Genomic DNA, 57463 nt, shown 5'->3' with positions numbered 1-57463 from the left:
TCCACCGACGCGTACTCGCTGAACAGCTGGGGCCAGCGCTCCAGGTCGTTGGTCATGTCCCAGACCAAATCCAGCGGGGCGGCGATGGTGATCTCGTTCTGGGTGTGTCCTGCCATCTCAGGCTCCTGCCATCAGGGTGCTGTTGACGAGGTTGAGGAACTGCTGGGGCGTCTTGCAGCGCTCCGCGTCGACCGGCATCGGGGTGCCGTGTGCGTTCTCCAGCTCGCCGACGATGCCGAGCAGGCCCAGCGAGTCGACGCCGAGGACGTCGAAGCCGGTGTCGGGCTTCTCCTGGAGCTGCTGGGGGCTGACGGTGACTCCGGCGGCCTTCTTCATCAGCGCGGCGAGTTCTTCCACGGTGATCTGGGACATGCGCTTTCCTCCTTTGCTGTGCTCACTGCGCGGCGCCGTGCCGCAGCACCAGCGCAGAGTTCGACCCCATGAGCCCGCGGCTGAGCACCAGTGCCGTGCGCAGCTCGGCGGGCCGGGCGCGGCCGGTCACGAGGTCGAGGTCGTGGCAGACGTCGAAGACGTTCGGCGTCGGCGGGATCAGGCCGTGCTGCAGGGCGAGCGCGGCCGCCGCGGTGTCGAGCACGGGGGCGGCGCAGTATCCCCGGCCGATTCCGGTCTTCGGGGCGGTGACGGGCACCCGGGTGCCGTGCTCGCCGAGGGCGTCGGCGATGGCCAGTGCCTCGGCCCGGTCCGCCTCCGGCACGCCGAGGGCGTCGGCGAAGACGACGTCGACCTCCTCGGGGGCGCAGCCGGCCTCCCGCAGGGCCTGCCGGATCGCGTGGGCGAGGCCGTCGCGGGACTCCGTCCAGCGGGAGGCGCCGGTGAAGGTGGCCCCGTGTCCGGCGACGAGGGCCCGGACGTCGGCGCCGCGGTCGCGCGCCGTGCCCGCCGCCTCGATCACGAGCATCGCGCCGCCCTCGGCCGGCACGAACCCGCAGGCGCCCTCCGTGAACGGCCGGTAGGCGCGGGCCGGGTCGCTCTCGCGGCTGAGTTCCTCGTAGCCGAGCTGGCAGACCATCGAGTACGGCGCGAGCGGTGCCTCGGTGGAGCCGGCCACGATCGCGTCGGTGCCGCGGCGCACCGCGCGGGCCGCGTGGGCGAGGGCGTCGAGACCGCCGGCCTCGTCGGAGGCGACGACCGAGCAGGGTCCCTTGAAGCCGCGGCGGATGGAGACCTGGCCGGTGCTGGCGGCGTAGAACCAGGCGATGGACTGGTACGGCCCGACGAACCGGCTGCCCTTGCCCCACAGCTGCTGGAGTTCGCGCTGGCCGAACTCGCCGCCGCCGGACCCGGCGGCGGTGACCACGCCGATGGAGTAGGGGGCGTCCGGGGTGTCGGCCTGGCCGAGCCGGGCGTCGTCGAGCGCGAAGTCGGCGGCGGCCATGGCGTAGTGCGTGAACCGGTCGGTCTGGACGAGGAAGCGCTCCTCGATCGTGGCCGCCGGGTCGAAGGCGCGGACCTCGCCGGCCACCTTGAGGGGAAGGTGCTCACAGCCCTCGCGGGTGATCCGGTCGAGGACGCTGAGGCCCTCCTGGGTGGCCTTCCAGAAGGTGTCGGTGCTGGTGCCGTTGGGCGCGACCACCCCGATACCGGTGACGGCCGCCTGCCGGTCCTGTGGTTCGCTCATCGTGTCCTCACTCCCTCGGCCGGGTCAGGATCACCGCGGACTGGAAGCCACCGAACCCGCTGCCCACGGACAGCACGCTGGTCAGCCGGCGTTCGCGGGCGACCCGCGGGACGTAGTCCAGGTCGCACTCGGGGTCGGGGATCTCGTAGTTGGCGGTGGGGGGTACGACCTGCTTGGCGAGGGCCAGCACGCAGGCGACCAGTTCTATGGCGCCGATCGCCCCGAGGGAGTGCCCCACCATGGACTTGATGGAGCTCATCGGGGTGTCGTAGGCGTGGTGGCCGAGGGCCCGCTTCACGGCCGCCGTCTCGTGGCGGTCGTTCTGCCGGGTGCCGGAGCCGTGGGCGTTGACGTAGTCGATCGCCGTCGGGTCGAGCCGGGCCTGGTCGAGGGCGGTCTTGATGGCCCGCGCCATCTCCAGGCCCTCCTTGGTCAGGCCGGTCATGTGGTAGGCGTTGCCGAAGGTGGCGTAGCCGCCGAACTCGCAGTAGACGCGGGCGCCGCGGGCCCGGGCGTGCTCCAGTTCCTCCAGGACGAGCACCGCGCCGCCCTCGCCCATGACGAAGCCGTCACGGTTGTTGTCGAAGGGCCGGGAGGCGTGCTCGGGGTCGTCGTTGTTCGGGGAGGTGGCCTTGATGGCGTCGAAGCAGGCCATGGTGATCGGGGAGATCGGCGAGTCCGCGGCCCCCGCGATGCATATGTCGGCCCGGCCTTCCTGGACGGTGTGGAAGGCGTATCCGACGGCGTCGAGTCCGGAGGTGCAGCCGGTGGACACCGTCTGCACCGGACCCTGAGCGCCGAAACGTTCCGCCACCGCGGAGGCCGCGGTGCTCGGCGAGAACGCCCGGTGCAGCTGCGGCTCCGCCTTGTGGTGGTCCACGTCCCAGCGCTGCCCGCGGCTGCTCACCAGGACGTAGTCGTGCTCCAGGCGGGTGGTGCCGCCGACGGCGGTCCCCAGGGAGACCCCGACCCGCCACGGGTCCTCCCGGGCGATGTCGAGACCGGAGTCCCGGACCGCCTCCTCCCCGGCGACCAGGGCGAACTGTATGTACCGGTCCGCCCGCTCCACCTGCTCGGCGTCCAGACCGTGCGCCGCGGGGTCGAAGTCGCACTCGGCTGCTATCCGCGACCGCAGCCCGGCGGGGTCGAAGAACGTGATGCCGCGCGTCGCGGTACGGCCTTCGGCGAGCAGATCCCAGAACGCCGGCACGCCGATCCCGCCCGGGGCCACGATGCCTATACCGGTCACCGCCACGCGCCGGGTCATGATCGGGCCTGCCCCGCCTCGGCGGCGACGGCCACCGGCTCCGTCTCCTCCGTGTCGACATGGCCGAGGCTCGGTCGCGGGGCCAGCGGCCCCAGGTGGAAGACGATCCGCGCCTCCACATTGCCGACGTTGCGGAAGCGGTGGCGCATGTTCATGGGGATCATCAGGCCCTGCTCGGGCCGCAGCGGGTGCGGCTCGCCGTCCAGGTCCACCTCCAGCTGGCCACAGACGACGTACACGAACTCCTCGGAGTACGGGTGGTAGTGCTCACCGATGCGGTCGCCCGGCTGCACGATGGCCACGCCCATGAAACCGCTGGTCGAGCCCACCGTGGCCGGGGTGAGCATGGCGCGCAGATCGCCGCCGCGCCGGGTGTTGGGCTCGACCTCGCTGAGGTCCACGATCTTCGGAAGGGGTTTGATCACGACAGTCCTCCGTGAGTGTGGTGCGGCTGTGGGTCTCAGGCGTCCGGCGAGCGCCGGTCGGTGACGAGCTGCATCCGGACGACCTCGCCGTCCAGCAGCGCGGTCAGCGGGGCCGCCGGGGCGACGTCCACGGCCACGCCGGCACGGTGGTCGACCAGCCGTACGACGACGTCGTCCCGCTGGAAGATCGTGCTGCGCAGCACCGGGCTGCGCGGGTCCTCCGCCGCCGCCTCGTCCCCCTGCGCGAGCAGTTGGGCCAGCTCCATCCCGCGGCCCGGCCGGGTCGGGTAGTACAGCGCGAGCCGCTCGCCCTCGACCAGCTCGTCCGCGGTGACGTGGTGCACGGCCGGCAGCGCCGCCCGGGTGAAGAACACCCGCGCCGACTCCTGGTCGTTGAGGTCCCGCTCCTGCTCCAGATACGGGTTGATGGCCTCCTCGACCGCTCTGACCTCGGGCTGCCGGGCGACGTGGCGCAGCGCCGCCAGCAGGTCTCCGCGCACCTCGATGGCCCGTACCACCCGGTTGCCGTGCATGAACAGGGAGGTGCGGCACAGCCGGGTGTTCTCGTCGACCCGTGCCTGGGGCGAGGCGTAGTCGGCGAGGATCTTCGCGACCTTCGCCTCGCTGCCGGGCTTCACCGTGAAGGTGAGCGCGTGCCGGATCACGCCGTCGCCGATCCTCGGGGAGGCCTGGAGCCGGCGCCGGCCCGCGGGGGCGGCCGCCGCCTCGCCGCCCGTCTCGCGCACGATGTGGAAGCGCAGCGACCGGGTGTCCCGGACGCAGCTGTGCAGCGGCTCCACCATGCGGACGTGCTCCTCGCTGTTCACCCAGGCGAGGAACGGCGGGGCACTCTCCCACTCACTGGTGATGAGCCATTGGGACGGGTTCTCGATCGACTGGCACAACTGGTCGCTGACATGGCCGGGCACCGACGCGACCTGGTTGCACAGTTGCTCGTAGGCCTCCAGGAACTGCTGCTGGGCGCCGTCGTATACGTCCACCAGCAGGACGACCCGGAGACGGGAGCCGTCGAAGACGGATTGCGAGACCCGTTTCGACACCTGCCGCGCCAGCTGTTCCGAAACCTTTTCCGACGTGGTGGTCATACTGCGCACATCTCCTTCAGGGGAGCAGAGGGGCAACGCCGCCCGTGACGCGACGTCAGCGTTCCTTGATCCTGTTCCTGTCCTCCGGAGTGCGCGACTCGTGTGAACCAGGAGGGTGATTGAGCACGCGAAGCCCCTTGGAGGGGGCATGGAAACTCCTAGGCCCTAGCTGCCCCACACCCCCGCCCCTGCCTCTGGAGTCGTCGATGCAGCACAAAGCCGATCACCACGTGCCCGTCCTTGTCGTGGGCGGCTCGCTGGTGGGCCTGTCCCTGTCCCTGTTCCTGGGCCGTCTAGGCGTCCGCCACATGCTGGTCGAGCGGCACTCCGGGACCTCGATCCACCCGCGCGGCCGCGGCAACAACGTGCGGACGATGGAGCTGTTCCGGGTGGCCGGCATCGAGCCGGACATCAAGACGGCGGCGTCGCTCCTCGCGGACAACCACGGCATCCTGCAGACCCCGACGCTGGCCGGGGACGCCGGCGAGTGGCTGTTCCGGGAGATCGATCCCGGCGGGGGGCTGGCCCGGTTCAGCCCCACCAGCTGGTGTCTGTGCAGCCAGAACGACCTGGAACCGGTGCTCCTGGACGGGGCCCGCGCCCTGGGCGGCGACCTCAGGTACTTCCACGAGCTGGAGTCCTTCGCCCAGGACGCCGAAGGAGTGACGGCCTACGTCCGGGACCGCGACAGCGACGGCCTCTACACCGTCCGCGCGGACTACCTGGTCGCGGCCGACGGCCCGCGCAGCCCCGTCCGGAACCGGCTCGGCATCGGGCAGAGCGGCCCCGGCGACCTGTTCGCGAACGTCAGCGTCACCTTCCGCTCCAAACTCCTCGCCGACGTGGTCGGCGACCGCCGCTTCATCTGCTGCTACCTCACCGACCCCGAGGCCGACGGCGCCCTGCTGCCGGTCGACAACAAGGAACGCTGGGTCTTCCACGCCCCCTGGCACCCGGAACACGGTGAGACCCTGGAGGAGTTCACCGAGGAGCGGCTCACCCGGCACATCCGCCGGGCCGTCGGCGTCCCCGACCTCGACGTCGAGGTCACCGGCAAGGCGTCCTGGCGCGCCGCCGAACGCGTCGCCGAACGCTACCGGCACGACCGGGTGCTGCTCGCCGGCGACTCCGCCCACGAGATGTCCCCGACCGGGGCGTTCGGCTCCAACACCGGGATCCAGGACGCCCACAACCTGGCCTGGAAGCTGTCCGCCGTCCTCGACGGCTGGGCCGGTCCCGGGCTGCTGGACACCTACGACACCGAGCGCCGGCCCGTCGCCCTCGCCACCAGTGCCCGGGCCTCGGCCCGCTCCGTGGAACACAGCCACCCCGGCTTCGCCCCCGCGCCCGGCATCGGCGGCGGCAAGCGCGGTGGCATCCTCAACGTGGTCCTCGGCTACCGCTACCCGCAGGGTGCCGTCGTGGGCGCCGACCCGGACCAGCCGGTCGTACCGGACGCGCTGCGCCTGGCCGGGGAACCGGGCAGCCGGGCCCCGCACATGTGGCTGCGCCGCGCGGGCGGGCGGATCTCCACGCTCGATCTGTACGAGCGGTCACTGGTGCTGCTGAGTGACGCTTCGACGCGAGCGGGGGCGGCCTGGCGGGCGGCTGCGCTGCGCATCGCCGAGACGGACGGGGTACGGCTCGAGGCGCACCGGATCGGCGGTGCCGGTGCGGAGGCCGAGCTGACGTACGACGGCCCGGACGGCGACTGGGCAGGGGCGCACGGTACGACGGCCGAGGGGGCGGTGCTGGTGCGGCCGGACGGGTTCGTGGCGTGGCGGGCGATGGACGCGGCACCGGACCCGGAGGCGGCGCTGCGCAAGGTACTGGGGGCGCTGCTGCGGCGGGGCTGACCCGATCCGGGTGCCTGGGCCGGGCCGGCGGGGACGGGGCGCGCGACTCGGCGCTTGCGAGGTGCCGCCGGCGTGGCTCGGCCGCAGCCACGGCGCGCTGCGAGCCTGCGGCGACCGCACCCCCTGGGGGCGCGGGGAACTGCGCGAGCGACCACGACGCGCCCGCACCCGGCAGACAGCAGGGCGGCCCCGGCTCAGACCCGCACTTCCACCGTCTTCGCGAGCCGATCGTGCAGGCCCCGCCCATCCCGGTCCCAGACCAGCGCCGGAATGGCAAGACACAGCAAGACCGTGCGGAGCATGCCCCGCAGCGGGCTGACCGTGCCCGTCTCCAGGGCCACCACCCGGATGCCGAAGAGCCGCTTACCCGGCGTGAAGCCGATCGTGCCGACGGTCAGCACGCTCATCACCAGGAAGACCCCGAGCGCCCAGTTACTCGTCGCGGGGACCTTGTAGCCGTGGGTGATCAGGCCGTATGCGATCAGGACGCTCAGCCCCCAGTCCACGGCGAGCGCGCCGACGCGCCGGCCGGGCCGGGCGATCGAGTTCGGCCCCTCCTCGGGCAGACCGAGCTGCTCGCCCCGGTAACCGAAGTCGGCACCGGCCTCTTCCATGGCCGCGCGGGGCCCGGAGAGCCACGATCCGAGTGCTTGCCTGTTGTCCACCCGACCACGGTACTGCGCCCGAAATGACCGGGGTACGGCGGGGTGTCCCGGGGCTAGGGTGGAACCGTGGCCGGTTAACTTCTGCGAAACAAACGGGTCACGCCCGAGAAATCACCCGTCCCTAGGGTCGAGACCAGCGTGTGCCACCGCACTGGCCGCACGAACGATCTACCACCCCGGCGAGGACGGTCGGGAGTAGGAGGAGCTGGATGTTCCAGAACGCCGACGAGGCCAAGAAGTTCATCGCGGACGAGGACGTCAAGTTCGTCGACGTCCGCTTCTGCGACCTGCCGGGCGTCATGCAGCACTTCACGGTGCCCGTTGAGGCGTTCGACCCGGATGAGGAGCTGGCCTTCGACGGATCGTCGATCCGTGGTTTCCAGGCCATTCACGAGTCCGACATGGCTCTGCGTGCCGACCTGTCCACCGCTCGTGTCGACCCGTTCCGCCGGGACAAGACCCTCAACATCAACTTCTTCATCCACGACCCGATCACGGGCGAGCAGTACTCCCGTGACCCGCGCAACGTGGCGAAGAAGGCCGAGGCCTACCTCGCCTCGACCGGTATCGCGGACACCGCGTACTTCGGTCCCGAGGCCGAGTTCTACGTCTTCGACTCGGTGCGCTTCGCGACCAGCGCGAACGAGTCCTTCTACCACATCGACTCCGAGGCGGGCGCCTGGAACACCGGTGCGGTGGAGAACAACCGTGGTTACAAGGTCCGCTACAAGGGCGGCTACTTCCCGGTCGCGCCGGTCGACCACTTCGCCGACCTGCGTGCCGAGATCTCCCTGGAGCTGGAGAAGTCCGGCCTGAAGGTCGAGCGCCAGCACCACGAGGTCGGCACCGCCGGCCAGGCCGAGATCAACTACAAGTTCAACACCCTGCTGGCCGCCGCCGACGACCTGCAGCTCTTCAAGTACATCGTGAAGAACGTGGCCTGGCGCAACGGCAAGACCGCGACCTTCATGCCGAAGCCGATCTTCGGCGACAACGGCTCGGGCATGCACGTCCACCAGTCGCTGTGGAGCAACGGCGACCCGCTGTTCTACGACGAGGCCGGTTACGCGGGCCTGTCGGACACCGCCCGCTACTACATCGGCGGCATCCTCAAGCACGCCCCGTCGCTGCTGGCCTTCACCAACCCGACGGTGAACTCGTACCACCGTCTGGTGCCGGGCTTCGAGGCGCCGATCAACCTGGTGTACTCGCAGCGCAACCGCTCCGCTGCGATGCGTATCCCGATCACCGGCTCGAACCCGAAGGCCAAGCGCGTCGAGTTCCGCGCCCCGGACTCCTCCGGCAACCCGTACCTGGCCTTCTCGGCCCTGCTGCTGGCGGGTCTGGACGGCATCAAGAACAAGATCGAGCCGGCCGAGCCGATCGACAAGGACCTGTACGAGCTGGCTCCCGAGGAGCACGCGAACGTCGCCCAGGTCCCGACCTCGCTGAACGCCGTTCTCGACGCGCTCGAGGCGGACCACGAGTTCCTCCTCCAGGGCGACGTGTTCACGTCGGACCTGATTGAGACGTGGATCGACTTCAAGCGCACCAACGAGATCGCGCCGCTGCAGCTTCGTCCGCACCCGCACGAGTTCGAGCTGTACTTCGACGTGTGATCGGGCCGCCCCGCGCGGTTCGTGACGGAGGGCCGCCACCCGGAATCGCTCCGGGTGGCGGCCCTCGGCCGTTTCGCCCTCCGCCGTGGTCACACCACGACGACGACCACGGGCACGCTGCCGAACCCGAACCCGTTGTTGAAGCCGAAGAAGCCGTTGTTGAAGCCGAAGCGGTTGTTGAAACCGCAGTCCCAGCCACCGTGGAAGCAGCCACGGTTGGTGGTGACCTGGGCCGGGGTGGCTGCCGACGCGGTGCCTGCCGTGCTGATCGCGGCTCCGCCGGCCATCAGAACACCGATGGCGGACACTGCGGCGAGACGCCTCGCGCGATGTGCATTCATGGATCCACCTTCCTTCCACCCCTCGTGCGGCCTTCTCGGGCACGAGACGGGATGGGCCGCGACCTCGGAGTGAAGAGTCCGGCGCGGTCGTGGGGGATGCCGCACGAGTAGGGGAAGCAGGGGCAGACCAGGTGGGCACCCCGCGGTGCGGCTCTCCCGTAAATGCTAGCCGTCCGGCGGCCACCCGGCATCCCGGGCAACCTTTGCCGCTTCCCATGCTTCCTACTCTCGGGGGATCATCCCCCTGGCTCTGTCCGACGAGAGAGGTTGAACGGGGATGACGGAGAACGAGGACTGGGAGCGGGAGTTCGATCACCGCTGGGCGAATTCCGCCGAGCACAAGGAGCCCTCGGCCCGGGCGCGGATGCTCGCCGCACGCTGGAAGGAGAACCCGCCGAATCCGGCGCCCTTCCGCGCCGACCCCGACCCGGTGCCGCGCCGGACGTCGTGGGCGTCGACGGCCATGGTCCTCGGCTGCGTGATCGCGGTCATGGTGCTCATAGGCCTGGTGCAGTTCGGCTCGTCGTACTGATCGCGGCACCGGTCGCGCGCTTTGCCGCTCCTGGGGCCGTTCGGAACCCCTTCATGGCAATCGGCAGGTGCACACTGGACAGCGGGACGAGTGCCTGACTGCGGGGTGATGCAAGATGCAGAGCCGCTTCCGGAGCGACCGACGGCTGACCGTGCGCATGGGGCTCACGCTGTTCCTGCTCGGGCTGCTGTACGTGGGCTTCGTCGCCGCGCTGATCGCGCTGCTGAAGTCCTGGGTGCTGGTCGTCGTGGTGGTCGGGGCGATGTTCGTGGCGCAGTTCTGGTTCTCCGACCGGATCGCCATGTTCGCGATGCACGGGCGGGTCGTGGAGCGCGAGGAGTACCCCGAGCTGCACGCGGTGATCGACCGGCTGTGCGGACTCGCGGACATGCCCAAGCCGGTGGTCGCGGTGTCCGACATGGACATGCCTAATGCCTTCGCGACCGGCCGGAACCCCGACCACGCGGTGGTCTGCGTGACCACGGGACTGCTGCGCCGGCTGGAGCCGGCCGAGCTGGAGGGCGTGCTCGCGCACGAGCTGTCGCACGTGGCGCACAAGGACGTCGCCGTGATCACGGTCGCGTCCTTCCTCGGCGTGCTGGCGGGCCTGATCGTGCGGTTCGCGTTCTACTCGCAGGTCTTCGGCGGGGGCCGCAGGGACCAGAACACCGCCGCCGTCTTCGCCGCGATCATGGGCGTCTCCGCCGCGGTGTACGCGATCAGCTTCCTGCTGATCCGGGCCCTGTCCCGGTACCGGGAGCTGGCGGCCGACCGCGCGGCCGCGCATCTCACCGGCCGCCCGTCGGCCCTTGCCTCGGCGCTCACCAAGGTCTCCGGGGACATCGCCCGGATCCCGACCAAGGACCTGCGCACCGCCCAGGCCTTCAATGCCTTCTACTTCACCCCGGCGACCGGCAGGGAACCCGGCATCGAGCGGTTCTTCTCCACACACCCCACCCTGGAGCAGCGGCTCGAACAGCTGGGCCGGATCTCGGCGGAGCTGGGCGGGGCCGCCGCACCGGGGAAGGCGGGCTGAGCGTTGGGGCTGCTGGACATCCTGCTGGGCCGTACGAAACCGGTCGCGCCCGATCTGGACCAGCTCTTCGCGCTGCCCTCGGCGGCCGTGACCCTGCAGGCCGCGGCCGGTTTCACCCCGACCGGAACCGGGGCGGTGTGTTTCGCCACGGTGGAGGGCGCGGCCTTCGAGCAGACCCACCGGGAGGTGCAGGCGCTGCTCGACGCGGACACCGGCCGGTGGGGGTCCCCCGGCTCCGGCGAAGCCGAGAGCGGGAGAAGCGCGCCGGTGGAGCTGCGCCGGGACGAGTACGGCTACTCCTGGCTGGTCTCGCAGCGCTCGCCCGACCAGCTGCCGGAGCTGGTCAACGACCTGCACGCGGTGAACAGCGCGATGGAGGTCAACGGCTTCGGTCCGCAGCTGCTGTGCTCGCTGGCCGCCTTCACGGACGACACCGGCCGCAAGCTGGCGCTGGTCTACCTCTACAAACGGGGCACCTTCTACCCGTTCGCCCCGCTGCCCGGTGCCGCGCAGCGGCGGGACGGGGCGCTCGAACTCCAGGTGAAGGCGACGCTCACGAACGATCTGCGGATCGAGCAGGATCTCGGCCGCTGGTTCCCGGTGTGGGGCGCCCCCGGTCTGTGACCGGGGACGCCCTGGCTCACCGCTCTCACCGGCTCTTCTCGCGCTGCTGCCGGCGGGTCTCGAAGGGGCGCTCACGACGGTAGCGGCGCTCCCACTTCGCCTGCCGGTCCCGGCGCTCGCGGTAGGCCCGGTAGCTGTCGGGCAGGGGCGGGGCGCCCGCTCCGGCAGGCGGTGTGGGGGTGCCGGGCGACCCGCGTCCGTGCGTCGCGTACAGATACAGCAGCGCGACGGCGGCGAGCCACCACAGGTGGTTTCCGATTCCGAGGATCACCAGGACGACGGTCCCGGACGCGACGATGCCACGCATGACGGACCTCCGTGGGGTGAGTGTGGCGGGGGTGGAGTGTGTCGGCTTCGTGCCGTTTGTTCAGCGTAGGGAGGCCGTGGCGGCGACCGCATCCGGTTTTCCGCCCGGCGGGGGCCCTGTGTGAGTGCACGACCCCATGAGTGAACTCTCCACACTCGCCCACGACTTCGCGGCGAACGGGTCCGCGACAGTTCGAGCAGGCGGTGGCAGGCCATCGGCTGGGCCCGTGGTCCGGGAGCACGCCGAGGACCGGCGGGAGTGCGTGACGGCGCCGGTGAGTGGTCTCGGCGGACAGCAGGTCTGCGGGCACTCCCGCTCGCTGTTCCGGCTTCGCCGGGCACCCCCGAGGACGCGCGGAGGCACCCGGCGCCGGCGTCAGCGGCTGTAGCGCATGAACGCCCTGACCATGCGGCACGTGGTGTCGGAGGGCGGGCGCATGCCGATCTCCTCCGCCGTGCTGCGGATCCTGTCGTCGCGGGCCTGGGCCGGCTGGTAGATCCCGGAGTCGAGCAGGGCTATGGCCAGCCGCATGGCCTTCAGACGGCGGTTGTGGCTGACGTACCACTCGCGCGGCCGTCCGGCCGGCAGCGGCCGCTTGATCACGGGCTCGTAGGGCGAGTCGAACAGCACGGGTCGCTGGACGGTGGACTGGGTGGGCAACGGCTTCGGCTTCAGGGCGGCAGCGGGCACAGGCATCCTCCTGTCGCGGGCAGGGCACCGGCCGGACAGTCCGGCGACGCCCTCGAACACTGCTTCCAGTCTACCGGCGGCCACTGACAATCGGAGTTCCGCGACAGCGGCCAAATGCCCAGGTGGGAAAGGAAATCCGGGTGTGTGACAGGCAGTCGAGGAGGGACTGCCGAGACGTCAGGAATTCGAACAGAGTCGAGGCCGAGTACCGTGTGCCGCATGGAAATCTGGATCAATCCGGCCTGCTCCAAGTGCCGCAGCGCCATCAGCCTGCTCGACGCCGAGGGGGCCGAGTACACCGTCCGCCGCTATCTGGAGGACGTGCCGAGCGAGGACGAGATCAGGGCCGTACTCGACCGGCTGAACCTGGAGCCCTGGGACATCACCCGCACCCAGGAGGCCGAGGCCAAGGAGCTGGGGCTCAAGGAGTGGGCGCGGGACGCGAGCGCGCGGGAGCGGTGGATCTCCGCGCTCGCCGAGCATCCCAGGCTCATCCAGCGCCCGATCATCACCGCCGACGACGGAACGGCCGTGGTGGCCCGCTCCGAGGAGGCGGTACGGGAGGCCCTGGAGCACAACAAGAGTTGAGCGGCGCTCAACTCCCCTGTGACGGAGGCCACTTCAGCATCTCCTGAAACCGCTGAGTAACCTCGTTCGGTATCTCGTACATAGCGGCGTACGCTCCCCTACCTCTTCAGGAGGCGCGCATGTCGCGCAGGAGAACTCTCGGTACGAAGAAGAAGATCGCGCTGCTCGTCAGCGCCGCGGCGGTGGCGGGCGGCGGGGCCTTCGCGCTGGCCACGACGTCCAACGCCGCGCCGCCCGCGCACAACGCCAAGACGCTGTCCGCCGGGGACTCGAACGTCTGCCAGGGGCTGGCCACGGCCCATGGCAACAACGACCGGTTCATCGCGGACCAGAAGGCCCATCCGGACGCGCAGTCGGCAGCGCGGATCGCCAACCGTGAGGCGGTCATCAAGCAGATCGAGGTCCAGCAGAAGGCCGCCGGATGCACCGTTGGGGAGTCGGCTCAGGGCTCCCAGGCGGCGCAGGGCGGCAACGGCGCGGGACAGCAGCAGGGTGCCGGCCAGCAGGCCGGTGACGCCCAGCAGCAGGGTGCGGGCCAGCAGGCCGGTGACGCCCAGCAGTCGGCACAGCCCTCGCAGTCCGCCGCCGGTGACGCGAACGCCGGTGGTGCCGCGGCGGGCTCGGGCCAGCAGGTCTGCAAGGGCTCCACGGTCACGCTCTCCGGCGAGGGCGGCGCCCCGGCCGCGTCCAGCGGCCAGTTCCCGGCCGGGACCACTCTGAAGGTCACCAACCTGGACAACAACAAGTCCACGACGGTGAAGGTCACCTCGGTGTCCGGCAGCTGCGTCCTGCTCAACAACGCGGCCTTCGAACAGGTCCGGGAGCCCGGCAAGTTCCTCATCCGCCACGCGGTCATCGAGAAGGTGGGGTGAGGCTCGGGGACCGGACAGAAACGTGGTGAGGCGGCGGGTCCGGCTCGCCACCTCACCGGGGTCATGGGTCCTGCTGTTCGCGGCCACGAACAGCAGGACCGGCACCCCGTGCCCGCAGCGCGTCCGGTGCCGGAGGGGGCCTGGCGACCGGAACACTCCCCGGTCTCCCTCCCACTCCGCGAACACGCGGACCCGGCACCGCGTGGGCCGCAGCAGCATCGGCAGGGCGTGGAGCAGGTACGCCGCCTTGGACCCGGCGAAGCAGTGGACCGGGTCCAGGAGGAACAGGCGGCGCACCCGCGCGGGCGCGCGCAGGGCGTGGTGCACGGCGATCCGGCCCGCCGTACGAGTGGCCGCCCGGGCCGGCCGAGTCGGCGCCCGGGCCGCCCGGGACCGCGTGCAGCCAGGCTGTCAGGTCGGCGACCGTGCGGGGGTGGCGGTCGCCGGCCCGACCACTCGGCCCCGGCGCGCCGACCACGTCGACCGCACACAACCGCCGGATCCGGCTCAGCCCGGCGGCCCGGTGGCGACCGTCAGCGCCTCCCGCTCGGCCGGGCGTTCTTGGGCCGCTGATCGAGCGGTCGGTGGAGCTGCTGCGCGGCCACGTCGGCCAACGGCGGGCCGCCGTCCGGGAGTTCCTCGACGGGGTGCGGGAAGCGGCGGCGGCGGGCACACATACCTCACCCGTCGGCGCCTCACAAGGTGAGCCGCGACACAAAACCACCAGGTAACACGGGGTTCACATAGGGGCAATGGTCGGGAAATGGCCTGTTGACAGGCTGCCGGGCAGATCGAGCGGCGCCCCAGTGCCGCAGCGCCGCAGCACCCGCGACGACGAGTGCGCCCGACTTACCCCTAAGGATGTGGCCCCGTGACCTTCAAGGCTGAGTACATCTGGATCGACGGCACCGCGCCGACGGCCAAGCTCCGTTCCAAGACGAAGATCATCACGGGTGCCCCGGCCGGTCTCGACGCGCTGCCGATCTGGGGCTTCGACGGCTCCTCCACCAACCAGGCCGAGGGCCACTCCTCGGACCGCGTGCTCAAGCCGGTCTTCACCTGCCCGGACCCGATCCGCGGCGGCGACGACATCCTGGTGCTGTGCGAGGTCCTCGACATCGACATGACCCCGCACCGGTCCAACACGCGGGCCGCGCTGGCCGAGGTCGCCGAGCGGTTCGCCGCGCAGGAGCCGATCTTCGGCATCGAGCAGGAGTACACCTTCTTCGACGGTTCCCGTCCGCTGGGCTTCCCCGAGGGCGGCTTCCCGGCCCCGCAGGGCGGCTACTACTGCGGTGTCGGCGCCGACGAGATCTTCGGCCGTGAGATCGTCGAGGCCCACCTGGACAACTGCCTGAAGGCGGGTCTCGCCATCTCGGGCATCAACGCCGAGGTCATGCCCGGCCAGTGGGAGTTCCAGGTCGGACCGGTCTCCCCGCTGGAGGTCTCCGACCAGCTGTGGGTGGCCCGCTGGCTGCTGTACCGCACCGCCGAGGACTTCGGCGTCTCCGCGACCCTGGACCCCAAGCCGGTCAAGGGCGACTGGAACGGCGCGGGCGCGCACACCAACTTCTCCACCAAGGCGATGCGCGAGGGCTACGACGCGATCATCACCGCCTGCGAGTCGCTCGGCGAGGGCTCCAAGCCGCTGGACCACGTCAAGAACTACGGCGCCGGCATCGACGAGCGCCTGACGGGCCTGCACGAGACCGCCCCGTGGGACAAGTACTCCTACGGCGTCTCCGACCGCGGTGCCTCGGTCCGTATCCCGTGGCAGGTCGAGAAGGACGGCAAGGGCTACATCGAGGACCGCCGCCCGAACGCCAACGTCGACCCGTACGTGGTGACCCGCCTGCTGGTGGACACCTGCTGCTCCGCGCTGGAGAAGGCCGGCCAGGTCTGATCCGTCCCGCTTCGCACAGGGGCGCCCGCCGCAACGGTGGGCGCCCCTGCTGCGTGTCGCGCGCTGTCCTATCGTGCGCTGTCATGGAGATCGACGCGGAGACCGACTGGGGGAAGCTCTCGCACGCGTACGGCCCGGCCGACGACATCCCCGGCCTGCTGCGGGCGATGGAGTCCGAGGACACCGGCGTACGCGAGGAAGCCTCGCACGACCTGTTCTCCGCCCTGTGCCACCAGGGGGACATCTACGACGCCTCGGCCGCCGCCGTCCCCCACCTCGCCCGGCTCGCCCTCCACGGCCCCGGCCACCGGCCGCAGCTGCTCGGGCTGATCGCCGGCATCGCGGACGGATCCGGAAAACCCGCCGAACGCGCCGCCGCACGGCGGGCCGTGGCGGAGGCGCTGCCGTCCCTGCTGCACCTCGCACACGCCCCCGACCCGGACGTCCGGGACGCCATGGTGCTGCTGATCGCGTGCCTCGGCCATCCCCACGCCCTGCCGCTGCTCCCCCTGCTGCGCGCCCGGCTCGACACGGAGCCCGACGCCGAGGTGCGCGGGCGTGTGGTGACCGCGCTGGCGCTGCTGGAGGCGGGTGACGGCGGCTGGCGGCACGGTCTGCTGTCCGACCCCGGGCCCCGGGTACGGCTCGCCGCCGCCGAGGACCTGCTGCGCACCGCCGATCTGCCGCTGCCCGCAGAGCTGGTCGACGTCTGCGCGCGGGCGTACACGGCCGACCCGCACGACCGCGGGACCGGGTACTGGCCGCACCCCTACCGCCCGTTCACCGACCGGCTCCTGGAGGAGGACCCGGAAGCGGCCCTGCGGGCCCTCGCCCAGGGCGTGCCGCTCGCCCATGAGATCACCGAGCGCTGGCGGGACCGCGAGGCGGAGGTGCTGCCGTGGGTCCTGGCGGAACTCGACGGCACGCCCTGGGAGTTGTACCGGCTGGCCCGGACGGCCTGCGCACTGCCGGCGCAGGCCCGCCCCCGCGTGCGGGAGCGGGTGCTGCCGTACCTGGGCGCGGACGACCCGGAGGTGCGGGCGGCGGCGCTCACCGTGCTGGCCCGCACCGGTGCGGCCGGAGTCGTACCGGAAGCGGTGCGGCTGATCGCGGAGGCACCCGGCCTGGACGGCACCGTCCGTGCCGTCACCGCGGTGGCGGACGTGTGCGGGGCGGGGGCGCTGCCCGTGGCCCGGGCCGTGGCCGCGCGGCTTGACGCGGCCCCGCCGCAGCTGGTCACCGTGCTGGCACGGTACCCCGAGGCGGCCTCGCAGGCCCTGGCCGGACTCGCCGCGCTGGTGGCGGAACGCACCGGCGGATCCGGCGGCGCGGTCGCCGTCCTCGGCGCGCTCGGCCCTGCCGCCGGTGCCGTCGGCACGCAGGCACTGCGGGCGGCGGCCGGGGACGCCGACTCCCCGGTGTCGACGGCCGCCGCGCTGGCGTACCACCGGGTGACCGGCGATCCGGAGCCCGCGCTCGCTCTCCTCGGTGCGCAACTCGCGGAGGAGACCACGGAAGCGCTCGCGCAGGCGGGAGAACTGGGGCCGGACGCCGCGCCGTTGCTGCCGCTCGTCGAGCCATGGCTGGCACAGGGGCACACGGCCGGCCGCCGGGGCCGGGCGGCACTCACCGTGTGGCGTATCACGGGCAGGACCGAGGACACGGTGGAGCCGCTCGCCCGGTGGCTGGTCGCGGACGACCACTGGCCCCCCTTCGAGCCGGCCGCCCTGCCGGCACTGATCGCGATCGGCCTGCTGCCCCGGTTCGCCGTGGACCCGCTGCGCAAGGTCGCCGAGTCGGCCCGCCGTGCCGCCCACGACCTGTTCGTGACGGGCGGCCCGCACCCGGACTACGTCCTGCGGTCCGCCGTGCGGGAGCTGCTGGCGACGGCGAGCGTGCTCGACTGAGCCGGCCGCGTCCGCATACCGAGACGGCATTTCGGACGGGCGAACGGCGGGCAGGCCCGCGATCAGGGCCTTGTGCGGGGCACGGCAATCCACGCGACGTCAACTTCGCACCAAGGAAGCGTCCAAGCAGTGAGAGGAGGGTCCTGCCCGGCGCCGGTGTCTGCTTCAATGGGCGCATGGCCAGCTTCCAGAAGATCTCCGCGACGGGTCGCCATGACCTCGAGCCCTTCTGGCCTTCCCGTCAGCACCACGACTTCGACCGGGTGTGTTGCCGCGTGATGAACGCGCGGGCCCTCTAAAGCCGTAACCCCCGGCCTTCGGCCAGCGCGGAACGACGTACGTCCCCGGCGCGCCCGACCACGAATCGCGGCCGTCGCATCAACCGACGAACCTCTCGCGCGAAAGAGCTGACCTCTCATGGCGACCACTCGTTCTCTCTCCTCCACCCCCGCCCTCACCGCCCCCGCCCGGCACCGGCTGCGCGCCGTCGACCGGGACGAGGTGGTCGACGTCGCGGACTTCCTGCCGCCGGGCGCCACCTGGCTGCCCGCGCCGCAGCACACCCTGCCCACCCTGCCCGGCCGGCCGCCGATGGTCGGCTACCTGGTGCTGGTCCCGGCCGACCAGCGGCCGCCGTTCCTGCCGGTCGCGGTGCCGGACCAGCCGGAGCCGGCCGTGGACACGGACGCCGAGCCGAGGGTGCGGATCGACTCCGTGCAGCGCACCGCCAGCGTCGACGGCCGTGTACTCGACCTGACCTACCTGGAGTTCGAGCTGCTGGCGCACCTGGTGGCCCATCCGCACCGGGTGCACACCCGCGACCAGCTGGTCACCACGGTGTGGGGCTACGGCCATGTCGGGGACGGCCGCACCGTCGACGTGCACATCGCGCGGCTGCGCCGCAAGCTGGGCGCCGAGCACCGTCAGTCGATCCAGACGGTGCGCCGGGTCGGCTACAAGTACACGCCGCCGGCCGCCCGCTGACTCCGGCTCTGCCCTCGGCAGAGCCCGGTACCGGCGCACGACCCGAGCGGGCATGATCACCGGTATGAGACTTCTGGTGCTGGGCGGTACGGAGTTCGTGGGACGGGCCGTCGTGGAGGCGGCGCTGGGGCGCGGCTGGGAGGTGACCGTCTTCCATCGGGGACGCCACCAACCCCCGCCCGGTGTACGGTCGTTGCACGGCGACCGCACCGCCCCCGACGGCCTGGCCGCGCTCGCCGCGGACACGGGCACCTGGGACGCCGTGGTCGACACCTGGTCGGCCGGGCCCCGTGCGGTGCTCGCGGCGGCGCGGCTGCTGCGGGGCCGTGCCGCGCGGTACGTGTACGTGTCCAGCCGGTCCGTGTACGCCTGGCCCTGGCCTTCGCTGGGCGGTGAGGCCGAGTTCGGGCCGCTGGTCGAGGGTGCCTTCGCCGACGCGGAGCAGACCGCGTACCCCCAGGACAAGCGGGGCGGGGAGCTGGCCGCCCTGGAGGTCTTCGGTGCGCAGGACTCGCTGCTGGTGCGGGCCGGGCTGATCCTCGGCCCGCACGAGAACGTCGGCCGGCTGCCGTGGTGGCTGACCCGAATCGCCCGGGGCGGCCCGGTGCTGGCCCCGGGGCCGCGTGAGCTGCCGGTGCAGTTCATCGACGTCCGGGACATGGCCGGCTGGCTGCTCGGCGCGGTGGCACAGTCGCGGAGCGGGCCGTACGACCTGATCGGCCCGCCGGGGCACAGCACCATGGGCGAGCTGCTCGACCTGTGTGTCCAGGTCACCGGTGCGGACGCCGAGCTGCGCTGGACCGACCCGGAGGCGGTCCTGGCCGCCGGCATCGAACCGTGGACCGGGCTGCCGGTGTGGGTGCCGCCGGACACCGAGCTGTACGCCTGCGTGCACCGCACCGACGTGTCCCGTGCGCTGGCCACCGGGCTGGTGTGCCGGCCCGCCGCGGAGACCGTCGCGGACACCTGGCGGTGGCTGACGGAGATCGGCGGCGTGGCCCCGATGCGGCCGGACCGGACGGTCAAGGGTGTCGATCCGGAGGTGGAGGCGCGGGCGCTGGCCGGGGCGGGGGGTGTACCCGGCAACACCCCGGAAGACGGGTCTTCGGGCGAATGACCCGCGCGTGGGCCCCGGGGCGACCGGCCGCCGCGCTCCTGGTCGTCGCCCTCCGGTACATCCCCGCACACCTTCAACGTCTTCGGCAACCCGACAGGGACCGCCGACCTGCCAACTCCTGTGTTCCTGGGAGGAATTTGTGAGACCGGTGAACACCTCTGGGGCGGCGTCCGTATGGAAGGACGCCGCTTCACTCCTGTCGGGCGCCTCGATGCTGCCCCGCAAGGAAGTCAGAGGAGTTCCATGGGACGCAACACACGAAAACGCCGTACGCCGCTGGCCACCAAGGCCATTGCCGCATCGGCGGCCCTAGCGCTCGGTGGGGGCGGGCTGATCTGGGCGAACTTCTATGCCTCGGCGCACGAGTCGAACAACCAGATGTGGGGAGGCAATCAGACGAAGGCCGCGACGGCGCAGGTCGCGACGGTCTCCTGCCCGGACGTCCAGCAGAAGCTGACGAACGTGCCCTGGCGGGCCCGTCAGGGCGTGGCGACCGAGCTGGCGAACCTCGACCGGCAGGTCACCGAGGCCTACAACCGGCTCGCCTCCACCCGGGACGCGCAGGCCAAGGATCCGAGCTTCGTGCAGAACGCGATCGTCGGCCCCCTCAAGGAGAAGCGGGCGGCGACGATCGACCGGATCCGGATCGACATCCAGCGCGTCGGCGGTTCCTTCGACAACTCGCTCAAGCAGCTCGCCGCCTGTACGACGCAGACCGCCAACCAGACCACCGCTGGGGGGAACACCGGTGGCCAGCAGCAGAACACCGGCGGCCAGCAGCAGAACGGCGGCCAGCAACAGCAGAACGGCGGCCAGCAGCAGGGCAACAACGGCCAGCAGGGCAACGCGCAGAACATCGGCGGGCAGGCCGGCAACGGCCCGGTCGCGGCCGACTTCGTCGACATCACCAAGGTCGCGCCGAACGTCCAGGGCAAGCCGCGCCGGCAGGGCAACGCCTCGACCGGTACGTTCACCACGCGCTGCGGTGTCAACGCCAACAAGAACCACAACACCGACAACGTCATCGTGGCGCCCGGCGTGACCAACGGCGCGCACCACCTGCACGACTACGTCGGCAACCAGAAGGTCAACGCCTTCTCCAGCAACCAGACGTTCCTGCAGGGCGGCACCAGCTGCCAGAACCGGAACGACCTGTCGTCGTACTACTGGCCGGTGGTCCGGGTCCAGGACGGCAGCCAGGACTTCGACCAGAACGCCGACGGCGGTGGCAAGGAAGGCAACGTCGGCAAGATCCTGACCCCGGTGCAGGCCCAGATCAAGTACGTGGGCAGCCCGGCGAGCAAGGTCGTCGCGATGCCGCAGTTCCTGCGCATCATCACCGGTGACGCCAAGACCACCACCAACGGTCTGGCGAACGCCAACGCGCACTGGAGCTGCACCGGCTTCGAGAACAAGGTCCAGCTGACGCAGCAGTACCCGATCTGCCCGCAGGGCAGCAAGGTGGTGCGTACGTTCGCCTTCCAGAGCTGCTGGGACGGGCAGAACATCGACAGCGCCAACCACCGTACGCACGTCGCCTTCGCGGACCCCGCGAGCGGTGTCTGCCCGAACGGCTTCAAGGCAATCCCGCAGCTGACGATGCGTCTGGTCTACAACATCACCCCGCCGGTCGTCCAGAACGGCCAGGTGAAGAACGCCTACGCGGTGGACGGCTTCCCGGAGCAGCTCCACAAGCCGGCCACCGACCACGACGACTTCATCAGCGTCACGACCGGCGGCCTGGCGAACCGCATCGCCGACTGCATCAACCGCGGCCAGAACTGCGCGTGACCATGCGCTGACCATCTGACCCGGGCCATGAACGAGGCCGGTGACGGACCCCCCTCCCGTCACCGGCCTCCGCCGTGTCCGCTCCCGGAAGGACCGGGCTCTCAGCCGTGGTGCGCGTGGTGGTCGGTGCCGATCTCGACGTCTCCGCCGAGCGTGCCGCGCAGCGCCTTGACGACCCCGTCGTCGCCGACGGCGACCCACTTGCGGCCGACGAGGTAGTAGCCGCCGTAGTCCTTGGCGTCGTTGATCCACTCGCGCTGGCCGCGGTCGGTGGCGAAGGTGGCGAGGATGAACCTGCCGTCGCCGTTCTTGCAGATGGCCTGGCGGATCTCGTCGGCGTCGGTCTGCATGTTCGGCTTGCACTTCACCTCGGCGGCCAGGCTCTCCAGGCTGCCCGTCGCGGCGGGCGGGACCGCCTTGGTGTCCCCGCCCGAGCCGCAGCCCGCCAGCGCGAGTACCGCCGCCGCGCAGAGCACCGTACGTGTCAGCCTCATCTGTTCCTCCGGTCCCGGTCGGCCAAGCATGCCTCAGCTCCTTCGGATACGGCTGCGGGCCGCCGGGCGCTCAATCGGGGCGCGGGACGGACAGGTCACCCCCGGAAGGGTGAATCACCCATCCGGGGGTGACCAACCTTCCGGCTCGTTCGTTCTTCCGGACGTGCAGTCACAGGATGTAGCCCAGCGTCACGCACCCGCCTCCGCCGACGAGACCGGACCGGTCGGCCTCGAACAGGCCGAGGCCGCGCTCGTCGAGCACTATCCCCGGCTGGTCCGGATCGCCTACCTGGTGCTGCCACCGGGCCTCGGCCGCAGCCGCCGAGTGCTGACCGCACACGCCCTCGCCCAGCGCTCCCTGCCCCCGGGCCGCGGGCAGCAGTGCACGATCCCGGCCCAGACCTCCGGCCGCGAGGGCGACCTGGGGTACGCCTTCCTACGGGAGCGCGTCCTGCGGGCGGCCCTGGAGGCGGCCCGCCCCCGCAAGGGCCTGCCCCGGCTCTCCCAGCTGCCGCCGCTGCTGCCCCAGGTGTGGGGTCTGAAACTGTTCCCGCGCTCGGGCGGCGCCGACGAACTGGCCCTGGACCAGCGGCTGTCCGCCCTGTCCGGCCCGGCCCGCGCCGCCTATGTGCTGCGGGGCCTGGAGGAGCTGTCCGACGCCGACATCCGTACGGTCCTCACGGCCGCCGGGGTCGACGACCCGGGCGGCGCGCTGGCCGACGCCAACGGCCTGCCGACCCAGCCCGCGCTGCTCTCCTCCCCCGAGTTCGACCCCTGTCTGCTCCAGGCCCGGCCCACCGATCTGATGCGCCGCCGCCAGCACACCAAGGCCGCGCTGGCGGCCGCCGCGGCGCTCGCGGTGTGCGGGGCGCTGGTCGCCCTGCCCCGCGGCGGCTGGGGCCCGGACGGCGCCGCCGCACCCGCCTACGCCGGGAATCCGGCCGCCGAGGCCGCCCTCGACCCCGGCAGGCTGATCCGGGTCTCCCCCATCACCTGGGAGTCCGCCGCCCGTAGCGACTTCTCGGTGTGGCCCGCGCGCGGCCCGCTCACCGGCGACACGGCCCTGCTGCGCCGCGCCCTCGCCGTATGGGCCCGCCCCGGCGAGACCGTCCATGTCTCGGCGACTCCCGGCACCGACACCGGCGGCCCGGCCGGTCCGCCCCAGCTGCTGTACGCGGGCCAGGTCGACAATGCCCGCGTGGTGATGCTCTACGACGGTCTGCGCATCGCCCGTTACGCCGAGCCGGTCGACGGCACCCAGGGCGCGGCCCTCGACCTCGCCCGTGCCGACGGCGCGACCGGTGCCGAGGCGAGCGCCCTGGTGCTGGGCCGCTCGGACGGCAACGTCCAGTATCTGACCGCGCCCTGGGTGAAGAAGGCGGCCTCGCGGGACCTGATGAAGCCGGAGGCGGCCGCGACGCCGCTGACGATCAGCAACGGCGTCACCGCCCCGCTGGCCAGCCCGGCACTGCGCCCCGGCAACTGCACCTCCTGGCCGGTGCTCCAGCTGACCGGCGCCACCGGCTCCCAGCTCAGCACCGACCTGGGCGAGTTGGTACCGGCCCACCTCACCGCCGGCCGGCCCGGCGCGGCCGGCGAGGCGTCCGGCGCGGCCGGGCTGCGGGCCTGGGCGCCGTACGCCTGCTCACTGTCGCTGGAGCGCTCCGCCGGGGTGCGCAGCGTCAACGCCTGGACGTTCGCCGGCCAGCCGCTGCCGGACGGCAGCGGGGCGGCCGACTGGGTGTGCACCCGGGCCGAGACCTGGCGCGGCGACGGTACGGGCGCGTTCGCCCAGTTCCACCCGCCGGGCGGACGGGTCGGTGCGGTGGTCGCCAAGGGCACGGACGCCCGTTCCTGCGGGCCGCGTGCCCCCCATGTGCTGGCCGGGGTGCTGTGGAAGTCCGCGGCCGGGCACTGGTATCTGCTGGCGGCGGGCGACAAGGACACCGCGACGATCCAGGCAGGGGGCGGGGTCTCCGCCGCCGGACAGGGCCGGTTCCTGGTGGCCCGGGCCAAGCAGGGGGCACGGGCCGACCTGAAGGGCACGCTGGTCGACGGCACGGAGATCAGCGGGTTGCGGTAGGAGAGGCACCACGGGGAGGGCCTTTGTTGACAGTCGCGTAAACAAGCGCTGCCGCAGGGGTTCTCAGCACCCCTACCCACCAGTACATTGACGCCATGTCTAACACGCAGGCCCGGGTGCCGCTCAAGGCACGCAAGGTGTCCTTCTCCTGGGACGGCACGCCGTTGCACTGGGTGCCGGGAGATCCCCTCACCACGCACACCATCAACGTGCTGCACCTGCTGCTGCCCGCCGGTGAGCGGTGGTTCGTGCATGTGTACAAGCAGGTGCTGCCGTACATCCGGGACGACCGGCTCCGCGAGGACGTCATCGGGTTCATCGGCCAGGAGGCGATGCACTCCCAGGCCCATGACGAGGTGCTGCCGCATCTGCGCGAGCAGGGCCTCGATCCGACGCCGTACACCGCGCAGGTCGACTGGTTCTTCGAGAAGCTGCTCGGCGACCGGACGCTGCCGCCGGGCAGGCCGCGCCGCTGGTGGCTGATGGAGCGGGTCGCGCTCATCGCGGCCATCGAGCACTACACCGCATTCCTCGGCAACTGGGTGCTCAACGCCGACGAACTGGACCGGCGCGGCGCCGATCCGACCATGCTGGACCTGCTGCGCTGGCACGGCGCGGAGGAGGTGGAGCACCGCTCCGTCGCCTTCGAGCTGTTCATGCACGTCGACGGCAGCTACCGCCGGCGCGTACGGACCTGGGCCACGGCCTTTTCGGCACTGGTGTTCCTGTGGCAGCGCGGGGCCCGGTTCTTCATGGAGAACGATCCGACCCTCGTCGGCGGCAAGGCTTCCTTCAGGGAGTTCCACGTCCGCGGCAGGCGGGGCCTGCTGCCCGCGACCGGAGACATGCTCAGGTCCATCCCCCGCTATCTCAGCCGCGACTACCATCCCTCACAGGAGGGCGACACCGAGCAGGCCATCGCCTACCTGGCCTCCTCGCCGGCGGCCACGGCGGCGGAGAAGAGGGCCGCCTGATGCCGAAGCTGCGTCATGTCGCGCTCGTCGCGGGCGCCGCCCTGCTGACCCGGCGGGCCCTGCGCCGCCGCATCCAGGCCTCACCGCTGTGGCCGATGCCCGCGCTGGAGGAGCCCATCTCGGGCCGACCGCGCTCGCGGGCCCTGCGGCTGCTGGTGACCTCGCACGAGACGGTGGCCGACGGTGTCGTCCGACTGCGCCTGGAGGGGCGGGACCTGCCGCGCTGGGAGCCCGGAGCCCATCTCGACCTCGTCCTGCCGTCAGGCCTCGTCCGGCAGTACTCGCTGTGCGGCGACCCCGAGGACACCTCCTCGTACACCCTCGCGATCCGGCTGGTCGAGAACGGGCGGGGCGGCTCGCGGGAGGTGCACGAGCAGCTCGCCGAGGGCATGGAACTGGAGGTGCGCGGCCCGAGGAACCGTTTTCCCCTGGTCGCGGCGCCCGCGTACGTCTTCGTCGCCGGCGGTATCGGCATCACCCCGGTCCTGCCCATGCTGCGGGCCCTGCCGGAGAACGCCGAGTGGCGGTTGCTGTACGCGGGGCGCGACAGGGCCTCGATGCCGTTCCTGGAGGAGGTCGAGAAGCTGGGCCATGACCGGGTGACCGTCGTGGAGGGAAGGCCGGACCTCGACGCTCTGGAGGTGAGCGAGGGGACCGCCCTCTACTGCTGCGGGCCCGAGGGGCTCATGACGGCGGTCGCGGCACGCTTCCCGGACGTCCGCCTCGAACGGTTCGCGCCCCGTACGTCGTCCGACGGCAACACGGAGTTCGAGGTGGAACTCAGGCGCAGCGGACGGACGGTGACCGTCCCCGCCGGCTCCACCGTGCTGCAGGCCGTGCGCAGGGAGCTGCCGGACACCGCCTACTCCTGCGAGCAGGGGTTCTGCGGGACCTGCCAACAGCGGGTGCTGGAGGGCGAGATCGACCACCGGGACGAGCTGCTGACGGACGACGAACGGCCCGACTCGATGCTGATCTGTGTGTCCCGGTCCAGGAGCGATCGTTTGGTGCTCGACATGTGATCACTCTCGCCGGTATCCGATCGGTAAGGTGTGCCCATGAGTACCGGGGTTCGCCGCAGGATGGGCGTCGAGGAGCGGCGGCAGCAGCTGATCGGTGTCGCCCTCGACCTGTTCAGCCGACGCTCGCCCGACGAGGTCTCCATCGACGAGATAGCGTCGGCCGCGGGCATCTCACGCCCGCTGGTCTACCACTACTTCCCCGGCAAACTCAGCCTCTACGAGGCTGCGTTGAAGCGTGCCTCGCAGGATCTCGCGGGCCGTTTCAGCGAGCCGCACGAAGGGCCGCTCGGCGCCCGGCTGCTGCGCGTGATGCGCCGCTTCTTCGACTTCGTGGACGAGCACGGCCCCGGCTTCTCGGCACTGATGCGCGGCGGCCCGGCGGTCGGCTCCTCGGCGACGAACGCGCTCATCGACTCCGTGCGGCAGGCCGCCTACGAACAGATCCTGTCGCACCTCGGCGTCACCGACGCGCCGCCGCGTCTGGAGCTGGTCGTGCGCTCATGGATCTCGCTCGCCGAGTCGACGGCACTGATCTGGCTGGACGGCCGCCGCGTCCCGCGCGCCGAGCTGGAACTCCAGCTCGTGCACGACTTCGCCGCGCTGGCCGCCGTCAGCGCCGCCTACGACGAGGAGATGGCCGACCTGCTGCGCACCATGGTCAAGGACGAGCCGGCCGACGGCCCCTTCGCGGAGCTCGTCGGCCGGCTGATCGCCCTCGGTTCCTGAACCCCGGGGTGAATCCCCCCGGGACGACCTAGTCCGCCACCCGTTCGAACACCGCCACGGTCCGCGCCGGGACGGTGAACGTGCCCGAGCCGGCCGCGTAGGCGGAGGTCTTCACCACCGGGTCGGCACCCTTCGCCTGCACCGGGTGCAGCCGGTAGCCGGTGCCGGCGAGGGCGCCGATCGTCTGCTCCTGCTGCTGCGGGGTGGCGTTGAAGACCACGACGAGGTCACCGAGCCGCATGGTGACGACACCCGGCGTCTCGTCCTTGCCGGACAGCGGGAAGGACAGCTCGTCCTGCACCCGTGCGGCCGTGCCCAGCGAGAACGCCTTCTCCGTCGTACGGATCCTCAGCAGGTCCCGGTAGGCGGCGGAGGCCCCGGTGATCTGCTCGCAGCCCACCTCGACCGTGCTCAGCAACGGCCGGGCGTAGTCCCACTTGGACTGGTTGTCGGCCGCCGGGGGCAGTCCGCGCCCGAAGCCGTTGCCGTCGGCGCAGTTCCAGTGGATGGCGTTGAACCAGTCCCCGCTGTCGAAGGAGTTGCGGTCCAGCGACTTGGAGCGCAGCAGGTCGGTGCCCGCCTGGGACAGGGACGGCCCCTGCGAGAGGCCGGCCGTGGCCATCGCCAGGACCTGCATCCGGGCCCGGTCGGACGCGGAGGTGTCCTTCGGGAGCTTGTAGGTGAGCGCGTCGAACAGCGACTCGTTGTCGTGCGCGTCCGCATAGGCGAGGGCGTCGCCGGGTGCGTCGGCGTATCCGGCGGGCGAGCCGTTGTAGTCGATCTCCGCTCCCGTGACCTCCTTGCCGTCCGTGTCCGTGAAGTGGTACTTGGCGAGGTTGCCGGTCAGGCCGACCTTGATGAGGTCCTGGTAGTGCAGGAGGCGCGCCTTCTGCTCCTCCTTCGAGCCGTTGGCGGTGGTGGAGTTGGGGTCGGTGTACAGCCCGGAGGCGAAGCCCTGGACGCCGGGGTCGGAGTCGAAGGGGCTGCCGCCGCGCACGGCGTCACGGGCGCGGTCGGAGAAGGTGGCGATACCGGTGCCGGCCATGTTCTTCTGCGTGGCCTGCACGAACCGGGCGTCGTTGGCGACCTCCCCGAAGTTCCAGCCCTCGCCGTACAGGATGATCTTCTTGCCGTCGACGCCGTCCTTCTGCGGCGTCAGCGCGTCCAGGGCCTTCCTGACCGCCAGGATGTTGGCCTTCGGGTGGTGGCCCATGAGGTCGAAGCGGAACCCGTCGACCTTGTACTCCTTGGCCCAGGTGACGATCGAGTCCACGACCAGCTTGCCCATCATCGCGTTCTCCGGCGCGGTGTTGGCACAGCACGTGCTGTTGGCCACCGACCCGTCGGCGAGGAGGCGCTGGTAGTAGCCCGGCACGATCTTGTCCAGCACGCTGGCGTCCGCCTGGCCGCCGGCCGCCGTGTGGTTGTAGACGACGTCCATGACGACCCGCAGGCCGTCCTCGTTCAGGCCCTGGACCATCCTGCGGAACTCGACCGTACGGGCCGTGCCGTCCGGGTCGGTGGCGTACGAGCCCTCGGGGACCGTGTAGTGGTACGGGTCGTAGCCCCAGTTGTAGGCGTCCTTCGCGGCCGTCTTCGCCACGCACTCCTGCTGCTTGTCGGAGTCGGCGGGGTAGGAGGCGAGGTCGCAGCCGGGGCTCGCCTGGTCGGCCTTCTTCTCGGGGACGGTGGCGAAGTCGAAGGCGGGCAGCAGGTGGACGTACGACGTCCCGGACTTCGCCAGCGCGCGCAGGTGCTTGGAGCCGTCGCTGTCCTTGTCGGTGAAGGCCAGGTAGGTGCCCGGGTGCTTCGAGGTGCGGTCCTCGACGGAGAAGTCCCGGATGTGCAGCTCCTGGATCTGCGCGTCCTTCAGCGGTACGGCCCTCGGCTTGCGCAGGGCCGACCAGCCGCTCGGGGCGAGGGACCTGTCGTCCAGGTCGACGACGAGGCTGCGCTCGGAGTCGGCGGTGAGCGCGAGGGAGTAGGGGTCGGTGACCTTGTTGGTGACCGTCTTGCGGACGCTGGGCGCCCAGACCTTCACGACGTACCGGTAGGGCTTGCCCTTCCAGGACGCCGGGCCGGTGACGGACCAGACGCCGGTGGTGTCGTTCCGGTGCATGGCGTGGACCGAGCCGTCCAGCTCCAGTGCGACGCTCTGCGCGGTCGGCGCCCACACGGAGAGCGTCGGCTTCCCGTCGTGGAAGACCGGCCCGAGCGCGGCCCGGGTGGCGCCGGGGTAGAGGTCGTCCAGCACGCCCGCGACCTGCACGCCGGTCGCGGCCAGCACGGCACCGTTCGCCGCCCGCTGCGAGGCCACCAGCTGGCCCTTCAGCGCCGCGCGCACCCGGTCGCGGTCACGTGGGTCGACGGACCAGGCGGTGTAGTCCTTCAGGTGCGGGAACTTCGCTTTCTGGGCATCGGTCAGCTGAGTCCTGCCCAACCGGATCCAGCGCTCGTCGTCGCTGGTCAGCGCCCCGTCCTTGACGGTGATCGAGCCGTCGTGGCTGTACAGCAGCTGGGTGGAGGCGGCGCCGTCCACGCCGTTCCAGGCGAGCGTGTTCCGGTCGATCCAGATCGCCTTGGAGGTGCTCAGGTCGAGGGCGGCGGCGCTGCCCGCCGGCTGCGGCAGCAGGTACTGCTCCTGGCCGTTCAACAGCCACACCTCATGGCCGCCGGCCTTGAGGTCCAGGGACTGGTCGGCCGGGAGATCCTTGTCGTCGCCCTTGTGGACGATGTAGCTGAGGCTGGTGGCACCCTCGGTGAGCGGCACCTCGAAGACCGCGCCATAGGCATCAGTCTTCACCGGCTTCAGCGGGGCCGACCAGTCGGTGGGGTGCGCGGCACCCGTCCAGACGTGCAGACCCCAGCCGTCGTAGTCGCCGTCGGCGCGGTGGTAGTGGATGACGGCCTTGGTCTTGTCCTGCGCGGGACGGTCGGGCTGCTGCGTCAGTACGTCCGTCTTCCCCTGCTCGACCCACACCTCACCCGTCCGGGTGACGTCGATGCTCCGGTCGGCGGAGACGTCCTTGTTCCCGTCCTTGTCGACGACCAGGAAGCCGACGTCGGACGCGCCGGGCTTGAGCTTGACCCAGGCGAAGGCGCCGTAGGCGTCCCGGCCGGTGAAGGGGTGGCCGGCCGGCCAGTTCGTGGCCTCGCCGTCGGCGATGTCGCCCCAGGCGTACAGGCCCCAGTCGGCGTAGTCGCCGTCGGTGCGCTTGTAGTGGACGATCGCGTAGTCGCGCGAGGAGGCCGTGGGGGTACCGGGCGCGGGCGGGGTGCCGGAGGTGCTGCTCGCCGTGGTGCTCGCGGTGTGCCCGGCCGAGTCGATCACGACGGCCTTGTAGCGCAGCGTGGTCCCGGCCGGGATGTCCTTGCCGAGGGTCTGGGTGACCTTGTACGGGGCGTGGTCGGCGGAGCCGAGGACCTGCCACTTGGCGTCGCCGGCCTGGGCGGCGAAGACGACCCGGTTCAGCTGACCACCGTCGACGTCGGCGCCGATCTGCACCGTGCCGGTGGCTCCGGCGGCCGGGGCCTTCAGGGCGACGGCCGGTGGTGCGGCGGGCTTGCCGAGCGGGCCGGTGGCCTTGTAGACGACGGCGGACTCGGCCGGGACGGTGACGGTGACCTTGCGGTCGCCGTCGGACTGCACCGAGCCGGAGGCGCCGTAGATGCCCTGGTACGCCATGCCGGCGGACCCGGTGGCGAAGCTCGCGGTCTGCGCGGTGCCCGCGTTGTTGAGGGCGACGACGTACTCCTGCCCGGACGCGGCGTCCGTACGGGTGAAGGCGTAGACCCCGGCGCCGTCGGCCGCGTAGCGCTCGGTCTGGACTCCGTCGGTCAGGGCCGGGTTGGCCGTGCGCAGCCTGGCGAGCGCGGCGATCTGCCGGTACAGGGGCGCCGAGGTGTCGTAGGAGTCGTCGGCGTGGGTGCGGTCGGTGCCGATCTCGTCGTCTTCGAGGTAGTCGGGGACCTTGGAGGCGAACATGGTCTGGCGGGCGTCCTTGTCGCCGCCGGAGCCGGTGAAGCCCTGCTCGTCGCCGTAGTAGACGACCGGGTTGCCGCGGCTGAGGAACATCAGCTCGTTGGCCAGCTCGTCCTTCTTGAGGATCTCGGCGTCGGTGGCCTTCGGGTTGTCCTGCTTCAGGAAGTACCCGATGCGGCCCATGTCGTGGTTGCCGAGGAAGGTGACCTGCTCGTACGCGTTGGCCTTGTCGGTCGTGTACTTGTAGTCGTCGCCGAAGACACCCGCGAGCTTCTGCGCGCTGCCGCCCTGGGAGGCGTAGGCGCGGGCGGCGTCCTGGAAGGGGAAGTCGAGAGTGGCGTCGAGGCGGCCCTGGGTGACGTACGGGGAGGTGATCGAGGTGTCTGCGGAGTAGACCTCGCCGAACATGAAGAAGTTCTTGCGGCCGTGGGCCGCCGCGCAGGTGTCCAGCGCGGTCGCCCACTGCGTCCAGAACGGCAGGTCGACATGCTTGACGGTGTCGATCCGGAAGCCGTCGACGGCGAAGTCCTCGACCCACCGCTCGTAGATCTTCTCCATGCCGTGCACGACCTCGGGACGCTCGGTCCACAGGTCGTCCAGGCCCGAGAAGTCACCGTAGGTCGTGGACTCGCCGGAGTACGTCGAGTCGCCCCGGTTGTGGTACATCGTCGGGTCGTTGAGCCACGCCGGGACCTTGGACCGGCTCGTGACCCTCGGGGTGTACGGGAAGGAGTCGCGGGAGACGGCCGGGAACTTGCTGGTGCCGTCCGCGTGGTCGGCGTCGTCGAAGGGCCGGCCGTCCTTGGTCAGGTAGGGGAAGGCGCCCTTGGAAAGGTAGTCGGAGGACTTCTCCTCGTGGTCCACGACGTCGGCGGTGTGGTTGGTGATGACGTCGAAGAAGACCTTCATGCCCTTGGCGTGCGCCTTGGAGATGAGGGTCTTGAGGTCCTTGCCGGTGCCGAAGTGGGGGTCGACCTGGGTGAAGTCGGTGATCCAGTACCCGTGGTAGCCGGCGGAGGCATTGGCTCCGGTGCCCTGCACGGGGCGGTTCTTGAAGATGGGGGCCATCCAGATGGCAGTGGTGCCGAGGCCCTTGATGTAGTCCAGCCGCTTGGTCAGACCCTTGAGATCGCCGCCCTGGTAGAAGCCCTTGTCGGTGGGGTCGTAGCCGGTGCTGAGTCGCGAACCGGTGAGTCCGCCCTCGTCGTTGGCCTTGTCCCCGTTGGCGAAACGGTCCGGCATGACGAAGTAGAACTGCTCGTGGGTGTCGCCGTGCCGTGCGGGCTGGGCGGCGAGGGCCGCGTCCGAGGGGGGCGCGGGCGGGCCGGCCGCGTGGGCGGCCAGTGGCTGGATCAGTGCGGCGGCGAGGGCTACGGCGGCTACGGCCGCGGCCCGTCTCGCTCTCGGTATCACAGGCGGTAACTCCTAGCGAATGCGGCTCTCTTGGGTCCGACCCGGCGCGACCGTATCGCTGCCGAAAGCTTTACAGCAAGAGTCTTGAAACTCATAGCAAGAAGTTTCAACGTCAACCTTGACGCATGCTCCGCGACTGCCGCAAAGGGACTCCGCGGGCAGGGTGACCTGGGAGTCGAAGGCCAACAGGTCGACGACGACCACGTCGGCCCTCTCGCTGAACAACTCCGGCTACGCGGCGAGTGGCACGGGGCAGCAGCTCAGCAGCTCGGCTTTCCCGCATAGATCGCCAGCGCCGTGTCGGCGCCCAGGGTGGCGGTGAACTGTCCGCTGGAGTTCACCGTCACCGTCGTGTTGTTCTGCACGTTGCAGTACGTGCCCGCGGGCAGTGACGTCTGGTACGTCCTGGTCTGGCTGCCGGACTCGTGGTTGATCGCCACATAGCCCTTGGTGCCGCGGCCGAAGGCGATCCAGTTGTTGCCGTTGTCCCACCAGTTGGTGACCGACTGGCCGCGGGTCGCATTGCGGAAGGCGACCATCGACTTGATCTCCGGCCACGCGTGCTGGCACTTCCAGCCGTCCTGCCAGCAGGCGTTGACCGTGCCGCCGTTGGGCGGGCCGGCGTCCGCGTCGGACCACTCGTAGCCGGAGTTGATGTCCGGGGCGCCGTAGGGCCACGCGAGCATGAAGACGTTCGCCAGGGTGTAGTCGGCGCCGTCCTTGTAGTTCAACGTGCTGCCGTTGCGCTCCGTGTCGTGGTTGTCCACGAAGACGCCGGCGACCGAGCTGTTCAGGTAGCCCCAGCCCTCGCCGAAGTTGTTCAGATAGGCCAGCTTCTCGTTGGTGAGGACGCGCTTGAGGTCGTAGGCGTAGCGGAACTCCTGGACGTCCCCGTTGCCGGTGTACTCGGAGGGCTGGACCGCCTCGTTCGCGCCGTAGATGACCTCCTGCTTCCAGTAGACGGAGGGGTTGGCCAGACGGGATTTGATGTTCGCCAGGTCCTCGGCGGGGATGTGTTTGGCCGCGTCGATGCGGAAGCCGTCGGCGCCCAGGGAGAGCAGGTCGTTCATGTAGCCGGCGATGGTCTTGCGGACGTACTCCTCGCCGGTGTCCAGGTCGGCCAGGCCGACGAGTTCGCAGTGCTGGACGTTCCAGCGGTCCTGGTAGTTGCTGACCTGGGAGGTGCAGTCGTCGAAGTCCGGGAACGAGTACAGGCCCGGATAGTCGTACTTCGTGTACGTCGAGCCGCCGGTGCCGGTGCCGCTGCCCGCCGACATGTGGTTGACGACGGTGTCGACGACGACCTTCAGGCCGGCCGCGTGACAGGTGTCGATCATGTTCTTGAACGCGGTGCGGTCGCCGAGGCGGCCGGCGATCCGGTACGACACCGGCTGGTAGGAGGTCCACCACTGCGAGCCCTGTATGTGCTCGGCGGGCGGCGAGACCTGGACATAGCCGTAGCCGGCGGGGCCGAGGGTGCGGGTGCACTCGCGGGCCACCGAGGCGTAGTTCCATTCGAAGAGGACGGCGGTGACGTCCTTCGTGCCGGGCGGAGAGGCCTCGGCGGCACCGGTGGGGACGGTGAGGGGGACCGCCAGGCCGGCCACGAGGGCGAGCGTGGCGGCCAGGGTCTTTCTGGCCATGTGTGCTCCTGCACTTCGTTGTGCGGGTGGGGGGAGTTTGACTGATCAACGACCAACGGGTGGCGTGAACCTAACTGTTGCACCAACGTTTCAGCAAGATGCAGAAAGAAATTCCAACAAGCGTCTTGACGAGGGCAGTTCGCCCGTCACAGGCTCCACAGGATCAACGCTCGCGCGTGCGGGCGGGCGGGGAGAGGGGGACTTCCATGGCCGAAGGGTTTCGCATACTGGGCCGTGTGCGGCTGGGCGGCGATCCGGCCGGGGTGCGGGGCGTCAAACCGCGTGCCCTGCTGGTGACCCTGCTGCTGCACGCCGGGCGCCGCGTCTCGCTCGATGTGCTCCAGGAGGCCCTGTGGGACGGGGAGCCGCCGCGTTCCGCCGTGGCCAACATCCGTACGCACGCCAGCGCCCTGCGCTCGGCGCTGGGCGGCACCGCGAGGCTGGCCGCGGGCGACGGCGGCTACGCGCTGGAGGCGCCCGCCGAGGCCTGCGACCACCTGCGCTTCCTGGACCTGGCGGGTGCGGGGCGGGCCGCGCTGCTCGCGGGGGACGCCGACCGGGCGACGCGGCTGCTCGCGGCGGCGCTCCTGCTGTGGGACGGCGACCGCGCGGCCGTCGGGGTGCCACGCGTCGGTCCGCTTCTCGGTGCGCTCGGGCATCTGGACGAGGAGCGGATGCGGGCGGTGGAGGACCTGGCCGAGGCCCATCTGCGGGTCGGCGAGCCGCGCGCGGCACTGCGTGATCTGACCGGTCTGCTGTCCTCGGCGCCCCTGCGCGGCCGGGGCTGGGCGCTGCGGATGCGGGCCCATCACCGGCTGGGCGAGGTGGGCGGTGTCCTGGAGGCGTACCGCAGCGCGTGCGCGGTCTACCGGGCGGAGCTGGGCATCGCGCCCGGTCGTGAACTGGCGGACGTGTATGCCGAGTTGATGGGCGGGCGGCTGCCGAGGAGCGCGTGACGCCCCGCTCCCCGGGGCGGGAGCGGGGCACGGACTCAGCGCGGGCGCCGCCGGGTCAGGAGCTGCAGCACTTGCCGGTGTTCGTCCAGCTGGTGCAGCTGCCGGTGCTGTCCCAGCACTGGCGGGTGTACTTCGCCTGGTAGGCCGGGTACGACGAACAGCCGCCCGCGCACTTGGTGTCGGTCCACCAGGTGGCGTCGGCCGTGACCTTCGGCGCGAGCTTGTTCACGAGCGCGTCCGCGATTCGCTGAAACAACGGATACTCCTTTTCCTTTCACTGCCGGCCGCCCGTCGCGACCGATTCCACCGGCACATTACGAGGGCCGGATACAGGTCGCCTTCCACCGCCGATGTAGGTCCGCGTGTATGCCCCCTGTACATCCGGCTCCTACGCTGGGCCGTCGTCTTCACGGAAGGGGGAATGAGCGTGTGGTACACGGCGGTGCTGTGCCGGGTCCTGCTCGGTTTTGTCTTTGCCGCGTCGGCGTTCGCGAAACTGCGCGGTCGGGCCGCGTTCGCCGGGTTCGCAAAGGGGCTGGCGGCCATGCGGGTGGTTCCGGAGCGGGGCCTGCGGGAACTCGCCGGCGTCGTGGCCGTGACCGAGGCGGTGGTGCCGGTGCTGCTGCTCGCGCCGGGCACGGCACGGCTCGGCCTCGGGCTCGCGGTGCTGCTGCTGAGTGCGTTCACGCTGGCCGTGGGGGTGGTGCTGCGCCGTGGGACGGTGGCGTCCTGCCCCTGCTTCGGGGCTGCGCAGGCGCCGTTCGGGGTGCGTCACGTCGTCCGCAACACCGTGTTGACGGGCGTCGCGGCGGCGGGGCTGGCGACGGTCGGCGGCGGGGCGTCCGGGCAGGGTGCCGGGGTGCTGCTCGCGGTGCTCGCCGGGGCGGTTCTGGCGAGCCTGGTCATTCGCCTCGACGACCTCGTAGCCCTTTTCCGCCTGTCTGGCTGATTCCTGCCGAGTTGATTCCTGCCGCATTGATTCCTGCCGCATTGATTCCTGCCGCATTGATTCCGTCATTCAGGAGATTTTTCCGTGTCGATTCTCGCCGCCGCCGTGACGTTCGCGATCGGTTTGGGCCTGCTGAATCTGGTGCTCGCCTACGGCATCATCCGCAGACTCCGGTCCGACGCACGGAATTCACCCCCGGCCGCATTTCCGGTGACCGATGCCGACAGCCTGGGCGCGACAGCCGAGGAATTCAGCGTGCGCCTGGAGGACGGCCGGGAGATATCCCGGGACACGGTGGCGGACGACACCCTCGTGGCCTTCTTCGCGCCGGGCTGCGGCCCCTGCGCGGAGTTGCTGCCGCACTTCGTGGAGACCGTGGCGCACTCCGGCCGCCCTGCGGAGGAGGTCCTGGCCGTGGTCGTACCGGGCAAGGAGGACTCCGCACCGTACACCTCGGCGCTGGGAGAGGTGGCGACGGTGCTGACGGGGGACGACGCGCGCACGGTGGAAGCCGCGTTCGGAGTGAGTGCGTACCCGGTGGTGTGCCGGGTGGAGGCCGGCGGCCGGCTCACGGCCCTCGCCCGCGACCTGCGTGAACTGAAGGCGCCGGTGGGCGTATGAGCACCCGGGGCAAGGACCGGGGCCGCGCCGTCGGCCTGCGCGCCGTCGCCGGTCTCGCCGTGCGCGCCGCCCCCGTCCCGCTGGCCGGCATCGTGCTGGCCGCGCTGCCGGCTGCCGGACTTCCGGTGGCCGCGGCATGGCTGACCCGGCAGGTGCTGGACCTGGTGGCCGTCGCCCGGCACGGAGCTGCCGCGGACGTCATGGGCCCCGCCGCCGGGCTGGCCGCCGTGGCCGTGGCCGTCGCGGTGCTGCCGCACGCCGAGCGGTTTCTCTGCGGGGAGCTGGGCCGCCGGGTGGGGCTCGCGGCCCAGGACCGGCTGTATGCCCGGGTGAACGGCTTCACCGGGCTCGCCCCGTTCGAGGATCCGGGGCGGCTGGACCGGCTGCGGCTGGCCGAGCAGTGCGGTCAGGACACTCCGGTGCAGATCGTCTCGGCGGCGGTGTCGCTGGGGCAGGCCGGGACGAGCGTCGCGGGTTTCCTGGTGTCGCTGTGGCTGATGAGCCCGTGGCTGGCGGTGCTCGTCCTGCTCGGCGCGCTGCCCGCCCTCGCGGCCGAGCTGCGGCTGGCGCGTGCCTGGTCCGAGGTCATGCTGCACACGACCCCTCTGGAGCGCCGGGAGTCGTTCTACGCGCATCTGCTGGGCAGCGTGGAGGCGGCGAAGGAGATCCGGCTGTTCGGCATCGGCGGGCTGCTGCGGGAGCGGATGCGCCGGGACCGTACGGCGATCAACGCGACCCGGCGCCGGATGGAACTGCGCACGGCGGCGGCGCAGGCCGGGCCGGCGGCCGTGTCGGCGGGGATCGCGGCGGCGGGTCTGGTCTGGGCGGTGCGCGCGGCCGCACGGGGCGAGCTGACGGTCGGCGACCTGGCGGTGCTCACCTCGGCGATCGCCGCCGTGCAGGGCGGGCTGAGCGGCATCGCCGCCTCCGCCGCCGTGACGCGTCAGCATCTGCTGCTGTTCGAGCACTACCTCGACGTGACGACGGCGCCGCCCGACCTGCCCGTACCCCGTCAGCCCCGCCCCGCGGGCGAGCTGACCCGCGGCATCGAGCTGCGGGACGTCTGGTTCCGCTACTCGGAGCAGCACGACTGGGTGCTGCGCGGAGTGAGCCTGACCATCCCGTACGGCCGCACGCTGGCGCTCGTCGGGGACAACGGCGCGGGCAAGAGCACCCTGGTCAAGCTGCTGTGCCGCTTCTACGACCCGACCCGGGGCAGCGTCCTGTGGGACGGTACCGACCTTCGCGAGCTGGACCCGCGTGAGCTGCGCCGCCGTGTCGGAGCGGTGTTCCAGGACTTCGTGCGGTACGACCTGACGGCCGCCGAGAACATCGCGCTGGGCGCGCCCGAGCGGGCCGGTGAGGTGGTCCGGGCGGCGCGGGCGGCCGGTGTCCACGACACGCTCGCCGCGCTCCCCCGCGGCTACGACACCCTGCTGTCGCGGTCCCACGGCGACGGTGAGGAGGTCGGGGTGGAGCTGTCCGGCGGGCAGTGGCAGCGGGTGGCGCTGGCCCGGGCCCTGCTGCGGGAGGATCCCGATCTGCTGATCCTGGACGAGCCGGCCTCGGGGCTGGATCCGCAGGCCGAGTACGAGATCCAGGAGGCTCTGCGGCTGCACCGGCGGGGCCGGACGAGCCTGCTGATCTCGCACCGGCTGGGCACGGCGCGGGATGCGGACCTGATCGTGGTGCTGCGGGACGGGACGGTCGTGGAGTCGGGCGGGCACGCGGAGCTGGTCGCGGCGGGCGGCCGGTACGCGGGGCTGTTCCGCCGGCAGGCCGAGGGGTATGTGCGGTGATCGCGCTGCTGCTGCTCGTCGCCGCAGTGGCCGGTGGCGTGCTGTGGATCCGGCGCCGGATGGTGATGATCACCGTCAGGGGCGTGAGCATGCGGCCGACGCTGCGGGCCGGCGATGTGCTGATCGGGCGCCGGACGCGCGCGGGCCGGCTGCGGTCGGGGCAGATCGTGGTGGTCGAGATGCCCGACCCCGGGGCCGACTGGAAGAGCTGGAGCTGGCCGGACCGGGCCTCCCACTTCATGATCAAGCGGCTCGCCGCCGTGCCCGGCGAGGCGGTGCCGGCCGCCGCGCGGGACCGGCTCGGTGCGGGCACCGTACCGGCCGGATCCGTGGTGGTGCTGGGCGACAACCTGCAAGAGAGCGTGGACTCCCGGGAGATCGGTTACTTCCCGGTGGAACGGGTGGTCGGAGTGGCGGTGCGCACGTATCGCAGCAGTCCGGAGGACATGCGGGGGTAACGGGGACGTCACGCTTGCAGGATCTTGCGGAAATTTCCTTGCAACATCTTTCGCAAGGACTTGCAGCCTTGCTACGTTCCTCCCGCGCCCGGCGGCCGTCGATTGGGACAGACGGCACCCGCGGTCTTCCCAAGGGATGATCCGGGCAACCCTCTTCTAGGAGTTCATATGCGACGTGGCATATCGATCGCCGCCGCGGTCACCGTGGTCGCCCTGGCCGCCACCGCCTGCGGCGGCTCGGACGACAACGCCAACGGCAAGCCGAAGGACCCCAAGGACGTCTCGGGCACGATCACCTACTGGGACACCTCCGACGCGGCGACCGAAGCCCCGACGTACCAGGCCCTGATCAAGCAGTTCGAGGCCAAGTACCCGAAGATCAAGGTGAACTACCAGAGCGTCCCGTTCACCGACGTCGAGCAGAAGTTCAAGTCGGCCGCCAAGAGCGGCAAGGGCGCCCCGGACGTGGTGCGCACCGACGTGGGCCTGATGGCCGAATACGCCTCGCTGGGCTACATCGCCCCGCTCGACGGCACCCCCGCGCTGCAGAACACCTCCGACTTCAGCACGGGCGCGATGAACACGGCCAAGATCAACGGCAAGACCTACGGCGTCCCGTCGGTCACCGACACGCTCGCCCTGCTGTACAACAAGGACCTGTTCAAGAAGGCCGGCATCGCCAAGCCGCCGGCCACCTGGGACGAGTTCATCGCCGACGCCAAGACGATCAAGAAGAAGACCGGCGCGTACGGCACCTACGTCAACCCGGACTCGTACTTCCTGCTGCCGCTGCTGTACGGCAACGGCGCCGACCTGGCCGACACGTCGGCGAAGAAGATCACCATCAGCGACAGCAACGCCGTCGCCGCGCTGAACACCGCGAAGAAGGTCTACGACGAGGCGTCGATGAAGGTCGACTTCGCGAACGCCTACCAGAACATGCAGACCGCCTTCAAGAACGGCAAGGTGGCCATGCTGATCCAGGGCCCGTGGTCCGTCAGCGACGACCTGACCGGCTCGGCGTTCAAGGGCAAGGAGGCCAACCTCGGCTACGCGCCCGTCCCGGCCGGCGCCGGCGGCAAGGCCCAGGCCCCCACCGGCGGTCACAACCTCGCCGTCTACCAGGGCTCCGGCAACCTGGACGCCAGCTACCTCTTCACGCAGTTCATGACGTCCACCCAGAGCCAGATCACCATCGCGGAGAAGACCGGCACCCTGCCGACCCGCAAGTCGGCCTACACCTCCGCGGTCACCTCCGACGCCAAGATCGCCGGCTTCAAGCCGATCCTGGAGCAGACCGCCCGTCCGCGCGTCGCGCTCCCCCAGGTCGGTTCGCTGTTCACGCCGCTGCAGCAGAACTACGTGAAGATCCTGCAGGGCGACGCGTCGGTGAAGTCCGGTCTGGACGCCACCGCCAAGCAGTTCCAGACGCTCCTGCCCGGCTACTCCATCGGCTGACCTGAACGGTCGGTAGCCGCACCGTAACCGAAGGACACGCAGCCCCGGGGAACGTTCTTTCCCCGCTGCCGCCCCGACCGGGGCTCCCCGGGGCTGCGGAACCACCCCACCTTTGCCGCGAACGAGCCGATAAAGAGTCGATGAGGATGAGCACCGCAGCGAGCACGGCACAGACCGACAAGACAGCGCGGGACGACAGGTCCACGCGCCCCGCACGCGTTTCACGCCTGAGGCGGTCCTGGGACAAGTACTGGTACGCCTGGGCGATGGTGACCCCGGTCGCCGTGGTGATCGCCGTGCTGGTCCTGTATCCGCTGGGGTACGGCTTCTACCAGTCGCTGACGGACGCCAACGAGGCGAACGTCGCCACCACCATCGGCGCCTTCCACCGGCCCGCGACATACGGCTTCGTCGGCCTCGACAACTACTGGCACGTCCTGTCGGGCGCGGACGGCGACTTCTACCCGCGCCTGGTGTGGACGGTCGTGTGGACGGTCTCCTGTGTCGCGCTGCAGGTCGGCATCGGCATGGGCCTCGCCGTGCTGCTCAACCGCAAGATGCGGCTGCGCGGCCTCTACCGGGCGATGCTGATCCTGCCCTGGGCGGTCCCGTCGTTCATCGGCGTCTTCGCCTGGCGGCTGATGCTGAACGCCCAGTTCGGTGTGTTCAACGAGATCATCACCGCGGTCGGCCTGCCCGCCCAGAACTGGCTGGGCACCCCGCTCGCCCAGAAGGTCGCCGTGATCATGGTGAACGTCTGGATCGGCATTCCCTTCAACATGGTCGCCGTGCTCGGCGGCCTGCAGTCGATCCCCAAGGAGCTGTACGAGGCCGCCGAGATGGACGGCGCCTCGCCCTGGCAGCGGTTCGTCAACGTCACCCTGCCCGGTCTGCGCCCGGTGTCCAACACCGTGATCCTGCTGGGCTGCATCTGGACGTTCAACATGTTCAACGTCATCTACCTGCTGCTGGGCAACAACACCACCGGCGACACCGACATCCTCGTCACCTTCGCCTTCCGCAAGGCCTTCACCGGCATCTCGGACTACTCGGGAGCGGCGACCTACGGGATCATCATCCTCGCCCTCCTGCTGGCCTTCTCGACCTTCTACCGCCGCAGCACCCTGAAGTCCGAGCAGGCGTAAGGAGCAACCGCCATGACCGCAGCGACCCACGAGACCCCCGCGACCGCTCCCGCCGCCACCCGTTCCCCGGCCGCTCCCTCCCGCAAGGTGCGCGGACGTGAGGAGCGCGGCCTGGCGGCGTCGATCGCCCTGCACGCCACCCTCATCCTGGCCACGGTCATCGCGGCCTTCCCGGTGGTGTGGATCCTGTTCATCTCGCTCGGCCCCAAGAACGCCTGGCAGCAGCCCAGCGAGGTGCTCAAGGACCTCAGCCTCCACAACTACAGTGACGTCCTGGCCCATTCGGACCTGCCGAAGTGGTTCCTGAACACCGTCGTCGTGGCCGGCGGCACCACCGCCCTCGGTGTCTTCCTGGCGGCGACCGCCGGGTACGCGGTGTCCCGGATGAGGTTCCCGGGCAGCCGACAGCTGATGTGGACCTTCCTGGTCACCCAGATGTTCCCCAGTATCGTGCTGATCGTGCCGCTGTATCTGCTTCTGTCCGAGTTGGACCTGCTCGACAACTACCTCGGTCTGATCCTGGCGTACGCGACCACGGCGGTGCCCTTCTGCGCCTGGATGATGAAGGGCTACTTCGACACCATCCCCAAGGAGATCGACGAGGCGGGCCGGGTGGACGGCCTCACCCCGTTCGGTACCTTCTGGCGGCTGATCGTGCCGCTGGCCAAGCCGGGCCTCGCGGTGACCGCGTTCTACAGCTTCCTCACCGCCTGGGGCGAGGTCGCCTACGCCACGCAGTTCATGCAGTCCGACCACTACACGCTCGCCGTCGGCATCCGCACCTTCGCACAGGACCAGCGGCCCGACTGGGCGTGGACCTCGGCCACCGCGATCATCATCACCATCCCGGCGGCCCTCGTGTTCATGCTCGTGCAGCGCAGCCTGGTCTCCGGACTGACCGCCGGCGGCACCAAGTCCTGACCGCCCGGCCCGGCACCCCGCACGCTTCTTCGTCGTTCCCCCCGCATCACGTAAGGGAATCCATGACCCAGCACGTCACCGACGCAGTCCCCACCGACGCCTCCTCCGCCGCCTCAGGGCGCCGGGAGTGGTGGCGCGACGCGGTCATCTACCAGGTCTACCCGCGCAGCTTCGCCGACGGCAACGGCGACGGCATGGGCGACCTGCCCGGCATCCGCTCCCGGCTGCCGTACCTGAAGCGGCTGGGTGTGGACGCCGTGTGGCTGTCGCCGTTCTACGCCTCCCCGCAGGCCGACGCGGGTTACGACGTCGCCGACTACCGGGCCGTCGACCCGATGTTCGGCACCCTGACCGACGCCGACGACCTGGTGCGCGACGCCCATGCACTGGGTCTGAAGGTGATCGTCGACGTGGTGCCCAACCACTGCTCCGACCAGCACGAGTGGTTCAAGCAGGCGCTGCGCGAGGGTCCCGGTTCACCGCTGAGGGAGCGGTTCCACTTCCGGCCGGGCAAGGGAGCGCACGGCGAACTGCCACCGAACGACTGGGAGTCGATCTTCGGCGGCCCGGCCTGGACCCGGGTCACCGAGCCGGACGGCGCCCCCGGTGAGTGGTACCTGCACCTGTTCGCCCCGCAGCAGCCCGACTTCAACTGGGACCACCCGGCCGTGCACGACGAGTTCCGCTCCATCCTGCGGTTCTGGCTGGACCTCGGCATCGACGGCTTCCGCATCGACGTGGCACACGGCCTGGTCAAGGCGGCCGGGCTGCCGGACATCGGCCGGGACGAGCAGGTCAAGCTGCTCGGCACCGAGGCCGTGCCGTACTTCGACCAGGACGGCGTGCACGAGATCTACCGGGGCTGGCGGCGGATCCTCGACGAGTACGACGACGAGCGGATCGCCGTCGCCGAGGCGTGGACGCCCACGGTCGAGCGCAGCGCGCTGTACATCCGGCCCGACGAGCTCCACCAGGCCTTCAACTTCTCCTACCTGACCACCGGCTGGAACGCGGCGGATCTGCGCGACGTCATCGACCGCTCGCTCAGCGCCATGAACTCGGTGCACGCGCCCGCGACCTGGGTGCTGTCCAACCACGACGTCGTACGGCACTCCACGCGCCTCGCGGAAGGGGACGAGGCGCGTGGTCTGCGCCGGGCCCGGGCGGCGACCCTGCTGATGCTGGCGCTGCCCGGCTCGGCGTACCTCTACCAGGGCGAGGAACTGGGCCTGCCCGAGGTGGTCGACCTGCCCGACGAGGTGCGCCAGGACCCGGCGTTCTTCCGCAGCTCGGGCCAGGACGGCACGCGCGACGGCTGCCGGGTGCCGCTGCCGTGGTCGGGCGAGGCGCCGCCGTTCGGCTTCGGTCCCGTCGAGGGCGGCCCGAGCTGGCTGCCGCAGCCCGAGGCGTGGAAGGACCTGACGGTCGCGGCGCAGGACGGCGACCCCACCTCCACCCTGGAGTTCTACCGCAGCGCGCTGGCCGTGCGCCGCGAGCACCCGGCGCTCGGCGCCGGCCGCCAGGTGACCTGGCTGGACACGCCGGACGGTGTGCTGGCCTTCCGCCGCGACACCGCCGACGGCTCGTTCGTCTGCATGGTCAACCTCACCGCCGCCCCGGTCTCCGTGACCACTCCCGGCACGCTGCTGCTCGCCAGCGCCGATGTCGAACCCGGTCCGGCGCGCACCGAGATCCCCGCGGATTGCGCCGTCTGGTGGGCAGTCTGAGATGCGACCGGTACAGTCCAATCCTGTGACCACACGGCTTGCCGACATCGCTGCGCAGGCGGGGGTGAGCGAAGCGACCGTCAGCCGGGTCCTCAACGGGAAACCGGGCGTCGCCGCCACCACCCGCCAGTCCGTGCTCGCCGCGCTGGACGTGCTGGGCTACGAGCGCCCGGTGCGGCTGCGGCAGCGCAGCGAGGGACTGGTCGGGCTGATCACTCCGGAGCTGGAGAACCCGATATTCCCGGCGCTGGCCCAGGTCATCGGCCAGGCACTGACCCGCCAGGGCTACACCCCGGTGCTCGCCACCCAGACCCCGGGCGGGTCGACCGAGGACGAGCTGACCGAGATGCTCGTGGACCGCGGGGTCGCCGGGATCATCTACGTCTCCGGGCTGCACGCGGACACCACCGCCGATATGCAGCGCTATGAGCGGCTGCGGGCGCAGGGCGTGCCGTTCGTGCTGGTGGACGGCTTCTCGCCGAAGGTGCAGGCGCCGTTCATCTCCCCCGACGACCGGGCCGCGATGACGCTCGCGGTGACGCATCTGGTCTCGCTCGGGCACACCCGGATCGGGCTCGCCCTCGGGCCGAAGCGGTTCGTGCCGGTGCAGCGCAAGATCGAGGGCTTCGTGCGGGCCGTGCAGGACCAGTTGGGGCTCGCCGCCGAGACGATCGAGACCGAGCTGATCCAGCATTCGCTGTACACCCTGGAGGGTGGTCAGGCGGCGGCCACGGCGCTGATCGAGCGGGACTGCACGGCCGTGGTGTGCGCCAGCGACATGATGGCGCTCGGTGCCATACGGGCGGCCCGGCAGCGCGGTCTGGAGGTGCCCCGGGACGTGTCGGTGGTGGGCTTCGACGACTCCCCGCTGATCGCCTTCACCGATCCGCCGCTGACCACCGTCCGCAAGCCGGTTCCGGCGATGGGGCAGGCCGCGGTGCGCACGCTGCTGGAGGAGATCGGCGGGACGCCCGCGCCGCACAGCGAGTTCGTTTTCATGCCGGAGTTGGTGGTGCGCGGTTCCACCGCATCGGCACCGCATGTCGTCCGTACGTCGTAGAAGGTGCGCCGCGGACCCGACCTTGGGATGATCGGTCGAGGAAGCCTTTTCTGGCAGACTTGATGGCTATGAGTGACTCGACCGTGACGCAGCCGGAAGGTCGCGAGGAGGTGGCCGTTCCGCAGGCCGTCACGGGCGAGGACGGGCAGGGCGCACGGGGTTTCCCGGGCCGGCTGCGGCGTCCGCGGCGGCCCCGGCTCTGGTTCGAGATCCTTCTGATCGCGGTGAGTTACTGGACGTACTCACTGATCCGCAACGCCGTCCCGGAACAGAAGGGCAAGGCGCTGCGCAACGCCGACTGGATCTGGCGCGCAGAGCACGATCTGGGCATCGCCGTCGAGCAGTCCGTCAACCACGCCATGAACTCGGCGACTTGGCTGATCATCGGCATGAACTACTACTACGCCACCCTGCACTTCATCGTCACGATCGGTGTGCTGGTGTGGCTGTACCGGTGGCATCCGGGGCGTTACGCGGCGGCGCGGCTGGCGCTCTTCGCGACCACCGGTGTGGCCCTCGTCGGTTACTATCTGTTTCCGCTCGCTCCGCCCCGGTTGATGCGCGGCGGGCGCTTCGTGGACACGGTCATGGTCCATCACACCTGGGGCTCGATGGCGTCGGGCGATCTGAAGCACATGTCGAACCAGTACGCGGCGATGCCGTCGATGCACATCGGCTGGTCGCTGTGGTGCGGACTGACGATCTTCGCGCTGGCGTCCGTGCCCTGGGTGCGGGTGCTGGGCCTGCTGTATCCGGCGACGACCCTGCTGGTGATCGTCGCCACGGCCAATCACTTCTGGCTGGACGCGGTCGGTGGCGTCCTCTGTCTGACCTTCGGTTTCACGGTGGCCCGGCTCTGGTACGGCGCCCTGCCGTACCGGCTGCCGAGGCGGTTTCGGGCTGAGGGCGGGCACGCGGCGGCCCCGGTCCTCGTCCGGGACGACCGCGTGCCCGGCACCTCGACGGGCCGGTGAGGGAAGGCCGGCCCGCGTCTCACACGGCGGCGATCATCCCGCCGTCGCACCGGAACGCGGAGCCGGTGACATAGCCCGCCCGTTCCGAGCACAGGAAGGCCGCCAGTTCTCCCACCTCCTCCGGTGTCCCGTACCGGCCCGCGGGGATGCGGCGCTCCGCCTCCCCGCGGACCTGCTCGGCGGCCACGCCCCGGGCCGTGGCGCGCGCCGCGTCCACCGTCCGCACCCGGGGGGTGTCGATGCGGCCGGGGACGACCGAGTTCACGGTGATCCCGTCGGCGGCGAGCGCGTTCGCCAGCAGCTTCAGATAGGTCTGCACGGCCGCCCGTACCACCGAGGACACCGCCAGCTCGTCGAGCGGGGTGACCACGGAGCTGGAGGAGACGTAGAGCAGCCGGCCCCACCGCCGGGCGCGCATGCCGTCCACGACGGAGTCGACGACCTGCTTCAGGGACAGGAACATCGTGCGGTAGGCGTCGGCGAAGTCCTCCGGCGTCGCCTCGGTGACGGGCCCCGGCCGGTGTCCGGGGCCGTTGAGCACGACCACGTCGAAGGCGCCGCCGCCGGCGGGCCCGTCGCGGTCGCCGTGGGCCCGCAGGGCGTCCCGGATCGTCTCGGGGCGGCCGAGGTCCAGGCCGATGCCGAAGACCGCGGCGTCGGGGAGGGCGCTCCTGAGGTCCCGGGCGGTCCGGGCGGCACGGTCCGGGTCCCGGCTCGCCACGGTCACCCGCGCCCCGTCGGCGGCGAGGCGGCGGGCGATGCCGAGGCCGATGCCCGAGGTGCCGCCCAGGACCAGGGCCGTACGCTCACGCACGGGCCTTCTCCCTCCGGCCGGCGGCGCCCGTGACGGCGAAGAGCAGCACCAGCGCGACCGCGAAGCCCAGGAAGATCAGCACGATGTTCCGGAACCCGGCGATGAACACGCTGTCGAACACGACCAGCAGGACACCGGTGAAGAACATCTTGATGGCGCCCTGGAGCGCGCTGGCGGCTCCGCGGGCGGTCTCCACCGTGGTCATGCTCAGTGTGAGCGTCAGCGGTGCCATCACCCCGCAGGTGAAGCCGAGCGCCACCGAGAACACCCCGATCCGTACCAGGCTGCCGTCGAGGTCCGCGCAGACGGCGGCGACGAAGATCAACACATAGGCGATCAGGCCGGCACCGTAGGTCTTCTTCGCCGGCCATCTCGCCCAGCTGTTGAAGAAGGACCCGGCGACGATGGACACCGAGTACAGGATGTAGAAGAGGCTGTTGACCAGCGGGCTGACGCCGAGCGCGTCGAAGGCGAACGGGGCCGTCGCGTAGTAGGCGATGGTGAAGGAGAAGATCAGCGCGGACGCCACGCTGTACGACGTGAAGTTGACGTTCGCGAGCACGGTCCGGTAGGCCGCCACCCGGCCCGGCTGCCCGGCGGCGCGGGCCGAGGCCGGATGGGTCTCCGGCATCAGGAACGCCACCATCACCAGCCCCAGCACCACGGCCAGCGCGAACAGCAGGAACTGCGCGTGCCAGCCGAAGTGGACCCCGATGAAACTGCCGACCAGCGGGGCCAGCGACGGGGACAGCTGGCTGGCCATCGAGAAGTACGAGAAGGCCTTGCGCAGCTTGTCCCCCTGCTGCAGGGTGTCCACGATCAGCGCACGGGAGATCACCGTGCACGCGGCGGTCCCCAGCGCGGTCAGCACCCGGGAGGCCACCAGCACACCGACGTCGTGGGCGGCATACCCGAGGAAGAGCCCGACCGCGGCGACGCCCAGCCCGCTCGTCAGCGCGATCCTGCGGCCCCGGGCGTCGGAGAGGCTGCCGTAGAAGAACTGCGCCAGGCCGAGCACGATCATGTAGAACACGATCAGGTTCTTCATCGCGCTCTGCCCGACCGACAGGTCCTTCTGGATCAGCGGCAGGGACGGGTTGAAGAAGTCCACCGCCATCAGTCCGATGACCACGCTGAAGAAGGCGAAGAACAGGACCCGGGCCTCGGCGGGCGTGAACCGGGCGGCCGGCCGCTCCTGAGCGCCCGGCTGCGCCTTGGTGTCGGATCGCACTACGCCTCGCTCCCGCTCTTGGCCCGCTCGAACGCCTTCAGGTTCGCCCGGTACGACCGGGCCGGGGTGGCGGCGTCACGGTCGACGAGGACGTGCAGGACATGGACGCCGTCGACGTCCTTGACCTTCTGCACCACGGTGTCCAGTTCGTCGAGCGAGGTCACCCGGTAGCCGTTCGCGCCCACGGACTCGGCGAACTTCGCCCAGTCGTGTCCCGGGAGCACGCTCAGCTCCGGCAGGTTCTGCTTGTTGTTCATGTAGGTGGCGCCGTAGGAGGAGTTGTCGAAGACCGCGTAGATGATGTTCCGGCGGTAGCGGACGGCCGTCTGGATCTCCATGCCGTTCATCAGGGCGCAGCCGTCGCCCGTGATGACCAGGCAGGGTTCCTCGCGGGCGAAGGAGACCCCGATCGCCGCGCCGAACGCCCAGCCCATCACCCCCATCGAGGTGCTGGAGTGGAAGCCGGCGTCGATGTCGGTGGTCCAGTAGTGCGTGGCGAAGGACCGGTGGTTGCCGGAGTCGACCACGCACACCCGGTCGGACAGCCATCTGTTGAGGATCCGCACGGCGCGCGCCGGATGCGGGGCGTCCGTGGGCTCGTCGGGCACGGGGTCGTGCAGCGGGATGCGGGCGGCGCGGGCGCGCAGGTCGGCGTTGTCCGGGAACACCGGGCCGGCCGCCGCGGCCTCGCGCAGCGACTCGGCCCAGTGCTGCAGGAAGGTCTCCTCGTCACAGACCAGGGTGTCGGAGCCGGGGGCGAAGCAGCCGATGTCCTCCAGGTCCGAGGTCACCTCGATGACGTGCCGTGCGTCGCCGATGCCCGGGTCCCAGCCGTTGGTGTTCCACTGCGAGGGCCGGCAGCCGAGCAGCAGCACCGTCTCGGGGGGCTGCCGGGTGAACAGCTCGATCGCCCGCGGGTTGCCCGAATAGCCGTACACACCCAGGCTGTTGGGGTGGGTCTCGGTGAACGCGCCCTTGGCGTCCACGGTGCAGCCGACGGGGATGCCGTAGGTGTCGGACAGCCCGGTCAGCAGGCGGCGTACGGCCTTCTTGTTCGCGTGCGAGCCGAGCAGGACGGCGACGCTGCGGGAGCCGTTGAGGGCGGACACCACCCGGTCGATCTCCCGGCGGTCGCCGACCACCCGCGGCCTGGACAGCGAGCCGGTGGAGACGGCGGTCTCGGTGGTCTCGGCGGCGAGGACGTCCGCGGCGTACGACAGGTACGCCGGCCGCGACGGCTGCTCGACGAGCTTGCGCAGCGTGCGGTTCCAGTACCGGACGGGGTGCCGGCGGTCGCGCACCTGGAGTGCCGAGCTGGTCACCGGGGTCAGCATGGCGGCGATGTCGAGGCCCGTCGGCGTCACGTCCTGGAGCGCGTCATGGGCGTCGAAGCCGGTCGGTACATGGCCCGACAGGAGCAGTACGGCCGACCGGTCGGCGGCCGCGTTGACGAGCCCGCCCACGGTGTTGGCCACGCCAGGCCCGTCCAGCGCGATCACCACGCCGAACGTCTCGGCGGCCCGGGCGTAACCGTCGGCCATCATCGCGGCACCGCCCTCGGCGGCGGCGATCACCGGGGAGACGCGCGGGTGGTTCTCCGGTTCGGCGGCGCGGTAGTTCGACATGAACCCGTTGATCATCTTGCCGGGGACCATGAAGAACACCGACACGCCCTCGTCCCCGAGGGAGTCGAGGATCACGCGTGCGACGTCGGGCATCAGACGGCTTCCCGTTCCACGGAGGGGTCGGCGAGGTCGGCGAGGCCCCGGTAGCCGAGCCGGTCGTCGAACACCGGCCTGCCGCAGGACTCCTCCACCAGCTGCCGGGTGATGTGCGGCAGATCGGCGAAGAAGTTCTTCGCCCGGTGGTTGGTGTAGTCGGAGATGTGCAGCTTCTGGGTGAGCCGGGCGCGCAGGTACCTCAGGTAGTCCTGCTCGACCGCGTCACCGACGGAGAAGGTCCACTGCAGCGCGAGCCGCGGGACGTCGGTGGGGACTTGCGGGTGGGTGCCGCGGTGGACGCAGCGGTAGTCGAAGACCACGAGGTCTCCGGCCTTGCCGGCGACCGTGTCCTCCGTCGTGTACTCGTGGTGGTTCACGAGGTCCTCGCGCTGTTCGCGACTGAAAAGATGACTGAGCGAGACGATGTCCACCCCGCCGCCCGTGACCGGATCGTTGTCCTGAAGGAATACGTTGAACATCAGGATTGACGGAAAATCGCCGGCCTCGTCCACGGGCTTGGAGAGCATGCGGTCGTCGATGTGCCAGCCGACGACCAGTCCCTTGCGCACGGTGAAGTTCGGATAGAGCAGCAGGGGTCCGACTTTCGCGTGCAGATCGGTGACCAGTTCTTCCAGTTTCGGCGAGAAGAACGCGTTTCTGAGTTCCCGGTTTTCCAGGAAGAGGCTCGGCGGCATCGTGTCGCCGACCGTTCCGGACAGTATGTTCTCGGACGCCTCGCGGAGACTGCGGACGGCTTCCGGATCGAGATATCCCTCGATCACGCAGTAGCCCTTCTTGGCGAGGTCGTCGAAATGCTGGGACTGGAAAACCATGTCTTTTCCCTTCCTTCTCGTCCTCGGTGACTACGCGGCTTCGACGGGGTGTTCGAGAACACCCACTCCCGAGACCTCGGCGCGGACGGTGTCGCCGGGGGCGATCACCGTGGCCCGGGGGGTGCCGGTGGAGATGACGGTTCCGGCCGGGAGCGTGCGGCCCGCCGAGAAGTACTCGACCAGCCGTGCGGGGTCGTACTTCATGGCGCTGACGGTGTTGCGGGCGACGAGGGAGCCGTTGCGGTAGGTGGCGACGGACAGGCCGCCGATGTCCTCGCACCGCTCCTGGTCCCGCAGCACCAGGCAGGGGCCGATGCTGCAGAACGTGTCGAACCCCTTGCTCCACGGGATGTACCGGGGGTTCTGCCGGATGGCGTCCTCGGCGGTCATGTCCAGGACGACGGTGAACCCGAGGATGTGCTCGAACGCCTTGTCGGCCGGCACGTCCTTGGACTCCTTGGCCAGCACGATCCCCAGTTCGCCCTCTGCGGTGACGCGCGAGGACTGCCGGGGGATGACGATCGGCGCGCCGTTGGGGATCACACAGCTGTACGGCCGCAGGTACGACCCCGGTCCGAACGCCGGCTGCTCGGTCTCCAGGTCGTCGGCGTGCCGGGCGAAGTTCAGGCCCACGCCCCAGATCTGCGGCACGTCGGTCAGCAGCAGCGCGTCGGCCAGGGAGACCTCCCCGAGGTCCAGTCCCGGGCGGCCGGCGGCCCGGTGCGCGTGGAACCGGTCGATCAGGGCCGGCATGTGCCCGCCCGCGGCCAGTGCGGCGACGTCGGCCGGGAACGGCTCCCCGGAGCCCTCCGCCAGCCTGCGGACCGACGCCTGGTAGCCGTCGTGGTCCTCGATGACCACGTCCGGGCGGCCGTCGACCTCGTAGGGGTGGATTCTCAGCTGCACGTCCCGTTCCTTCCGCTGTTGGGTCTGCTCTGTTCGGTTCTGCACGCGCGGGTGGTCCGTCAGGCCGTCTGCAGCAGCGACTTGGCGATGGCCTCGATGTCCGCGCGGGTCAGGTCGCGCTCATAGGCGTGCGGCTTGACCGCCTCCATCAGGCTGGTGCGGCCGACCGCGTAGGTCTCGGCCGCGCCGTCGATGGCCGGGAAGTACTTGGAGTGCAGGCCGTAGAGCGCGCCGAGCACCTGCAGTTCCCGGTCGGTGGCGACGGTCTCCAGCCGGGAGACGCAGTGCTCGCTCGCGTGGGCGAGGGCGTCCGTGTGGTACAGGCGCTTGCCGTCCTGCAGCTCCAGGACGGCGGAGAGCTGCTCCAGGACGGCGTTGCCCGCGTCGCGGCCGAGCCCCGCGAGGGTGCAGTCCACGATCGCCGCTCCGTTGTTGGTGGCGGCCAGGGTGTTGGCGTTGGCGAGGCCGAGGTTGTTGTGGCCGTGGAAGCCGAGCGGGGTGCGCAGCCGGCGGGACGCCTCGGCGAAGAGACGGGCGGTCTGCTCGGGCAGGAACTGGCCGACGGAGTCCACGAAGTAGAGGCCGTCGGGGGCGCACGCCCTCTCGATGTCGAGGCCGATGCGTACCGCTTCGCCGGCGTCGACGAGGTGGGACTTCATGAGGTTGACGAAGACGGTGAGGCCCAGTTCCCGGGCCCGTTCGACGTGCTCGTAGGCCTGGTCGTAGGCCATGATGTCGACGCCTATGCGGGCGAACGACATGCCGGCGTCGGCCATCCGCCGCAGGTCGGCGACGGAGGCGAGGCCCGGCTGGACGAACATGCCCCAGCGGCAGCCCTCCGGCAGGAAACGCGTGGCCAGTTCGCACCACTGCTCGTCGGAGAGGTTCGTCCCGGCGACGGTGCCGCCGTTGATCCCGAGGCCGTGGCCGACCTCGATCCATTCGAGTCCGGCCGCCGCTACGCAGGTCAGTACGGTCTCGACGGTCTCGGTGTCGAAGTGGAAGTCCACGGAGTAGGAGCCGTCGCGCAGGGTGCAGTCCATGAACGTGTGCCGGCCGGGCTGCAGGAGGGGGGACGCGGTGTTCTGGCTCACGGAAATGCTTCCTTTCATGTGGCGCGCCGGTGCTCCGGTGGGCGTGCGGGAAGGCAGGGCGCACCGGAGACACGGCGGAAAGGGGAAAGCCGGCGGGTGTACGGGTGCCGGAACAGGCGGCACGCGAAAACGGGGGGACCGGCCCGAAAAAATACGCCCGGTCAGCGGACCGAGGGGCGCAATGAGGAAAGGAGAGCTGCCTGAGCTATCTCTCCTGCAAGAAAGGTGCTCTGCACCGGGAAGGGGGAACGCGGCGTTGGAGGTGGGGGGAAGCTAAATCTCCGACGGCGGTCACGGCAGTCTTCCTCCGCTTGTTACGGCTGATGAAGGTGCATTGTCTGACGCGGACGCGGCCAGGGTGTGGCCTGCTGTCGGTGATCACTCAATCAAACGTTGCGTGTAGATCGCAACTACAGTCAGTCTATTTTGATTGCCCTTTACTCGGGCAATGCGACCGGAGGGTTGGCCGCCCCGGCTAGTCACCGTAGAAGAGCGCCTCCACCACGGTCCGCGCCCTGCGCGTGGTACGGCGGTAGGCGTCCAGCATGTCCCCGGCGTGACCGGCGCCGTAGCCCAGGTACCGGCCCACGGCCGTCAGTTCGCGGGGCGCGGTGGGGAAGGTGTCGCCGGCCCGGCCGCGGACCAGCATCACCGCGTTGCGCACCCGGGTGGCCAGCACCCAGGCCTCGTCCAGGGTCTCCGCGTCCTCGGCGGACAGCAGCCCCGCCGCGCGGGCGGCGGCCAGGGCCTCGCGGGTGCGGGTGGTGCGCAGGCCGGGTTCGTGCCAGCCGTGGCGCAGCTGGAGCAGCTGGACGGTCCACTCGACGTCGGACAGGCCGCCGGGGCCGAGCTTGGTGTGCAGCCTCGGGTCGGCGCCGCGCGGCAGCCGCTCGGACTCCATGCGGGCCTTCAGCCGGCGGATCTCGCGGACCGCCTCGTCGCCGAGTCCCTGCCGCGGGTAGCGCAAGGGGTCGATCAGTTCCATGAAGCGCCGGCCCAGCTCCTCGTCGCCGGCGACCGGCTCCGCCCGCAGCAGCGCCTGGGACTCCCAGACCAGGGACCAGCGGCGGTAGTACGCCTCGTACGACTTCAGGGTGCGCACCAGCGGGCCCGACTTGCCCTCCGGGCGCAGGTCGGCGTCGATGAGCAGCGGCGGGTCGGCGCTGGGCAGCTGGAGCAGGCGGCGCATCTCGGCGACGACCTTGTTCGCCGCCGCGCCCGCCTCGTGCTCGTCGACGCCGTCCTGCGGCTCGTGCACGAAGATAACGTCCGCGTCGGAGCCGTAACCCAGCTCGTGACCGCCGAAACGGCCCATCCCTATGATCGCGAACCGGGTGGGGAGCGTGTCGCCCCAGCCGTCGCGGACCACCGCGCGCAGGGTGCCGGCGAGGGTGGCCGCGGTGAGGTCGGAGACCGCCGCGCCGACCCGGTCCACCAGCGCGCCCTGGTCGGCCTCGGCGGGGCTGGTCTCGGTGCCGTAGGAGCCGACGATGTCTGCGGCGGCGGTACGGAACAGCTCACGGCGGCGGACGCCGCGGGCCGCCGTGACGCCCTGCTCGGCGTTCTCGGCGCGGCCCACGGCGGCCAGGATCTCCTGCTCCAGGTGGGCGCGCCCGCGGGGTTCGAGGCCGCCGCCGTCTCCGTCGCCCAGCAGGGCCACCGCCTCGGGGGCGCGCATCAGGAGGTCGGGGGCGAGGCGGCCCGCCGACAGCACGCGGGCCAGGTTCTCGGCCGCCGCGCCCTCGTCGCGCAGCAGCCGCAGGTACCAGGGGGTCTTGCCGAGCGCGTCGGAGACCTTGCGGAAGTTCAGCAGGCCCGCGTCCGGGTCGGCGGAGTCGGCGAACCAGCCGAGGAGGACGGGGAGCAGGGTGCGCTGGATGGCGGCCTTGCGGGTCACGCCGGAGGCGAGGGCCTCCAGGTGGCGCAGGGCCGCGGCGGGGTCGGCGTAGCCGAGGGCGACCAGGCGCTCGCGGGCCGCCTCGGGGCTCAGCCGGGCCTCGCCGGGGGCGAGTTGGGCGACCGCGTCGAGCAGCGGACGGTAGAAGAGCTTCTCGTGCAGCCGTCGTACGACCCCGGTGTGCCGCTTCCACTCGCGGTTCAGGTCGGCCACCGGGTCGGTGCGCAGGCCGAGGGAGCGGCCGAGGCGGCGCAGGTCCGGTTCCGCGGTGGGGACGAGGTGGGTGCGGCGCAGGCGGTAGAGCTGGATGCGGTGCTCCATCGAGCGCAGGAAGCGGTACGCCTCGTCCAGGCGGGCGGCGTCCTCGCGGCCCACATAGCCTCCGGCGGCCAGGGCCTGGAGGGCGTCCAGGGTGGTGCCGCTGCGGAGGGCCTGGTCGGTGCGGCCGTGGACCAACTGGAGGAGCTGTACGGCGAATTCGACGTCACGCAGGCCGCCGGGGCCGAGTTTGAGTTCCCTCTCGATCTCGGCCGCGGGGATGTTCGCGATGACGCGGCGGCGCATCTGCTGGACGTCCGCCACGAAGTTCTCGCGCTCGGCGGCCTTCCAGACCATGGGTTCGAGTGCGTCGACGTACGCCCGGCCCAGTTCCGCGTCGCCCGCCACCGGGCGGGCCTTGAGCAGGGCCTGGAACTCCCAGGTCTTGGCCCAGCGTTGGTAGTAGGCGAGGTGGGAGGAGAGGGTGCGGACGAGGGGGCCGTTGCGGCCCTCGGGGCGGAGGTTGGCGTCCACCGGCCAGATGGAGCCCTCGACGGTGGTCTCGGAACAGATCCGCATGAGGTGCGAGGCGAGGCGGGTGGCGGATTTCAGTGCGTGGGCCTCCGTGGCACCCTCGGCCGCCTCCGCCACGAAGATCACGTCCACGTCCGAGACGTAGTTCAGTTCATGGCCGCCGCACTTGCCCATCGCGATCACCGCGAGGCGGCAGGCGGCGGCGTCCTCGGGGGCGTTCGCCTGCGCCAGGGCCAGGGCCGCGCGGAGGGTGGCGGTGGCCAGGTCGGCGAGTTCCGCGGCGGTCTCGGCGACGTCGGTGGTGCCGCAGACGTCCCGGGCGGCGATGGAGAGCAGGCAGCGGCGGTAGGCCACGCGGAGGGAGACGGGGTCGGTGGCCCCGGCCAGGCCGCGCTCGAACTCCTCGACGCCGGGGTGCAGGTCCCGGGGCTCGTAGGTGACCAGGGCGCGCCAGTCGCCCGGGTGGCGGGCCAGGTGGTCGGCGAGGGCGGCGGAGGCGCCGAGGACGCCGAGGAGGCGGTCGCGCAGCGGCTTGGCCGCGATGAGGGTGTCCAGCAGTTCCCGGTGGGCCGTTCGGCCGTCCTGGGCCTCCAGGAGGCGGACCAGGCCGTGCAGGGCGAGGTCGGGGTCGGCGGTGGCGCCGAGGGCTTCCAGGAGGACGGGGTCGTTGCGGACGGGGGCGAGTTCCGGTCCGTCGAGGAGGCGCTCTGCGGCGGAGGGGTCGGTGAAGCCGTGTCGGAGCAGGCGGGTGAAGGTGCTGCTTCTGCGGCCCGGCGTCATCTCCGTGACCTCCCCTCGATGCGGTCGTCCTGGCCAGAGCCTATCCGGCGGGGGCGGGGCGGGGGTGGGTGGCTTGGGTGGCAGGGGGGTGTTGGGGGCGGGGGCGGTGTCGGGAGCGGGGGCGGTGCCGGTGCCGGTGAAGGGTCGGTGCAGGTGACGGCGCCGGTCCGGTGCGGTGCCGGTCAGAGGTCGGGCACGGGTGACGGCGCCGGTCCGGTGCGGTGTCCGTGTCGAGTCGGTGCGGGTGACGGCGCGGGGCCGGAGAGGGGGCGGGTGCGGGGCTGGACGGCGGTGCGTCCGGTGCGGGGCGCATGCCTGCGGCGGCCGGGGGTGCGTCGTCGCGGCTGGTGTCCCGCCTGCGGTGCGTCGTGGGTCGGTGCCGCGCCGGGCGGTGTCCGTCCTCGGTCCGGCGCGCTGTTGCCTCAGAGGTACAACGAGTTTTCGCCGGCCACTGCGGGCGGACACCACCCGACACGTCCCCTTCCCGCCGTGGGCAGCTGGGACGCGTGCCCCGGTCCGGGGCATCACGCCTCATGTCGGAACGTGCCGGCCAGTGGTCCGCTGGTGGGGCAGTTGGGCCGCCAGCAGGCCGCGCATGGCTTCCGCAGCCCGCACGGCCGCGTCGCCGCAGCAGTTGTTGAAGAGGATGTGGATCTCCTCCGTGGCGGCCGCCAGGGTGCGGATGCGTGGGAGCCATTCGCTCAGTTCCGTGGGGGTGTAGGCGTGGCGGAAGCGGTCCTCCTTGGTGCCCGTGCCCCAGTGGCGGCTGCGGCCGTGGAAGCGGATCACCGAGAGGCGGGCCGTGGTGACGGGGGCGGTGGGCGGCAGGGAGGTCGGTAAGCCCTGGGGGGTGTCGACTGCTACGGCGGTGGCGTCGAGGTCGGTGAGGAAGGCGCTGGTGCGGCGGGCCCGGTCGGGGTGCCACCAGGCGGGGTCGCGGAACTCCACGGCGAACGGCCAGTCGCGGGCACGGTCCCGGGCGGTGCGGATGAAGGCCTCGGCGGCGGGGCCGGGGCCCAGAGAGGGCGGGTACTGGAAGACGAGCGTGCCGAGGCGGCCGGAGGCGCGCAGGGGGGTGAGTGCGCGGGCGTAGCGGGTCCAGACCTCCTGGCGCAGTGATGCGTCGCGGGGGTGCGCGCGCAGGTCCGGCGGGAGGGCGGAGGGGCGGGTCGGATGGCCGGTGAGGAGGGAGAAGGCCTTGATGTCGAACCGGAAGCCGGGTGGGGTGCGGTCCCGCCACTGGCAGCTGGTCCGTTCGTCTGGGAGGGCGTAGTAGGGGGAGTCGGCCTCCACCACGGGGAAGTGCGTCGCGTAGTGCCGGAGGCGGCCTTCGGCGTCCCGGTGGCCGGATGGGTACCAGCCGCTCGCCAGCAGTGCTCGGTCCGTCCAGCCGCATGTGCCCACGAGAATCCGCGCCATGGGGGCGGGAGTACCCGTCGTTCATCCGGTCTTCACCCGCGAGGTTGGCCGACGTGGGCGACGGGAACATTGACGTGTGCATGCTCTGTCCGCACCGCCAGCCCCGTCCCCCCCAACCCGGAGGTTGATGTGTCCGGCAGTTCCGTGTACCGCCGTGCCCGTACCGTCGTGGGGGGGGGGGGGGGGGGGGGGGGGGGGGGGGGGGGGGGGTGGGGAGGGGGTGGGGGGGGGGGGGGGGGGTGGGTGCAGAGGAAGGGGGGTGGTGTCGGATGTATGTCAACATCGGTCACTTCAGGAGGGCG

General features: G+C 71.1%; 49 protein-coding genes (1 of these 49 cut by a window edge). 27 read left to right on the top strand and 22 right to left on the bottom strand.

Annotation, left to right across the window (positions count from 1 at the left end; all coding sequences use genetic code 11):
* The 6 genes in view from ACZ41I_RS03540 to ACZ41I_RS03515 are tightly spaced (at most 35 nt apart) and all read right to left on the bottom strand, a layout consistent with a single transcriptional unit that may run on beyond the window.
* Positions 1–116 carry the start of an SRPBCC family protein gene (locus ACZ41I_RS03540; RefSeq protein WP_363218061.1) on the bottom strand. It extends 364 nt beyond the left edge of the window, so only the first 116 of its 480 coding nucleotides appear in the window; the start codon lies at positions 114–116; its stop codon lies beyond the left edge, outside the window.
* 1 nt (position 117) lies between these two features.
* A complete protein-coding gene (locus tag ACZ41I_RS03535) occupies positions 118–372 on the bottom strand; it encodes an acyl carrier protein (protein WP_351244748.1) in 255 nt (84 codons plus the stop codon).
* A 22-nt stretch (positions 373–394) separates the two neighbouring features.
* Positions 395–1639, bottom strand: coding sequence for a ketosynthase chain-length factor (locus ACZ41I_RS03530; RefSeq protein ID WP_363218062.1), 1245 nt, complete (start codon positions 1637–1639; stop codon positions 395–397).
* 7 nt (positions 1640–1646) lie between these two features.
* Entirely contained in the window at positions 1647–2906 is a 1260-nt protein-coding gene (locus ACZ41I_RS03525) for a beta-ketoacyl-[acyl-carrier-protein] synthase family protein (RefSeq protein WP_363218063.1), read from the bottom strand.
* Positions 2903–3331 carry a cupin domain-containing protein gene (locus ACZ41I_RS03520; RefSeq protein WP_363218064.1) on the bottom strand — a complete coding sequence of 143 codons (429 nt, stop codon included), beginning with the start codon at positions 3329–3331 and terminating at the stop codon, positions 2903–2905. The genes ACZ41I_RS03525 and ACZ41I_RS03520 overlap by 4 nt, the downstream gene beginning before the upstream one ends.
* Positions 3332–3366: 35 nt before the next feature.
* Positions 3367–4437: a SchA/CurD-like domain-containing protein gene (locus ACZ41I_RS03515; protein WP_363218065.1), complete on the bottom strand. Its 1071-nt coding sequence runs from the start codon at positions 4435–4437 to the stop codon at positions 3367–3369.
* Positions 4438–4643: 206 nt separating this feature from the next.
* On the opposite strand from ACZ41I_RS03515, the gene ACZ41I_RS03510 reads away from it, so the two are divergent.
* Positions 4644–6293 carry an FAD-dependent oxidoreductase gene (locus ACZ41I_RS03510; protein WP_468513048.1) on the top strand — a complete coding sequence of 550 codons (1650 nt, stop codon included), beginning with the start codon at positions 4644–4646 and terminating at the stop codon, positions 6291–6293.
* Between the two features lie 194 nt (positions 6294–6487).
* Here ACZ41I_RS03510 and ACZ41I_RS03505 read toward each other — a convergent pair whose 3' ends face one another.
* Positions 6488–6958: an RDD family protein gene (locus tag ACZ41I_RS03505; protein WP_363218067.1), complete on the bottom strand. Its 471-nt coding sequence runs from the start codon at positions 6956–6958 to the stop codon at positions 6488–6490.
* 209 nt (positions 6959–7167) lie between these two features.
* On the opposite strand from ACZ41I_RS03505, the gene glnA reads away from it, so the two are divergent.
* A complete protein-coding gene (gene glnA, locus ACZ41I_RS03500; protein WP_385845075.1) occupies positions 7168–8577 on the top strand; it encodes a type I glutamate--ammonia ligase in 1410 nt (469 codons plus the stop codon).
* A gap of 89 nt (positions 8578–8666) precedes the next feature.
* Here glnA and ACZ41I_RS03495 read toward each other — a convergent pair whose 3' ends face one another.
* Positions 8667–8918 (bottom strand): hypothetical protein, encoded by a 252-nt coding sequence (locus ACZ41I_RS03495; RefSeq protein WP_363218068.1) that lies wholly within the window; start codon positions 8916–8918, stop codon positions 8667–8669.
* 277 nt (positions 8919–9195) lie between these two features.
* On the opposite strand from ACZ41I_RS03495, the gene ACZ41I_RS03490 reads away from it, so the two are divergent.
* The 3 genes from ACZ41I_RS03490 (at position 9196) to pspAB (ending at position 11110) form a co-directional block, all read left to right on the top strand.
* Entirely contained in the window at positions 9196–9450 is a 255-nt protein-coding gene (locus ACZ41I_RS03490) for an SCO2583/SCO2584 N-terminal domain-containing protein (RefSeq protein ID WP_363218069.1), read from the top strand.
* Positions 9451–9565: 115 nt separating this feature from the next.
* Positions 9566–10486 carry a zinc metalloprotease HtpX gene (gene htpX / locus ACZ41I_RS03485; RefSeq protein WP_399773649.1) on the top strand — a complete coding sequence of 307 codons (921 nt, stop codon included), beginning with the start codon at positions 9566–9568 and terminating at the stop codon, positions 10484–10486.
* A gap of 3 nt (positions 10487–10489) precedes the next feature.
* Positions 10490–11110 (top strand): PspA-associated protein PspAB, encoded by a 621-nt coding sequence (gene pspAB / locus ACZ41I_RS03480; protein WP_363218071.1) that lies wholly within the window; start codon positions 10490–10492, stop codon positions 11108–11110.
* A gap of 25 nt (positions 11111–11135) precedes the next feature.
* Here the strand turns inward: pspAB and ACZ41I_RS03475 are convergent, their stop codons facing one another.
* Both ACZ41I_RS03475 and ACZ41I_RS03470 read right to left on the bottom strand, forming a co-directional pair.
* On the bottom strand, positions 11136–11417 hold the full coding sequence (locus ACZ41I_RS03475; protein ID WP_363216799.1) for a hypothetical protein: 282 nt from the start codon (positions 11415–11417) through the stop codon (positions 11136–11138).
* 375 nt (positions 11418–11792) lie between these two features.
* The gene (locus tag ACZ41I_RS03470) at positions 11793–12107 is read right to left on the bottom strand and encodes a hypothetical protein (protein WP_363216800.1); all 315 of its coding nucleotides are present in this window, start codon (positions 12105–12107) and stop codon (positions 11793–11795) included.
* 219 nt (positions 12108–12326) lie between these two features.
* On the opposite strand from ACZ41I_RS03470, the gene ACZ41I_RS03465 reads away from it, so the two are divergent.
* From ACZ41I_RS03465 to ACZ41I_RS03435, 7 genes are all read left to right on the top strand, one after another.
* Positions 12327–12695, top strand: coding sequence for an arsenate reductase family protein (locus ACZ41I_RS03465; RefSeq protein WP_399773654.1), 369 nt, complete (start codon positions 12327–12329; stop codon positions 12693–12695).
* 119 nt (positions 12696–12814) lie between these two features.
* Positions 12815–13567: an RlpA-like double-psi beta-barrel domain-containing protein gene (locus ACZ41I_RS03460; protein ID WP_363216802.1), complete on the top strand. Its 753-nt coding sequence runs from the start codon at positions 12815–12817 to the stop codon at positions 13565–13567.
* 871 nt (positions 13568–14438) lie between these two features.
* A complete protein-coding gene (gene glnII / locus ACZ41I_RS03455) occupies positions 14439–15470 on the top strand; it encodes a glutamine synthetase (RefSeq protein ID WP_363216804.1) in 1032 nt (343 codons plus the stop codon).
* Positions 15471–15553: 83 nt separating this feature from the next.
* The gene (locus ACZ41I_RS03450; RefSeq protein WP_468513047.1) at positions 15554–17377 is read left to right on the top strand and encodes a hypothetical protein; all 1824 of its coding nucleotides are present in this window, start codon (positions 15554–15556) and stop codon (positions 17375–17377) included.
* A 417-nt stretch (positions 17378–17794) separates the two neighbouring features.
* Positions 17795–18361, top strand: a complete 567-nt coding sequence (locus tag ACZ41I_RS03445; RefSeq protein WP_363216807.1) for a winged helix-turn-helix domain-containing protein — start codon at positions 17795–17797, stop codon at positions 18359–18361.
* Positions 18362–18425: 64 nt separating this feature from the next.
* On the top strand, positions 18426–19478 hold the full coding sequence (locus ACZ41I_RS03440; protein WP_468513046.1) for an NAD-dependent epimerase/dehydratase family protein: 1053 nt from the start codon (positions 18426–18428) through the stop codon (positions 19476–19478).
* Between the two features lie 243 nt (positions 19479–19721).
* Positions 19722–21269, top strand: a complete 1548-nt coding sequence (locus tag ACZ41I_RS03435) for a DUF1996 domain-containing protein (RefSeq protein WP_363216809.1) — start codon at positions 19722–19724, stop codon at positions 21267–21269.
* Positions 21270–21370: 101 nt separating this feature from the next.
* Here ACZ41I_RS03435 and ACZ41I_RS03430 read toward each other — a convergent pair whose 3' ends face one another.
* Complete coding sequence (locus ACZ41I_RS03430) at positions 21371–21763, bottom strand: hypothetical protein (protein ID WP_363216810.1); 393 nt, start codon at positions 21761–21763, stop codon at positions 21371–21373.
* Between the two features lie 163 nt (positions 21764–21926).
* On the opposite strand from ACZ41I_RS03430, the gene ACZ41I_RS03425 reads away from it, so the two are divergent.
* From ACZ41I_RS03425 to ACZ41I_RS03410, 4 genes are all read left to right on the top strand, one after another.
* Positions 21927–23846: a hypothetical protein gene (locus ACZ41I_RS03425; RefSeq protein ID WP_399773670.1), complete on the top strand. Its 1920-nt coding sequence runs from the start codon at positions 21927–21929 to the stop codon at positions 23844–23846.
* Positions 23847–23941: 95 nt separating this feature from the next.
* Complete coding sequence (locus ACZ41I_RS03420) at positions 23942–24820, top strand: metal-dependent hydrolase (RefSeq protein WP_468513045.1); 879 nt, start codon at positions 23942–23944, stop codon at positions 24818–24820.
* Entirely contained in the window at positions 24820–25842 is a 1023-nt protein-coding gene (locus ACZ41I_RS03415) for a PDR/VanB family oxidoreductase (protein ID WP_468513044.1), read from the top strand. Before ACZ41I_RS03420 ends, ACZ41I_RS03415 begins: the two co-directional genes overlap by 1 nt.
* A gap of 36 nt (positions 25843–25878) precedes the next feature.
* A complete protein-coding gene (locus tag ACZ41I_RS03410; protein ID WP_363216814.1) occupies positions 25879–26568 on the top strand; it encodes a TetR/AcrR family transcriptional regulator in 690 nt (229 codons plus the stop codon).
* A 28-nt stretch (positions 26569–26596) separates the two neighbouring features.
* Here ACZ41I_RS03410 and pulA read toward each other — a convergent pair whose 3' ends face one another.
* Both pulA and ACZ41I_RS03400 read right to left on the bottom strand, forming a co-directional pair.
* Positions 26597–31963: a pullulanase-type alpha-1,6-glucosidase gene (gene pulA / locus ACZ41I_RS03405; RefSeq protein ID WP_468513043.1), complete on the bottom strand. Its 5367-nt coding sequence runs from the start codon at positions 31961–31963 to the stop codon at positions 26597–26599.
* Positions 31964–32223: 260 nt separating this feature from the next.
* The gene (locus ACZ41I_RS03400; protein ID WP_399773681.1) at positions 32224–33606 is read right to left on the bottom strand and encodes an alpha-amylase family protein; all 1383 of its coding nucleotides are present in this window, start codon (positions 33604–33606) and stop codon (positions 32224–32226) included.
* Between the two features lie 206 nt (positions 33607–33812).
* On the opposite strand from ACZ41I_RS03400, the gene ACZ41I_RS03395 reads away from it, so the two are divergent.
* Positions 33813–34562 (top strand): AfsR/SARP family transcriptional regulator, encoded by a 750-nt coding sequence (locus ACZ41I_RS03395; RefSeq protein WP_363216817.1) that lies wholly within the window; start codon positions 33813–33815, stop codon positions 34560–34562.
* Positions 34563–34617: 55 nt separating this feature from the next.
* Here ACZ41I_RS03395 and ACZ41I_RS03390 read toward each other — a convergent pair whose 3' ends face one another.
* Complete coding sequence (locus ACZ41I_RS03390) at positions 34618–34818, bottom strand: hypothetical protein (protein ID WP_363216818.1); 201 nt, start codon at positions 34816–34818, stop codon at positions 34618–34620.
* Between the two features lie 165 nt (positions 34819–34983).
* Between ACZ41I_RS03390 and ACZ41I_RS03385 the strand changes: the two genes are divergently transcribed.
* The 10 genes from ACZ41I_RS03385 (at position 34984) to ACZ41I_RS03340 (ending at position 45674) form a co-directional block, all read left to right on the top strand.
* Complete coding sequence (locus tag ACZ41I_RS03385; protein ID WP_468513042.1) at positions 34984–35511, top strand: MauE/DoxX family redox-associated membrane protein; 528 nt, start codon at positions 34984–34986, stop codon at positions 35509–35511.
* A gap of 84 nt (positions 35512–35595) precedes the next feature.
* The gene (locus ACZ41I_RS03380) at positions 35596–36132 is read left to right on the top strand and encodes a redoxin domain-containing protein (protein ID WP_468513041.1); all 537 of its coding nucleotides are present in this window, start codon (positions 35596–35598) and stop codon (positions 36130–36132) included.
* The gene (locus ACZ41I_RS03375; RefSeq protein ID WP_468513040.1) at positions 36129–37931 is read left to right on the top strand and encodes an ABC transporter ATP-binding protein; all 1803 of its coding nucleotides are present in this window, start codon (positions 36129–36131) and stop codon (positions 37929–37931) included. The genes ACZ41I_RS03380 and ACZ41I_RS03375 overlap by 4 nt, the downstream gene beginning before the upstream one ends.
* Positions 37928–38389, top strand: coding sequence for a S26 family signal peptidase (locus ACZ41I_RS03370; RefSeq protein WP_468513039.1), 462 nt, complete (start codon positions 37928–37930; stop codon positions 38387–38389). The genes ACZ41I_RS03375 and ACZ41I_RS03370 overlap by 4 nt, the downstream gene beginning before the upstream one ends.
* A 168-nt stretch (positions 38390–38557) precedes the next feature.
* Entirely contained in the window at positions 38558–39847 is a 1290-nt protein-coding gene (locus ACZ41I_RS03365; protein WP_363216824.1) for an extracellular solute-binding protein, read from the top strand.
* 140 nt (positions 39848–39987) lie between these two features.
* On the top strand, positions 39988–40992 hold the full coding sequence (locus ACZ41I_RS03360) for a carbohydrate ABC transporter permease (RefSeq protein ID WP_399773695.1): 1005 nt from the start codon (positions 39988–39990) through the stop codon (positions 40990–40992).
* 12 nt (positions 40993–41004) lie between these two features.
* Positions 41005–41913 carry a sugar ABC transporter permease gene (locus ACZ41I_RS03355; RefSeq protein WP_399773698.1) on the top strand — a complete coding sequence of 303 codons (909 nt, stop codon included), beginning with the start codon at positions 41005–41007 and terminating at the stop codon, positions 41911–41913.
* A 62-nt stretch (positions 41914–41975) separates the two neighbouring features.
* A complete protein-coding gene (locus tag ACZ41I_RS03350; RefSeq protein WP_399773700.1) occupies positions 41976–43640 on the top strand; it encodes a glycoside hydrolase family 13 protein in 1665 nt (554 codons plus the stop codon).
* A 25-nt stretch (positions 43641–43665) separates the two neighbouring features.
* Positions 43666–44700, top strand: coding sequence for a LacI family DNA-binding transcriptional regulator (locus ACZ41I_RS03345; protein WP_363216828.1), 1035 nt, complete (start codon positions 43666–43668; stop codon positions 44698–44700).
* Between the two features lie 68 nt (positions 44701–44768).
* A complete protein-coding gene (locus ACZ41I_RS03340; protein ID WP_363216829.1) occupies positions 44769–45674 on the top strand; it encodes a phosphatase PAP2 family protein in 906 nt (301 codons plus the stop codon).
* 19 nt (positions 45675–45693) lie between these two features.
* Here ACZ41I_RS03340 and ACZ41I_RS03335 read toward each other — a convergent pair whose 3' ends face one another.
* The 8 genes from ACZ41I_RS03335 to ACZ41I_RS03300 all read right to left on the bottom strand — a co-directional run bounded on the left by ACZ41I_RS03335 (position 45694) and on the right by ACZ41I_RS03300 (position 57161).
* The gene (locus ACZ41I_RS03335; RefSeq protein WP_399773705.1) at positions 45694–46488 is read right to left on the bottom strand and encodes an SDR family oxidoreductase; all 795 of its coding nucleotides are present in this window, start codon (positions 46486–46488) and stop codon (positions 45694–45696) included.
* Positions 46481–47719: an MFS transporter gene (locus tag ACZ41I_RS03330; protein WP_363216831.1), complete on the bottom strand. Its 1239-nt coding sequence runs from the start codon at positions 47717–47719 to the stop codon at positions 46481–46483. Before ACZ41I_RS03330 ends, ACZ41I_RS03335 begins: the two co-directional genes overlap by 8 nt.
* Positions 47719–49437, bottom strand: a complete 1719-nt coding sequence (locus ACZ41I_RS03325; protein WP_468513038.1) for a thiamine pyrophosphate-binding protein — start codon at positions 49435–49437, stop codon at positions 47719–47721. The genes ACZ41I_RS03330 and ACZ41I_RS03325 overlap by 1 nt, the downstream gene beginning before the upstream one ends.
* On the bottom strand, positions 49437–50273 hold the full coding sequence (locus ACZ41I_RS03320) for a phytanoyl-CoA dioxygenase family protein (protein ID WP_363216833.1): 837 nt from the start codon (positions 50271–50273) through the stop codon (positions 49437–49439). The genes ACZ41I_RS03325 and ACZ41I_RS03320 overlap by 1 nt, the downstream gene beginning before the upstream one ends.
* 30 nt (positions 50274–50303) lie before the next feature.
* Positions 50304–51179 carry a fumarylacetoacetate hydrolase family protein gene (locus ACZ41I_RS03315; protein ID WP_363216834.1) on the bottom strand — a complete coding sequence of 292 codons (876 nt, stop codon included), beginning with the start codon at positions 51177–51179 and terminating at the stop codon, positions 50304–50306.
* A gap of 59 nt (positions 51180–51238) precedes the next feature.
* Positions 51239–52273 carry a beta/alpha barrel domain-containing protein gene (locus ACZ41I_RS03310; protein ID WP_468513037.1) on the bottom strand — a complete coding sequence of 345 codons (1035 nt, stop codon included), beginning with the start codon at positions 52271–52273 and terminating at the stop codon, positions 51239–51241.
* Positions 52274–52748: 475 nt separating this feature from the next.
* Positions 52749–55742: a bifunctional [glutamine synthetase] adenylyltransferase/[glutamine synthetase]-adenylyl-L-tyrosine phosphorylase gene (locus ACZ41I_RS03305; protein ID WP_399773716.1), complete on the bottom strand. Its 2994-nt coding sequence runs from the start codon at positions 55740–55742 to the stop codon at positions 52749–52751.
* A 531-nt stretch (positions 55743–56273) separates the two neighbouring features.
* The gene (locus ACZ41I_RS03300; RefSeq protein ID WP_468513036.1) at positions 56274–57161 is read right to left on the bottom strand and encodes a DUF72 domain-containing protein; all 888 of its coding nucleotides are present in this window, start codon (positions 57159–57161) and stop codon (positions 56274–56276) included.
* Between the last annotated feature and the right edge of the window lie 302 nt (positions 57162–57463).

The sequence above is a fragment of the Streptomyces sp. NPDC030799 genome (assembly GCF_055572255.1).
The sequence above is the reverse complement of the archived record's forward strand: the minus strand, read 5'-3'. Positions and strand labels throughout refer to the sequence as shown.

Bases quoted from the DNA above. Each gene is read 5' to 3' on its own strand.
- ACZ41I_RS03465 (WP_399773654.1), top strand. From the start codon at position 12,327: ATGGAAATCTGGATCAATCCGGCCTGCTCCAAGTGCCGCAGCGCCATC.
- ACZ41I_RS03460 (WP_363216802.1), top strand. From the start codon at position 12,815: ATGTCGCGCAGGAGAACTCTCGGTACGAAGAAGAAGATCGCGCTGCTC.
- ACZ41I_RS03440 (WP_468513046.1), top strand. From the start codon at position 18,426: ATGAGACTTCTGGTGCTGGGCGGTACGGAGTTCGTGGGACGGGCCGTC.
- ACZ41I_RS03340 (WP_363216829.1), top strand. From the start codon at position 44,769: ATGAGTGACTCGACCGTGACGCAGCCGGAAGGTCGCGAGGAGGTGGCC.
- ACZ41I_RS03430 (WP_363216810.1), bottom strand. From the start codon at position 21,763: ATGAGGCTGACACGTACGGTGCTCTGCGCGGCGGCGGTACTCGCGCTG.
- glnA (WP_385845075.1), top strand. From the start codon at position 7,168: ATGTTCCAGAACGCCGACGAGGCCAAGAAGTTCATCGCGGACGAGGAC.
- ACZ41I_RS03410 (WP_363216814.1), top strand. From the start codon at position 25,879: ATGAGTACCGGGGTTCGCCGCAGGATGGGCGTCGAGGAGCGGCGGCAG.
- ACZ41I_RS03495 (WP_363218068.1), bottom strand. From the start codon at position 8,918: ATGAATGCACATCGCGCGAGGCGTCTCGCCGCAGTGTCCGCCATCGGT.
- ACZ41I_RS03475 (WP_363216799.1), bottom strand. From the start codon at position 11,417: ATGCGTGGCATCGTCGCGTCCGGGACCGTCGTCCTGGTGATCCTCGGA.
- ACZ41I_RS03365 (WP_363216824.1), top strand. From the start codon at position 38,558: ATGCGACGTGGCATATCGATCGCCGCCGCGGTCACCGTGGTCGCCCTG.
- ACZ41I_RS03515 (WP_363218065.1), bottom strand. From the start codon at position 4,437: ATGACCACCACGTCGGAAAAGGTTTCGGAACAGCTGGCGCGGCAGGTG.
- ACZ41I_RS03350 (WP_399773700.1), top strand. From the start codon at position 41,976: ATGACCCAGCACGTCACCGACGCAGTCCCCACCGACGCCTCCTCCGCC.
- ACZ41I_RS03400 (WP_399773681.1), bottom strand. From the start codon at position 33,606: ATGGCCAGAAAGACCCTGGCCGCCACGCTCGCCCTCGTGGCCGGCCTG.
- ACZ41I_RS03305 (WP_399773716.1), bottom strand. From the start codon at position 55,742: ATGACGCCGGGCCGCAGAAGCAGCACCTTCACCCGCCTGCTCCGACAC.
- ACZ41I_RS03375 (WP_468513040.1), top strand. From the start codon at position 36,129: ATGAGCACCCGGGGCAAGGACCGGGGCCGCGCCGTCGGCCTGCGCGCC.
- ACZ41I_RS03360 (WP_399773695.1), top strand. From the start codon at position 39,988: ATGAGGATGAGCACCGCAGCGAGCACGGCACAGACCGACAAGACAGCG.
- ACZ41I_RS03355 (WP_399773698.1), top strand. From the start codon at position 41,005: ATGACCGCAGCGACCCACGAGACCCCCGCGACCGCTCCCGCCGCCACC.
- ACZ41I_RS03525 (WP_363218063.1), bottom strand. From the start codon at position 2,906: ATGACCCGGCGCGTGGCGGTGACCGGTATAGGCATCGTGGCCCCGGGC.
- ACZ41I_RS03510 (WP_468513048.1), top strand. From the start codon at position 4,644: ATGCAGCACAAAGCCGATCACCACGTGCCCGTCCTTGTCGTGGGCGGC.
- ACZ41I_RS03435 (WP_363216809.1), top strand. From the start codon at position 19,722: ATGGGACGCAACACACGAAAACGCCGTACGCCGCTGGCCACCAAGGCC.
- ACZ41I_RS03320 (WP_363216833.1), bottom strand. From the start codon at position 50,273: ATGGTTTTCCAGTCCCAGCATTTCGACGACCTCGCCAAGAAGGGCTAC.
- htpX (WP_399773649.1), top strand. From the start codon at position 9,566: ATGCAGAGCCGCTTCCGGAGCGACCGACGGCTGACCGTGCGCATGGGG.
- ACZ41I_RS03385 (WP_468513042.1), top strand. From the start codon at position 34,984: ATGAGCGTGTGGTACACGGCGGTGCTGTGCCGGGTCCTGCTCGGTTTT.
- ACZ41I_RS03450 (WP_468513047.1), top strand. From the start codon at position 15,554: ATGGAGATCGACGCGGAGACCGACTGGGGGAAGCTCTCGCACGCGTAC.
- ACZ41I_RS03395 (WP_363216817.1), top strand. From the start codon at position 33,813: ATGGCCGAAGGGTTTCGCATACTGGGCCGTGTGCGGCTGGGCGGCGAT.
- ACZ41I_RS03415 (WP_468513044.1), top strand. From the start codon at position 24,820: ATGCCGAAGCTGCGTCATGTCGCGCTCGTCGCGGGCGCCGCCCTGCTG.
- ACZ41I_RS03445 (WP_363216807.1), top strand. From the start codon at position 17,795: ATGGCGACCACTCGTTCTCTCTCCTCCACCCCCGCCCTCACCGCCCCC.
- ACZ41I_RS03420 (WP_468513045.1), top strand. From the start codon at position 23,942: ATGTCTAACACGCAGGCCCGGGTGCCGCTCAAGGCACGCAAGGTGTCC.
- ACZ41I_RS03300 (WP_468513036.1), bottom strand. From the start codon at position 57,161: ATGGCGCGGATTCTCGTGGGCACATGCGGCTGGACGGACCGAGCACTG.
- ACZ41I_RS03530 (WP_363218062.1), bottom strand. From the start codon at position 1,639: ATGAGCGAACCACAGGACCGGCAGGCGGCCGTCACCGGTATCGGGGTG.
- ACZ41I_RS03325 (WP_468513038.1), bottom strand. From the start codon at position 49,437: ATGCCCGACGTCGCACGCGTGATCCTCGACTCCCTCGGGGACGAGGGC.
- ACZ41I_RS03535 (WP_351244748.1), bottom strand. From the start codon at position 372: ATGTCCCAGATCACCGTGGAAGAACTCGCCGCGCTGATGAAGAAGGCC.
- ACZ41I_RS03490 (WP_363218069.1), top strand. From the start codon at position 9,196: ATGACGGAGAACGAGGACTGGGAGCGGGAGTTCGATCACCGCTGGGCG.